The following is a 57,671-nucleotide window of genomic DNA, read 5'->3' as shown; positions in this document are numbered from 1 at the left end:
TATCCGGCCACGGAGCAAATTTCTGACATTGGCGGCCTAGATCGATTAAAAGAATGGCTCCTGCGTCGGGGGGGAGCTTTCAGTGAAAAAGCACGGGAATATGGTCTGCCCCACCCACGGGGACTGTTGCTCGTCGGCATTCAAGGCACAGGTAAATCCCTCACCGCTAAGGCGATCGCCCACCATTGGCATTTACCCCTGCTGCGCCTTGATGTAGGACGTCTCTTTGCGGGCTTAGTGGGTGAATCCGAATCCCGTACCCGGCAAATGATCCAGCTCGCAGAAGCCCTTGCCCCTTGCATTCTTTGGATTGATGAAATTGATAAGGCTTTTGCTGGGGCTGATGGGGGAGGCGATGGGGGGACAACCAGCCGTGTCTTTGGCACTTTCATCACCTGGTTAGCAGAAAAACAAAGCCCTGTTTTTGTGGTCGCTACGGCTAACAAAATCCATACTTTGCCCCCCGAAATGCTGCGGAAGGGCCGTTTTGATGAAATCTTTTTTGTGGGTTTACCCAGTCAGGCCGAACGGGAAGCAATTTTCAATGTCCATCTTTCCCGCCTGCGGCCCCATAACCTCAAAAACTACGATGTAAAGCGTTTGGCCTACGAAACGCCTGATTTTTCTGGGGCTGAAATTGAACAAACCTTGATCGAGGCCATGCACCTGGGCTTTAGCCAAAATCGAGACTTCACCACCGACGACATTTTAGAAGCCGCGAGCCAAATCATTCCCCTGGCGCGCACTGCGAAAGAGCAAATCGAGTTTTTGCAACATTGGGCGACCTCTGGAAAGGCCCGCCTCGCCTCACGACAACAAAATTTTTTGAACCCCTAAGACCCAGGGAACGGTCAACTATAATGCTTTCTATGGGCCGTTCCTTTGATGTTGTTGGTGTCCCGGTCAGAGAGCAGATTTTATGAATATTTCTAATCTTTTTCAATTTATTCTTGGTTTTATCCTTGGGGTATTTCTGTTGGCAGTAGGCAGTGTTGGGGCCGCTTATTATTTCTTTAACCGCATGGCCGCTGCCCCGCCTAAACCGGTGTTTTCTGAGACCGTTGCTGATCCCCCAGAAACCACCCCGACATCGCCTCAATCCCAGGAAACCGAGCCTGAAACCACTGCCAATAATGATCCAGAGGCAACCGAGGCCGAAGCAGAGGAAGAGGAAGCCCCAGAAACAGAGGTGGCTGAAACATCGACGGATAGCTATAAAGCGACGGTCACTTGGTCGAGTGGCTTAAGTTTACGGGCAGAGCCTTCCCAAGACTCCGCTCGCTTGGGGGGTGTTGATTATAACGCCGAGGTAACGGTGCTCGGCATGAGTGACGATCAAGTGTGGCAGCAAATTCGCCTAGCGAACGGTACAGAAGCTTGGGTAAAAGCGGGCAATCTTCAAAAGGTTAATTAATTAATATCTGACAAGCCCCCTTTGGTCGCCTAGTTTATGAGAAACGGCCTTTAAGGTAGATAGGACGATCGCCGGACAAATTAGTCAAAAAGTAAAAAAGAATCCGGATGCCTTCGTTGTCTTAGTCAAGAATCATATCGTTTGATTGATATTAGATGACAAGTGTTATTACGATTAATGAGTATAGAGTTTTTAACAAAATTTTCTGAGTGTGATGCTGTTTCAGTTCCAAACAACACTCAATAAAGTTGTATCCAAGCTCCTTAATTTACAGGTGGAGTACCCTTGGTTATTGCTAGCTTTGATCATCACTAGCTACCTGGGTAATTACTTTAAATTAAGCTTATTTTTTGGCATTGACTTTTTATTTGGTTCTATTGCAGTTTGGATAATTTTATTTTTCTATGGGCCTTTTTGGGCGATCATCGCTGGGGCGATCGCCAGTCTGCATACATTTTTTATCTGGCACCATCCCTATGCCGTGGTGATTTTTGTCAGTGAAGTGCTTTTTGTGAGCTTTTTTTGGCAAAAAAAACGCCGCAATATCAATATTCCTTTCTATGACGCAATTTATTGGTTGACGATTGGTAGCATTCTAATTTTTAGCATTTATTTTTTAGTTTTAAAAATGGATGTCCAAGCCGTAACTACAGTTGCCCTGAAGCAATTTGTGAATGGAATTTTTAATGCCGAAGTTGCGAGCTTGATTGTTAATTATCTCCCTTTTTTGCAGCGGATAATTCCCCAACGCTACCGACGTGACAATTCACTCCAAAAGATTGCCTTTGACGTCCTCCTGGCCTTTGTAGTGTTTCCTATTTTGACGTTGATGATTTTAAATGCTCAAGAAAGATTTGAAGCGATCAAACAGGAAATTCATGATGTTTTGGTTACGTCTAGTCAATCCCTAACAACAGAATTAAAACTTTGGGAAGCCTCTTATCTAGAAGCAAGCCGATATGCCATTAATAGTATTGCCAAGGATGGTTTGCCAGTAGAGAGACTTGATAATGTTCTCAGAGGTCTCCAAAGAGTTTATCCGGAATTAGCTTATATCGAAGTGTTTGATGCGGCGAATAATTCAGTGCTTGCCCTTAATGATCGTTCTGATTTTGTGTTCCAGGAAGTGAATGGAGAAATAAACCAGTCGATCCAAACTTATCGCCAAAGTAGCCAGTTTTTACAAAACGGCATTGTTGCGACAATTCACAAAGACCAAGAACATTTACATATCGATTACCTCTTGCAAATTCCGGGTGATTTGGGTTCATTTTATCTTGATGTTGATGTTGATTTTTTAGCGGATTTTTTGCAACGAAAACTACAAGCGGTACGACAATATCCGCTCCGGGCGATCGCCACAACCCAAGCAAACGATTTAGTGATTGCAGATTCTGCCAAACAGATCGCTGCGGGGGAGCCCTGGGTTTGGTACGACGAACGGGACAACCAACCCTTACTTAGTGAAACGTTTATTTCCTTACCGGAGACTGTCATTGGTAAATCGGCGATCGCCCGCTGGCAAGAAGCCTTTGGAGTTATTGTTCAACCCCTAGAAGGAACGCGATTTCCGGCTCAGTTATGGCTGACCCTCGGACTGGCGGAGGACATGGATGCCTTAGAACGTTACTACATTCGGAGTCTGGCGATCGTCCTGATTTTGCTGTTGTTGGCAGTGGTGACGGCGGAAAAAATGAGTCGTTGGCTGACAGCACCGCTGAATCAACTGAGTGCGATGACCGCCGATATTCAAGAGGATCTGCAGCAGCAGGAACCGATTCTTCCTCTCAAGAGCTATATCAGTGAATTTAATCGTCTGAGCCAAAACTTTGAAGTGATGCTCAATACCCTACGACAACAATTCCAGGCGATTCAGGCGACAACCCTCAACCTCGAAGAACAGGTAGAAACAAGAACGAAAGCCCTCTCAGAAGAAGTACGACAGCGAGAACTGATTGAACAGCAATTACGGCAGAGTGAAGAACGCTACGAGTTGGCGATCGCCGCCACCAATGACGGTATCTGGGATTGGGATCTCCGTTCAGATCAGGTTTATCGCTCCCGGTCTTGGTTTCGTCTTTTGGGCTACAAAGAGTCCAACCTACGGCCTCAGATCACAGGTCGCCAAATGTGGGCCGATCTTGTTCATCCCGATGATCTAGCTCAAGCCCAGGCCGCCATGACAAACCATCTCCAGGGACTGACCGCAAGTTATCAAAACGTCCATCGTCTACGCCATTGTGATGGCCAATACCGATGGATTTTGAGTAAAGCGAAGTGCCTCAAAGATGAACAGGACAACCCTTACCGCATCGTCGGCACAATCACCGACATTACAGACAAAGTGGAAGCCGAAATCCAACTGAAGCTTGCCAAGGAAGACGCAGAACAAGCTAACCGTGCCAAAAGCGAGTTTCTGGCGACCATGAGCCACGAGATCCGAACGCCGATGAATGCTGTGATTGGGATGGCGGAACTTCTCAGGGATACAGACCTCACAGCCCAACAACAGGAATTTATCGACATTATTCGCAATAGTGGTAGCAATCTCCTCGCGATCATTAACGATATTCTGGATTTTTCGAAAATTGAATCGGGAAAATTTGAGTTAGAGTTGCAGCCCTTTAACCTGCAAACCTGTTTGGAAAACTGTTTAGATTTGATGTCGACCCGGGCGATCGCCAAGCCCATTTACCTAAGCTATATCCTTGATCCCGATGTGCCCCACTACTTAATGGGAGACGTGACGCGCTTTCAACAGATTATGCTCAATCTCTTGGGCAATGCCGTCAAATTTACCAATCGCGGTGACGTTTCCCTCTGGGTACAAAAAGTCCCCGCAGCGACGGGTGACAGGGATCAAGTCTGTCTGCGATTTGCGATCCTAGATACGGGGATCGGCATTCCAGCACAGCAGATGACCCGGTTGTTCCAACCCTTTAGCCAGGGGGATGCTTCCACTTCGCGCCGCTATGGTGGGACGGGGTTGGGTCTCGTAATTAGCAAGCGACTGGTGGAGTTGATGGGGGGGCAACTTTGGGTCGAAAGTGGCGGGATCATGGCTGGTCAATTTCCCCAGGAAATGTCCCCCGATCCGCCAAAAATCTTCCAATCCGTAGCGCGGCAAACGGTATTTTATGCGCAAATTCCCTTTACCATTGCCCCGATTTTCGCAAAAGAAATCACCCTCCATGAACTCCCGCCCCAACTCCAGGAGAAAAACTTCCTGATCCTGCATCCAAGTCCTTTATTTGCTCGAAGTATCTCCCATTTATTGACAGCAACTGGAGCAGCGGTTTCCCATACAACCATGGCCTCCGGTGCTTTGGATATCTTGCATCAACGTCCCATTGATCTGTTGATGATGGAGATGAAAACGGATCTTGTTTCCGCAGATTTTTTCCGACAAATTAAGCAATCTAGTCAAAATCCTGACCTGGCAATTGTGGCGATCGCCCCGCCCCTCAGTACTGCCGAATCGACTCATTATCCAGCCATCTCCCAGCAGCTCCAATTACGTCAGCCCATCAAGCAGGAGGCCCTTTACCATTGCCTATCCCTGGCGATCGCCGAAGCCCTACCCACAACGGCCATGGAGCCTGCCTCTCCCTTTGATGCAACCTTGGGGCAAGCCTACCCCCTCAAGATTCTGTTGGCGGAAGATAATATTGTGAACCAAAAAGTTGCCCTCAATATTTTGGCCCGCTTCGGCTATGGTGTAGAGGTGGCGACCAATGGCCTCGAAGTCCTGAGTCGTTTACAAAGCGATAACTATGATGTCATTTTGATGGATGTACAAATGCCTGCGATGGATGGCCTCGAAGCCACCAGACAAATTCGCCAGCGTGATGCCCGGTCGCCCCAGTCCCAGGGGAAGCGTCCCTGGATTATTGCCATGACCGCCAATGCGATGCAAGGCGATCGCCAAGTTTGTCTAGATGCGGGGATGGATGATTACCTGAGTAAACCGATTCAAGTAAAAAAGCTCCTCCATGCCCTAAAGGTCGCCTACCATTACCATCAGTCCCTCTCCACTACCCAGTCTTCTTCTGATTAAAGTCTATGGCCTCTTCATCCGCTGCCGACGAAGTCAATTTAGAACAATTAGCTGAGATGGTCAGCTATGACTTAGCAACATTGCAAGACCTCGTTGAAACTTTTTTAGGAGATACGCCCCTACTGATTGCGGCGATGCAGACGGGTTACGAACAACACAATCAGGCGGAGCTTGTGCGCAATGCCCACACCCTCAAATCCAGTAGTCGGCTATTTCAAATGGAGCAATTTGCTCGCCAATGCCAGGCCCTAGAGGGGGCAGCCCATGCCGAAGATTGGCCTCTCGTGGCAACTCTCTTACAGCAGCTAGGGCAAGACTATCAGGCGATCGCCGCTGCTCTAACTATTAAACTGACCCAATTAATGGCTTAGGCGGAGTCCTAGCACTAATTCAAAATAGCCTCGCAAGATAATCCAGCAGAATCGCTACAATTTTTGTTAGATCATCGTTTTGTGCAATGGAGAACTATGGCTTTTATTTTGACATTCCTTGGTAAAGGTGGGGTCGGTCGTTCCACTGTGGCGATCGCCGCCGCGAAAAAATATGCCCAAGCAGGTAAGCGGGTTTTACTCATCGGCCAAGATCCAAGCCCCGCCTGGGGGATCGCCCTGGGGATGTCACCGAGTTTTAGTCCCGTTAACCTTGAAAATAACCTCGATGCCGTGCAGATCATGGCCACTGCTGCCCTCGAATCCGGCTGGGAGCAGGTCAAAGCATTAGAAGCAAAATATCTGCGATCGCCCACCCTAAAGAATGTCTATGGTCAGGAATTAGGAATTTTGCCGGGGATGGACAGCGCCGTAATCCTCAAGGAAATTTGGGACTACGACAAAAGCGGCCAGTACGATGTGATTATTTTTGACGGCGATGGCGACCTCAATACCCTACGACTGTTAGGCACTCCCGAAATTTTAAGCTGGTACATCCGCCGCTTCCGGGAAGTGTTCCAAGCCTCTGACCTGGGTCGTGCCGTTTCACCTTTTATTCAACCCGTGACCAGCGCCATTTTAAATGTTTCCTGGACGTTTGATAACTTTGCCGCTGAACCCACCCAAGAGGCAAACCAAGTCCTCGATGAAGGCAAAAAAGCGATGGCGGATCCCAACCGTTTCGCCGCATACCTCGTCACCGATGCCAGTGCTGGGGCGATCGCCAAAGCGAAATATCTCTGGGGCAGTGCCCAGCAGGTGAATGTGACCGTTGGTGGTGTCATCGTCAATCGTAGCGATGCAGACATCGGCCCTGAATTTGAACCCCTGATGAATACCGCCCTACCCACAGTAGAGGCTGATCATTGGGACGACCTCATTTCCCATCTGCCTGACTTTAGCCAAGCGGCCCAGGCTCCTCGGCCCCTGATCATCGATACCGCTGCCCGTCAGGTGAAAGTATTCCTCCCCACCTTTGACAAAAAACAGGTTAAGCTCACCCAATATGGCCCCGAAATCACCATCGAAGCAGGGGATCAACGGCGTAATATTCTGCTGCCGCCTCCCCTCAAAGGTGCTCCTGTAAAAGGGGCAAAATTCCAAAATCAATATCTAATTATTTCTCTGTAACTGCTTGGGAGAGAGTCCCTTGCAAGAAATTGCTGATGGCGAAAACAACCGCTCCAGAAACCATACTGGAGCAATCTTTTGGAAAGCACAAAATGAAAGAATGCCCAATAAATCAAGAAAAAACTTAAGAAAAAGTAAAAAATGTCTAAAATAGGGGACTTTTTCCGGAAAGCACGGCCAAATCAAGCCCGGAACCTATGAAGTTAGTCTGCGTTTCGTTACCATACATAAAATAAGCTTGAGGTCTTGATTGTAAAATTCTGGAGTGGTAGCCCGCTACAGCCGAATGGTCACTGGGAAGACATCATTGCTGGCCTGAGTGACTGCACCATCGACTGATTGCACATCTTTGTTTTTCGTTGTCCATCGTCCTAGAGGGATCTGAATTGTGGGAAAAACGCTTTGGCGCGATCGCCTAGAGCCGGATCAAAGTCACGGTTCGGCATTGGGGGAGGGAATGGGAACTTCCTGCCAACGGCGTCAACTGTCCCCATCAACCTGGCAACAATGGCTCACCCAAAGAACCCCCGCACCATCTGGGGAGATTGTCAGCGAAATCACTAAAATTCCAGCGGTAGATAACCTGGTGGTGCTCCGGGCCATTGAACAAATTCTGCCCAGTCCCCTCAATCACTTCTATTGGGAAAATCGCCAACAGCAACGGGCGATCCTCAACTTTGGCACCCTAAGCGAATTAGTTCCCCAGGGAGAGGATCGTTTTCGCCAAGCCCAGCAATTTATCACCCATTGGCAACCGAGAATTCAGCGCAATATCAACATTCCGATTCCTTACTTTTCCTGTGGGTTCACGTTTTTTAGTGCCCAAACCCCCGAAGCGCCTTTTCCGCCTGGTTTAGTCACCATTCCTAGACTGCAACTGGTGCAACACCAACGGGATTATTTTTTAGTGCTCAATGGCGATCGCCAACAGCGTACTCTCTTACGCCAAATCGCCCAACAATTGCGCCAGTTTCTCGCGACTCTGCCCCAGGAACTTGTCCCCTCCCTAGGGATTCGGGGCACTGTCTGCACCGCCTCAACGGGATTTACCCAGGCTGTCCGGCGAGCCCTCCGCCTCATTGACCAAGGTAAACTCAGTAAAATCGTTCTGGCCCATGCCCTCGATGTCACGGCCAATCAAGCTTTTGATGTGGTGCATGCCCTGGATAATCTGCGCGATCGCCACCCGGACTGTTGTGTTTTTTCCCTCCGTAATCAGCGGGGTGACACATTTATCGGCGCAAGTCCAGAACGTTTGTTAGCGGTACAACAGGGACAATTGGTGACCGATGCCCTCGCCGGATCTGCCCCCCGGGGGGAATCTTTGCTCACAGATCAGCGCCTCGCCAAAAGCCTACTCCACAGTGAAAAGGAACAACGGGAACACCAAGCCGTGGCAGATTTTCTACTAGGACAACTCCAGAGCCTTGGTCTCGATCCCCAGGCGGCTCCCCGTAAGCTCCTTAAACTTTCTAATATTCAGCACCTCTGGACACCGATTCATGCAATCCTACCGCCGCAAATTCACCCCCTAGAGGTAGTGGCCCATTTACATCCGACACCAGCAGTGGCCGGCGTCCCCAGGGCGATCGCCTGTGCAGAAATTCGCCAAGCAGAAACCTTTGACCGCACCCTTTATGCCGCCCCTATCGGTTGGCTCGATAGTCAGGACAATAGTGAATTTATCGTGGCGATTCGGTCGGCTTTGATTCGGGGCAACCATGCGCGACTCTACGGTGGGGCGGGGATTGTCGCCGGTTCCCAGCCGGAACGGGAATATGCCGAAGTCCAGTTAAAATTGACCTCCCTTTTGGAAGCCCTGACCTGAACTTTCCCCCAGAAAAAGTTGCTAAGATCGCAGTGTAACGGAAAGTAAAGGCCGCTCCCATGAAGCGCATTGTAATCATCACCGGGTTTGAAGCGTTTAATGCCAGCTTGTATCGGGATGCTGCCCAAAAGGCGATCGCCCGTTGTCCTAACCTAGAAGTCTTGACCTTTAATGACCGGGATTTGGCTAGCCAACCAGAGGCCGTGGCCCAAGCTTTACAGGGGGCTGATGTTTTTTTCGCCAGTCTGATTTTTGACTATGACCAGGTGATTTGGCTGCGGGAACGGATCGAAAATATTCCGGTACGCTTAGTTTTTGAGTCGGCGTTAGAACTTATGGCCCTGACTCGGTTGGGCAAGTTTGTCATTGGCGAGCAACCCAAGGGAATGCCGAAACCGATTAAATTTATCCTGAGCAAATTTACCAATAGCAAGGAAGAAGATAAGCTCGCTGGCTACCTAAGTTTCCTCAAGACCGGGCCGAAGCTGCTGAAATATATTCCCGCGAAAAAAGTTCAGGATCTGCGCAATTGGCTGATTATCTACGGTTACTGGAACGCCGGCGGGACGGATAATGTGGCGGCCATGTGTTGGGCGATCGCCGAAAATTACTTGGGTTTAAATATTGGAGAATTGCCCGCTGTGGTGGAAACGCCGAATTTGGGCCTGCTCCATCCCGACCATGATGGCTATTTTCTCAGTCCCCAGGCTTATCTCGATTGGCATCGCCACACCTTTCCGGAGCAAAAATTAAACCCCGTCGTTGCCGTCCTCCTCTACCGTAAACACGTTGTCACCAAGCAGCCTTACATTCCCCAACTGATTCGCAAATTTGAAGCCGACGGGTTAGTGCCCCTGCCGATTTTTATCAATGGTGTCGAAGCCCATGTAATCGTCCGGGATTGGCTGACCACCGACTATGAACAGCATCAAAGGCTCCATGGCCAGGTGGACATTAAATCTCTCAAAGCCGATGCGGTTAGGGTTGAAGGCATTGTTTCGACGATTGGGTTTCCCCTGGTGGGTGGCCCTGCCGGTTCCATGGAAGCAGGGCGGCAAGTGGAAGTGGCCAAAAGTATCCTCACCGCGAAAAATATTCCCTACCTCGTTGCGGCTCCCTTGTTAATCCAAGACCTCCATTCCTGGACGAGGCAAGGGATTGGCGGCCTCCAAAGCGTGGTGCTCTATGCTCTGCCAGAACTGGATGGGGCGATTGATACGATTCCCCTCGGAGGACTGGTGGGCGAGGATATTTACCTGATCCCTGAACGGGTGAAACGGCTCACGGGACGACTAAAAAATTGGATTCGCCTGAAAAATACCGCCCCAGGCGATCGCCAATTGGCCATTTTGCTCTACGGCTTTCCGCCAGGCTACGGGGCGACGGGCACAGCGGCCTTGTTAAACGTCCCCAAAAGTTTGGTCAATCTTCTCAAAACGCTCCAGGCTCAGGGTTACGATGTGGGAGATTTTCCGGAAGATGGGGAAGAAATTATTCGTTTGGTGAAAGCTGCTGACGAAGCCTACCGCCTTGATCCCGCCTTGGCACCCCAGCAGACCCTGGAAAATATCGATCTCAAAACCATGGATTGTTGGTTGGGTTATCTTCTGACCCAGAAAATTGAAAAACAGTGGCAGAGTTTAACCAATACGGGTCTGAAAACCTTTGGGGGCAAATGTCAGGTGGGAGGCGTCCAGTTCGAGAAGGTGTGGATCGGCGTGCAGCCGCCCCTGGGTATTTCTGGTGACCCGATGCGGTTGATGTTCGAGAAAGATCTAACGCCCCATCCCCAGTATGCTGCTTTTTATAAATGGCTCCAAAATGAGTTCCGCGCCGATGCTCTGATTCACTTCGGGATGCATGGCACAGTGGAATGGCTGCCCGGTTCGCCCCTGGGAAATACCAGTTATTCTTGGTCGGATATTTTGTTGGGAAATCTGCCAAATTTATATATCTACGCGGCGAATAATCCTTCGGAGTCGATTTTGGCGAAGCGGCGCGGCTATGGCACCCTGATTTCTCACAATGTACCTCCCTATGGTCGGGCCGGTTTATACAAAGAACTGTTGGTGCTGCGGGATTTGATTGGGGAATACCGCGAAGATCCAGAGAAAAATGACGCTCTCCGCCCGGATATTATTCAAAAAATTATTGATCTGGGCCTGCCGGAAGATTGTCCATTTACAGTAGGCCAGGAGCAGGGGATCGAGTTTACGGTCGAAAATGCCCCCTTATTCAGCAAAACGGCTCTCCAAAACTATTTCGTCCAAATCTATGAATACCTACAAACCCTAGAACAACGGCTGTTTTCCTCTGGTCTCCATGTCCTGGGGGAAAAACCCAGCCCCGAAATTATCCAAAGTTATCTTACGGCCTATTTTGGCGATCGCCTTTCGGAAAATATTCTTACCAAGGTGGCCCAGGGAGAGCCTGAAATTACCTGCGATCAACCGGAACTCCTGGCAGAAGCACGGGAAATTGGCGATCGCCTTTTACAAACGGACGACGAAATCACGAACTTGCTCAAGGGTTTAAACGGCGAATATATTCCCCCGGCCCCTGGGGGCGATCTGCTGCGGGATGGCCTGGGAGTTTTGCCCACCGGACGCAATATCCATGCCCTCGATCCCTACCGGATGCCTTCCCCGGCGGCCTATGCTCGCGGTCGGGAAATTGGCAAAAAAATTATCCAGCAACACCTTGAGGAAACGGGCAATTATCCAGAAACGGTGGCGGTGATGCTCTGGGGTTTGGATGCCATTAAAACAAAGGGAGAATCCTTGGGGATTCTGCTGGAATTGGTGGGGGCAAAACCCATCAAGGAAGGGACGGGGCGCATCGTCCGCTATGAATTATTGCCCCTGGCAGTCGTCGGCCATCCCCGCATCGATATTTTGGCGAATCTGTCGGGCATTTTCCGGGATAGCTTTGTCAACATCATTGAACTACTGGACGATCTATTCCACCGGGCCGCCACCGTAGACGAAGATCCTGCGCAAAATTTTATCCGCAAGCACAGTCTCGAACTCCAGGCCGAAGGAGTCGAAAATACCACCGCCCGCCTCTTCTCCAATCCTGCTGGGGATTTTGGCTCTCTAGTTAATGATCAAATCGTCGAAGGCAACTGGGACAACAGCGACGAACTGGCGAAAACCTGGGAAGGCCGCAATCAATACAGTTATGGTCGCAATGATAAGGGTCAGGCACGCCCAGAGGTCTTGAAAAAATTACTCCAAACAGGCGATCGCCTGGTGCAGGAAATTGACTCGGTGGAATATGGCCTGACAGATATCCAGGAATATTACGCCAATACAGGGGGTCTGAAAAAAGCGGCGGAAAATGCCAGCGGTAAAACCGTTACAGCCAGCTTTGTGGAAAGTTTCTCGAAGGACACAACGCCCCGAAAATTAGAATCGGTGCTGCGCATGGAATATCGCTCTAAGCTGCTCAACCCCAAGTGGGCTGAGGCAATGGCCGATCAGGGGTCTGGGGGAGCCTATGAAATTTCCCAGCGAATGACAGCTTTAATCGGTTGGGGTGGTACAGTCGATTTCCAGGATCAATGGGTCTATGACCAAGCCGCAGAGACCTATGCCCTCGATGCAACGATGGCGCAAAAATTGCGAAATGCGAACCTCGAAGCTTTTCGGAATATTGTCGGGCGGATGTTGGAAGCCCATGGGCGCGGTTTCTGGGAAGCTTCCGATGAAAAACTACAAAAACTGAGTGATCTTTATGACCTTACGGACGATGTTTTAGAAGGAATTACAACTTAATTAGGACAAGATTCCAAAGATTTGTAAGAAGCTTAATCCCTTAAGATTTAGGGTGTTGATCATGGATATAGAAATTAGCACACGCTTTTTATGAATCATTCAGCTCCCCCAGTACCTACTTTTGATGCTTTGCTGGTTCCTACTGTTCAAGCTCTGCAAACATTAGGAGGCTCTGGCACCATTGAAGAAATTTATGAACAGGTCATCCAGTTATTAAATCTGCCAGATCAGATTCTTGAAATTATTCATGGAAACACATCCCAGAGTGAAGTCGAATATAGACTGGCATGGAGTCGGACTTATCTAAAAAAATATGGTCTTTTAGAAAATTCAGCACGGGGCGTTTGGTCTTTAACCTCAACGACGATCAACCCCGACAACCTCGATCCTAGGGAAGTTGTTAGGTTTGTTCGAGAGTTAGACAAGAAGAATAAAGCCTCGATAGATTTACCAAACCAATCAACTGAAACTACGGAAAATTTAGATGAAAGCACTTGGCATCAACAGCTTCACGAAATTCTTTTGTCATTAGACCCCGCCGCCTTCGAGCGATTAGCTCAACGGTTGCTGCGTGAGTCTGGTTTTATTCAGGTACAAGTTACAGGTAAATCAGGGGATGGGGGAATTGATGGGGTCGGCATTGCAAGAATTAATGGATTTCTGAGTTTTCATGTACTCTTTCAATGCAAGCGCTATCAAGGCTCAGTGACGGCAAGTCAAATTCGAGATTTCCGAGGCGCAATGCAAGGGAGAACTGATAAAGGCTTGATGATCACAACAGGAACTTTTACGCGAGATGCAATCAAAGAAGCAACTCGCGATGGTGCACCGCCCATTGATTTAATAGATGGTGAGCAGTTAGTTCAACGACTTAAAGAACTTGGCCTAGGGGTCAAAATAAATTTGATTGAGTCAGTCGATGTTGATGCTGAATGGTTTACTAAAATCTAGTTCAAGAGCTAGAAATTCATCCATGTTTTAGTTCACTAATTTTATTTAATTCTGCTGCTGGAAATCACGCCATGGTTCGAAAATCTGCCCTAAAGAATCTTCAAACAGTTCCTGGGAAGAAATTGTTTCCCAAGGCTCTTTTAAAATACCCTGATCTTTGTAGGGATCTTGATCTAAACAATAGGCAATTAATTCGCTACAAATCCAAGCATCTGCTTTATTTAAAAGTTGAGCAATTTGCTTTTCCAACTGACCCTGAGATAATCGATTGAGAAAATGACCGAGCATTGTGCCAGCCGCCGCATGGGCCGCAATTAAACGCAGATCATATTCACTATTGAGTTCTTGTTCCGCACGGTTAATCAAGTTCGTTGCAATATCTTCACTGAGACCTCTTGGTTTTCTGAAGAAAATGTCGCACTGTTCATCGTCAAAATATTTACTTAAATTCGATCTTTGTACTCCTGATTGTGCATGGGCTTCAATGCACTCATCGGCTCCCGTCACAATCAAGGTATGGGTCGTGATAATATCACTCATCCTGCCAAGGCCTGTAAAGTAGGCAATGCCTCTGGAAACGAAGTTTGAGTCGTTGTAGGTAAAACCAATGTACCCTCGATTATAGTTGTCTCCGTACTTTGGAGTCCGGTTTTGTTTCTTAATGCTACTAGGCGTTTTGTTTTGTGATTTGTTAGGTTGTGCTGACATCTTATTAATTGTCTCCTGAAAAGATGAAAACTTTGTTTCAGTTAGCGAAATGAGAAGCAAGTTATAGTTGGTCTAAATTTTGTTCTTGCCGCGCGAAAAAAAATCTCGTTTCAGATTTTGAGTGTCCTCTTCCATAGATTAGCGCTTTATTTTTTTAACTTATTCCTATAGCAAAAAATCTTGAGGATAAATCAAGTGATTATGTTTATTCTTTTTCTGATTGTAAACTGTCTAAAATGAGAAATTATTGAGTTTGAATGTAGTGGCTTTTAGCTGTGTTTTAATTCATGAAAGCGTTGTAGGGCGATCGCCCCATTTTGGCCACCAAACCCAAAGCTGAAACAGAGGGTATTCTGGAGTGGAGTATTTTGGGCTTTTGTAACAAAATTCAAGTCAAATTCTGATTGTTCTAAGCCTACACAGGGAAAAAGCCGTTGCTCCCGCAACATTAACAGTGAGAACGCAACTCCCAAAGCTCCCGATGCACCCAGGGTGTGGCCCGTTGCCCCCTTACTGCCACTGACAAAAGGACGGTGGGGAAATAGCATTTCGATCATCGTTGCTTCGGCCTGGTCATTAAGCTGCGTGCTGGTGCCGTGGGGATGAATGTGATCTATATTTTCGGGTTCCAGGCCAGCCCGCTCTAAACATTGGGCGATCGCCTTCATTGCGACCTGATAATTACCTTGGGGCGCGCTCATGTGGTGGGCATCACAGGTAAAACTCCAGCCGAGGATTTCGCCGTAGATTTTGGCGTTTCGTTGCTGGGCCGATTCTAGGGTTTCGAGCAGAAAAATTGCTCCCCCTTCTCCCAAAACCAAGCCTTCCCGCCGCTGGTCAAAGGGAAAACAACCCGTCGTCGCCAAAGCCCCCATTTTCTGGAACCCTGTAATGCTTAAAGGTGTGACGGGAGATTCCACTGCTCCGGCTAACACCTGTGGGCGATCGCCCCGTTGCAAAAGTTCAAAGCCCTGGGCGATCGCCCATAATCCGGTGGTACAAGCGCCCATCGGTGCTAAAACTGGCCCTTGGGAGCCAACTTGCTGGGCCGTGGCGATCGCCAATTGGTTGGGTAAATAAGTTAACCAATTCTCTAATCCTCTCTGATGTCCTTGTTGGTCGTCGTACCGCAGCTTTTCCCACTGCCCCTGAAAGCCCCGACTAGAGCCGATCACAATCCCACAATGTTCTAAAGGCGGTTCTAGGCCAGCATCTACTAAGGTCGCCTCAACGAGCGATCGCCGCAGAATTTCTAAATCCACAGGCGCTTTCCCCAACATTGCCACCGGAATAACGGGTAAATCCCGAAACGGTTGCCGCAATTGGATCGCGCTTTCTCCCCGTTGTAATTTTTGCCAAGCCTGGTGGCGATCGCCCAAGGCACAGCGTAAACCCAGGCCCGTTATCACTACCCGCACCATATCAATATCCCGTCACTAAGCATCAAAAATTTTGCGTCAGCCTGTCGATTTCTGGCGATCGCCGTTACCGTAGGATGTTGCAACCGATTATTCTCACCAAGGAAACTTACCACCGTGCCCAATCCTCCCCTGATCATTGTGCGCCACATCTTCCTGTTCGGACAAGCGGTTTCTTTGCCGGCCGATGCCTTTACCGGATTGGTGAATACTTTAATTTTGTTGCTGTTGGTGGCGACGGTCGTGGCACTGGTGACCCGCTGGCTGAGGATTCCCTACGTGATTGGTCTGGTGTTGGCAGGGTTGTTGATCCCCAAACAAATTCTCTCCGATGCCATTGGCCTAAATCCTGAGGTTATTCTCAATTTATTCTTGCCGATTCTAATTTTTGAGGCGGCGATCAATACCGATATCAGTCGTTTGCGGAGCACCATTAAACCAATCGCCCTTTTAGCAGGGCCTGGTGTGCTTTTGGCGGCGACGATCACTGCTTTTTTCCTGAAGGTCAGCTTAGATTTAGCTTGGCTAACGGCCTGTGCGGTGGGCGTTATTCTCACAATTACAGATACAGTGTCGGTGATTGCGGCGTTTCGGACGGTGCCAGTACCGGGGCGACTGGCGACCATTGTGGAAGGGGAAAGTTTGTTTAACGATGGGATTGCCCTTGTTCTGCTAAATATCGTGACCACCATTCATCTGCAAGGTTCGTTTAGCGTTGGGGAAGGGGTTGAACAAATTTTAATTGCCTTTGTGGGGGGTGGCTTGCTGGGCCTGGGTCTGGGTTATTTGTGCATTGGCCTGTTCCGGCAATTGGATGATCCCCTCAGTAATATTTTGTTGACGGTGGCGGTCTCCCTGGGTACGTTTCAAATTGGTCAGGCCTTGGGAGTTTCTAGTGCGATCGCCGTGTTGATCGCGGGACTTTTGATCGGCAACGTGGCGCTGCGAGAATGCTCCGGCTCCGTGACAATTACGCTCCTGAATTTCTGGGAATATGCGGGATTTGGGGTGAATACCTTCATTTTTCTGTTTGTGGGGATTGAGGTCGCCCCTTTATCGTTGTTACAGACAATTCCGGCAGCTTTACTGGCGGTGGTGGCCTATCAAGTGGGGCGAATTTGTTCGACTTATCCTCTGCTGTCGGTGCTGAAGTTTTTCGACCGCCCCCTCCCTCTCCGCTGGCAGCACGTACTCATTTTCGGTAATGTGAAAGGCTCTTTGTCCATGGCCCTCGCCCTCGGCTTGCCTTTAACCCTCCAAGGGCGATCGCAGGTGATTACCCTCGTGTTTAGTACCGTCTTGGTTTCCCTGATTGGCCAAGGTTTGAGCTTGCCTTGGTTCGTGAAAAAGCTCCAACTCGCCAAGCCTTCCCCCGTCCGCCAACACCTCGAAAATTTGCAACTTAATCTAATCGCCGCCAAATCCGCCCAGGAGGAACTAAAGGAACTGTTGCAGAGTGGCAGTCTACCAAAATTTCTCTATGAAGAACTCTTTGCCAGCTACCAGGCCCGCATTGCCAACGCCGAGGAAGAGTTACGGGGGCTTTATAATCAACGCCTCACCCAAAAACTGAGCCAGTTTGAAAACCAAGCTTATCTAGAAGGGTTGCGCCATCGCCTCTTTCTCGCGGAAAAAAGTGCTATTAACGAAGCGATTCTCAAGGGCTTAATTAGTGATGAGACGGCCCGGCCCTATTTACAGGAGTTGAACCAAAAAATTCTCGCCTTGCGGGATCCCTAAACGACACACAACCCCATAAAGTCCACCAACTGATGTACCAGTTCTGGTTTGGTGACAGCCAAAATTGTCGAACCGCTCTCTAGGAGGGTGCTGCCATTGGGAATTTGTAATTCTTCGTGGGGGTGCGCTTGGTAGCCGATTACTAATGTCCCGGCAGGAAAGCGATGATCCTGGGCTAATTCCGCGACGCTCCGGCCAACAATGGCGCAATTTTCAGGAATCGAGAGCTTTAAAACTTCGATTTGTCCCTGTTCAAAGTGCATCATTGCATCGACTTCAGGATATTCAATGGCATTAACCACACGATTGAGGGCCAGTTCTGTGGTGCTGATAATGTGGGTGGCTCCGGCCAGTTTATAGGGTTCAATAAAGTCGCGATCGCGCATCCGAACAATGATTTGCGGCACACCATAGTGTTTGCAGAGAGTCACCAAGGCGAGATTGAGGGCATCGTCCCGGAGCGTGGCAATGACGGCGTTGGCTTTGCGGATGCCAGCTTCGATGAGGACACTGGTTTTAACGGCACTTCCTTCAAAGGCCATGACACCAATTTTTTCGCGGGCATCCTGACAAGCGGCGGCATCGGTATCAATGATCGCGACGGTGTGGTTCATCCGCTGGAGGGTTTTGGCGAGATCTCGTCCCATCATCCCGGCACCACCGATTAAAACGTACATGGGGTTTCTCCTTGGTAACTGGAAAAAAGGCGATCGCCTTTTGCCTTGATCATGAAGAGTTCTGACAGCGATCGCAATGGCCACAGCGGAAGTCTTTGGCCTGGTCATGGAAACCAAAACTGTCGATTAAAAATTGCCAGCGGCAGGTTTTTTGTTGCCAAAAGGTTTGTAGCTGGCGAACGGCGTGGATTTGTTGCTGTCTCAGAATCGTGAAGGCTTTCGGGTCTAAGGTTGGCTGGCGTTCGTAGGTAAACGGATCCCGCCAGCGGAGTTGCCCGGTGCTGTGTAAAATCCCTAGGCTTAATTCTGCTTGGTGATCGAGTTCTAAAAGGCTGCCCTGGAGAGGAAGGGTCTGGGCCAATTTTGCGGCGTGGCGGATCTGCTTTTGGAGATTTTGTTGAAAAAAGCGCGTGCGATTTTTATCCTCCGGGTTTAAAAGGCCCGTGGGTTCACTGACCAAACTTAGGGCTGTGCTTTTTTTGCCATCGCGGCCGGCGCGACCAATTTCCTGGAGATATTCCGCCAGCAGACTGGGGGGATGGTAGTGAAGAATCCAGCGCACATCAGCTTTATCAATGCCCATCCCAAAGGCATTAGTACAAACGACAAATTGCAAGCGCCCCGTTTGCCAATCTTTTTCCTGTTGGCGGCGATCGCCTGGACTAAGACCCGCATGGTAGGCCGCTGTCTGATAATTTTGTTGCCCCAGGGTCATAGCTAAAGTTTCCGCCTCCCGCCGCGACCGGACGTAAATCAACCCCGACGCCTTGGCATTGGTTTGTAGCAATCGGTGCAACTGGTCTCGTTTGCCCTTGGGACTCCAAACGGTGCGGCTCGCTAACTGTAAATTGGGGCGATAGGGACTCTCGACAAATTTTTTGGGACTCTTGAGCTGGAGGGTTTGGCTGATGCTCTTCTGGGCTTGGGGATCAGCGGTGGCCGTAAAAGCGGCGATCGCCATTTTCGTGCCCTTGGGTTTGTGGCGCAGTAAGGCGGGACGCACAACCCCTAAGCGTCGGTAGGCCGGACGAAAAGTATCTCCCCACTGCACCAGACAATGGGCTTCATCGAGGATTAAACCATTCACCTTTAGCTGGGGTTGAATCAAAATTTCCCAAACCGGGGGACTTAAAAGGGTTTCTGGCGATAGATACAGCAAGCGCAACTGATTTTTTGCCACCGCTTGCAGGGTTTGCCGCCGCTCTAATTTTGATAACTGACTGTGGAGGAGTCGGGCCGGGAGGCGTTTTGCCTGGAGAGTTTGCACCTGATTTTCCATGAGGGCCACCAGAGGAGAAACCACCAGGGTCAGGCCCGTTTGTAAAATAGCCGGCAGTTGAAAACAAATGGATTTGCCGCCACCGGTGGGCATGATAATCAAAGCATCCTGTCCGGCGAGTAAACTGCGGATAATCTGATCCTGGGGTGGCCGAAAGTCATCGTAGCCCCAAATTTGTTGGAAGGTGTGCTGTACCTGCACCCAAGTCTGTGTCATTTTTTCGTGAGATTCTCGCTACACCGTTCATTTTCAAGGCGAAACCCGTACAATAATGGAGTTTTGCGAACCTTTAAGAATCTAAAAAAGCAATGCCCACTGCTACTCTGCTAGTGTCCTGTCCGGATCAACAAGGTCTGGTTGCGAAAATTGCCAACTTTATCTATGCCAACGGCGGCAATATTATCCACGCCGATCAACATACGGATCTTAGCGTTGGTTTATTTCTGACGCGCATCGAGTGGGAGCTAGACGGATTCAACCTGCCACGGGAGGTCATTGAACCGGCCTTTGGGGCGATCGCCAAACCGTTGGGGGCGACCTACAGCTTACATTTTTCTGACCAGGTTCCCCGGCTAGCCATTTGGGTCACAAAACAGGATCACTGTTTGCTGGATCTCCTCTGGCGACAACAAGCTAAAGAACTCAAGGCAGAAATTCCCCTGATTATTAGCAATCACCAGGAACTAGAGGCGATCGCCCAACAATTTAAGATTGATTTTCACCATATCCCGATCACCAAGGCAACCAAAGCAGAACAAGAAGCGAAACAACTGGCCCTATTACAGGAATACAACATCGATCTGGTGATCCTCGCCAAATATATGCAGGTGCTTAGTCCAGATTTTCTCGGCCAGTTTAACCAGGTGATCAATATCCACCATTCCTTTTTGCCAGCCTTTGCGGGGGCGAAACCCTACCACCGCGCCTACGACCGAGGTGTAAAAATCATTGGTGCCACGGCCCACTACGTCACCCAGGATCTCGACGAAGGGCCGATTATCGAGCAGGATGTGGTGCGGGTCAGTCACCGGGATGACGTGAAAGATCTAATTCGCAAAGGCAAAGATTTAGAACGTATTGTTTTATCTCGCGCCGTCCGCCTCCATCTGCAAAATCGCGTTTTGGTCTACGGTAACCGCACCGCCGTCTTCGCCTAAAAATCCTCCCTTAAGGGAGGTGGTCGATAGACCGGAGGGTGTATGTCCCTTGAGGGAGGTACCGAAGGCGGAGGGTGTATGTCCCTGGAGGGAGGTGGCGCAGCTTAAGATTTCCCCTTAAGGGAAACTAGAGGGGTGTATAGGGTTTGCACCTGGGTAATCGGCAACCGGGAGGCCACGGGCAAATCTAACCGGGAGCGATCGCCTTTTTGGAAATGTTCCGCCGCCGCACAGGCAATCATCGCCGCATTATCCGTACAGAACTTGAGGGGCGGGAAATAAACCCGAATTCCTGATTCCGCTGCCGCTGCCGTCAAAATTTCTCGTAAACCACTGTTTGCTGCCACACCACCACCGACCACAATGGTTTGCAGTTGGCGATCGCCCGCACAACGCACCGCCCGTTTTGTCAGAGCTTGGGCGACAGTGTACTGGAAACTTGCGGCAATATCTTCTACTGGGATGTCCTTACCCGCCGCTTCAAACTGCTGCACTAGGCGTAAAACCGCCGTTTTCAGGCCGCTAAAACTACAGTCGTAGGGATGGTAGCCCCCGCCGGGTAAAGAAATTCTCCCTTCTGGCAACTTAAAGGCCTGGGGATCTCCTGCTTTAGCCAGACGATCAATCACTGGCCCCCCCGGATAACCCACCTTCAGCAACCGTGCCACCTTATCAAAGGCTTCTCCAGCCGCATCATCACGGGTTTCCCCTAACAGTTCATATTCCCCACAACCGCGCACCTCAATGAAGCTCGTGTGCCCCCCAGAAACCAAGAGACAGAGAAAAGGCGGTTCTAACTCCGGTTGACTGAGGTAGCTGGCATAAATGTGTCCCTCTAGGTGATGAACGCCAATAAAAGGCTTGTTATGCACCATCGCTAACGTTTTTCCGGCGGCGGCCCCCACCAACAAAGCCCCCACTAAGCCCGGCGCACAGGTCGTGGCGATCGCCTCAATTTCAGACCAGTCTAACCCCGACTGCTCAAAGGCCGTGTCAATACAAGCATTGATACTTTCTAAATGGTGCCGCGATGCTACCTCTGGCACAACGCCGCCAAATTCCCGATGAATGTCGATTTGTGAAGCAACCACATTGCCAAGAACTTTACGATTATTAACAATTGCAACGGCAGTTTCATCACAACTTGTTTCGATTGCTAAAACAATGCTCATATATCGGTATAACTTAGATTTAAGTTAACAACTTTAACCTTTTTTGCCTTTACTCGATACGCTGGTCACAGTAATATTGCTTCCAAAGTACAAATGGATTGGCGTATCTTTTGTACAAAAAACTTAATTATTTTGTAACAAAAGGAAACAAACTTATGCAACGTTTCGTAGCTGTTGTTTGCGCCTTTGCTCTCTCTTTAACTTTGTGGCTGGGTTTCGCTTCCCCCGTGAAAGCAGATTCTTTGTCTCACTTAACCCCCTGTAGTGAGTCCGCCGCTTATAAACAAAGAGCAAAGAACTTCCGCAACACCACCGCAGACCCGAACTCCGGTCAAAACCGTGCCGCTGCTTACTCTGAAGCCCTCTGTGGCCCCGAAGGTTTGCCCCACCTCATCGTGGACGGCCGTCTTGATCATGCCGGTGAATTTTTAATTCCAAGTATTCTCTTTCTCTACATTGCTGGTTGGATCGGCTGGGCTGGTCGCGCTTATCTGATCGCAGTCCGTGATGAAAAAGATGCGGCAATGCAAGAAGTCATCATCAATGTCCCCCGGGCGTTTAGTTTGATGTTGGCTGGTTTTGCTTGGCCTTTGGCTGCTCTGAAAGAATTTACTTCCGGTGAGCTAGTCGTGAAGGATGCGGATGTCCCCATCTCTCCTCGCTAGGTTTTCATTTTTAAGTATTTATCATTCTTTTTGGAGTAAATAAATGGATAAGTTCTTATCTTCTGCGCCGGTGTTGTTGACCGCAATGATGGTTTTTACGGCTGGACTATTAATTGAGTTCAACCGTTTCTTCCCTGATCTTTTATTCCACCCATAGGTTTAAATAAAACATCACTGGGATTTTGGTTTTAATAATCTAATAAAACAACAGCACTGGGAATAGTCTCAGTGCTTTTTTAATTGGTTCGACTTGATTTTTTTACTTTGTAGCGGCAGAAAGGCAATCAAGGAAATTGACCCGAATCGGATTAGGAAAAAGCTATTATCTTAACTCTTTTGTGAAAAGATTATGCCCATAAACAAAGACTACAAAACCTTGAAATCATCAAATATTTTACCTTTTCAATAAAGCGACACCTTCACAAATTAGACCGGAAAAGTTAATCAAAAACGCAGACAACCCTTTCCCGATCTCCGCAAACAGAGTTTGATTTTTTGGGCATTAATTTCAAAATTTAGTTTGTCGCTTTGGCCCCAATTTTAGGTTCGGTACCAGCGATAATTCTTTGGATATTACTGCGATGGCGCACAATGACGTAAATACCAGCGATCGCCCCAAAGAGAATGTAAGGGAGGGGCTGCTGTAAAACAATCATCAAAAGCATCACGGCGATCGCCCCACTGATCGAACTCAGGGAAACGATTTGGGTTAAAGTGATTGCCGCCGCAAAGGTAACGATAGTTCCCAGGGCCACCCAAGGAGCCATGATCAAAAGGACGCCGATGCTGGTAGCAACGGATTTGCCGCCGTTAAAGCCAATGAAAATCGATTTGCTGTGGCCCAAGACAGCGGCGATCGCCACAGCCATGGTGAGCCAGTATTGGTCATAGTTGGCAGGAAAGGCAATCCATTCAGGGTGGGTATAAAGCAGCTTAAAAAATAAGATCGCCGCAACGCCCTTGAGTGCATCGAAAAGCAACACCGTGATCCCCGCTTTTTTACCGAGGGTTCTGAGGACGTTGGTCGCCCCTGTGGAACGGGAACCATAATCGCGGATATCAATTCCCTTGAGCCACTTGCCAGCTAGGTAGCCCGTGGGAATAGCGCCCAATAAATAGGCCACTCCGATGCAAAAGGGGGCGATCGCCAACGAAAGATTCATAACCCATTACTCCGATGCAGGAAACACGTGCGAAAACTTAGAAAAAGTAAGAAGAATCGGACTGGGGTTCCGGCGCAAATGCAAGCCACAACGGGTATTGCAGCAACGACAGATTAATATTGTCCTCAGCCTCATCAATAATGATTAGCGGTAGTCTATCATCTTCTACGAGCCGATCCGCCTTTTGGACGAGGGCATCGGGACTTTCAAATAAAATGACCCCAGAGTTTGGCCCAAAGTCACTGCGGGAGATGCCTAAACAGTCCTGTAGGCCCCGCCGCCATTCACCGAGTCGTTCTGGCGTATTCGCCAAAATCAAGGCCCGGAGGCGATCGCCATAGAGACTATAGAGCACCGATAAACTGGCCGAAGCCACAAGAATATTTTGCAGACGGCTACCCATACTCCGGATTGCGCCCCGTCCGCCTTGGTCAAAGAACCATTTCTTCACCCGTTCGCTATGGATTGGCTCGAAGGTGCGGCGCAGTTGCCAAGGGGGGCCATAGTAGTCCGGCGACATCCGGTATTGATCCAGCATTTCCTGGATTCGACGCGCCTTAGCTGCAAAACTTTGCTCCGAAAACTGGGGTGGAGTTAATTTTTGAGGAGGAGGCTCCGGGGTCGGTACTGGTGACGGTGCCGCAGACCAATCTTGATCAAAGCTGGGTAAGTCTAACTGCTCGGCGGCGATCGCCAAATCCTGCAAGCTCCCGATGAGATAGTCTTTAAACCCTTGTACCCGCACGGCAATTTCTTGGGACGTACCCGCAAAGGTGGTGCGCATTTCCTCACGGATTTTGTCCCGGCGTCGTTCCAATTGGGCAACAGATTTTTGCAGACTTGCCTGTCTGTCTTCGAGGGTTTGGAGTCCTGTGGCCATCAACCGTTCTAGTTGAGCTTGGAGATCTCCCGTTTCCGTTTGTAAGAGGGCCGCTTTTTCTGCCTTCAGTGCGGCAATCTCTGCCAGAAGCGCTGCTTTCTCTGCCTGTAATTTTTCTAAGTCCGTGCTGTCTGTCGTGGTCTCTGGGGTCTGGTCTGGCGCAGGAGTTGAAGCACTGGCATCAGTCTCGGTACCACTCGCTTCAGAGGGCAAATTTAATGGTTCTTTAGGAGTGGGTTGCAGATCTAATTTGGGTCGGTCTTGTTGGGGGTCTGAACTCATAAAAGTTTGTCCTTAGGGGCAACGGGTGACAACGCAGGGGAAAGCGTCATTAATGAAGGGTGTTAGTCTTGGCGGGGGCAGCGCGCTTCGAGAACCTGCTGGAGGGTGCGGGGGTCAAAAATAATCGGTAAAAAATGAATGCTATTGATTTCTTTAAAGTAAAACAGGATGGGAACCCTTGTCCAAAAGATGCGCCAATTTTGCCATTCGCGATAGGGGAAACGCCGAATGCGATCGCCGCTGCGATAAACATCTAAATCCGTGGCGGTGAATTCTAGTCGCAGGGTTACTGCTTGAAAAAGTAAAAATAGACCAAATAAAGAGGCGATCGCCCCCACCCAAATTTGCCAGAGGGCCAGGGGAACCCCACTAATAATCAGCACCAGGGGAATGTTATAGCTAGGCCGTAATTCCACCGTTGGCGGCAGTTGATCGCTGAGCTGAGGGGACGGAGAAGCAGAAGTCATTGCTTGCTGTGGGGGTTTTAGGGTGAGCAGGGGTGAATTCCAATTTTAACGCCAAGCCTTTCCCCATTAAAGATTTTCTGATTTGAAGCACAAAAACAAAGAATTTGACGCGAAACCCAGAAAATTACCGGCCTTTCTGGAAAAAAACTCTTACGATAGGGAGATGCTTTTCTCAGATTCTCCCAATGTTTTCTAAGCTCTTCATCAAGAAGCCTATTTTTGCCCTGGTTTGTGGTGTGATCATTTTACTGGTCGGTCTCATTACGATTCCCAGCCTCCCGGTTGCCCAGTTTCCCCAAATTAGTCCCACCCAAATCAGCATCACCGCCAGCTACACCGGGGCCAGTGCTGAAGTGGTAGAGCAAACCGTTACCAATATCCTTGAAGCAGAACTCAACGGGATCGAAGGTCTCAGATATCTTTCCTCCACCAGTAGTAACGACGGTCTGAGCACCATTGTGGCCACCTTTGATGCGAGTCGTAATGAAGACCTGGCCGCCGTCGATATCCAAAACCGACTTGCCGCCGTCACCTCACAACTGCCCGCAGAAGTTCAGCGAAACGGAGTCCGGGTGGCGAAAAGCAGCAATAATATTGTCCTTGGGGTCGGTTTGTACTCCGAGGCGGGCGAATATGACGATGTCTTTCTCAGTAACTATGCCGATAATTATCTGCTCGATGCCCTCCGCAAACTAGAGGGGGTCGGTAATGTCCAAATTTTTGGGGAACGTCGCTATGCGATGCGGGTCTGGCTTGATCCCAATCGTCTGGCGGCCCGTCGTCTCATCCCCCAGGACGTAGTCGCCGCAATCCAAGAACAAAATCGCCTGGTGGGGGCTGGACAGTTGGGCCAATCCCCTGCCCCCGCCGGACAACAGTATCAGTTTGACTTAGAAATTCAAGGGGGACGCCTGGGAACAGTGTCAGAGTTTGAAGAACTGGTTCTCAAGGTTGATGAGCAGGGTCAGATTATTAAACTGCGGGATGTGGGCCGCGTTGAGCTGGGAGCGGAGAGCTACAACACAACTGTCCGCTACCGGGGCAACCAGGCTGTCGGGATTGGGATCTTCCAGCGGCCGGGGAGTAATGCCCTGGATGTGGCAAATCGCGTCATTGCGGAGATGGAAGTCCTTTCGGAACAGTTTCCGCCTGGGTTGGATTATCGGATTGCTTTTAATACGACCGACTATGTGGCGGCATCGATGCGGGAAGTGGTGATCACCCTCATCACGGCGATCGCCTTAGTGATTTTTGTGATTTTCCTTTTTCTCCAAGATTGGCGCACAACCCTCGTGCCGACCTTGACGATTCCCATTGCCTTGATTGGGACGTTTATTTTCATTAAACTCTTCAATTTTTCGATTAACAGTCTGACCCTCTTTGGTTTGACCCTCGCGACGGGTCTAGTGGTCGATGATGCGATTGTGGTCGTCGAAGACATTGCCCGGCTCATCCACGAGAAAGGCATGGCCCCAAAACAGGCGGCGATCGCCGCGATGCAAGAGTTGACCGGGGCCGTTATTGCCACCTCCTTAGTGCTGATGGCTGTGTTTATTCCGGTGGCTTTTTTCCCAGGGACAACAGGAGCTTTGTATCAGCAGTTTGCCCTCACCATTGCCTTCTCTATCGCGATTTCAACCTTTATCGCCCTGAGCTTAACACCTTCCCTCGCTGGGGTTTTGTTGCGCGATCGCCCCGAACCTACCAATGCTTTGGGAAAAGTCTTTAACCAATTCAATCGCTTTCAAAATTGGCTCCGTCGCCGCTACCAAAAAATTCTTTTCCAACTGACCCGCATGAAATATGTCGTGGTGAGTCTTTTTACTGTTCTGCTGGTGATAACCGCCTGGCTTTACCAAATTGTCCCCGGCGCCTTTGTGCCCGAAGAAGACCAGGGTTACATCATCACCCTTGTCCAGGCCCCCCAGGGGGTTTCAATGCAGTTCACCGATGCTGTGATGGCGCAGGTCGAAGCAGAACTCCTCAAAATCCCCGAAATTGATGGCACCTTTGCCATTAGTGGCTTTAGTTTTGGGGGCGGTAGTCAAGCCAATTCTGGTGTTATTTTTTGTCCCCTGAAACCCTGGTCAGAGCGGACTCGACCCGAACAAACAGCCCAAGGGATCATTGGTCGCCTATTTCCGACCTTTGCGCAAATTACTGAAGCCCGTGTCTTTCCTGTGAATCCGCCGCCGATTCAGGGTCTCAGTAACTTTGGTGGTTTCCAGTTCCAACTCCAAGACCGCAGTGGACGCGCTGCCATCCAGGATTTGGTGGGAGCCATGGGACAACTGCTAGGCGCTGCGAACCAAGACCCCGCCCTCCAAGGGGTGTTTAGTACCTATGCCGCCAATAATCCCAAGTATGACCTTGAGATTAAACGGGATTTTGCAAAGGCGAAAAATATCAATATTGCCCAGGTTTATGGCACCTTACAAACGGCCTTTGGGTCTACCTATGTCAATGACTTTGATTTAGGTCAGGATAATTATCGGGTCTATGTTCAGATGGATGGCCTATTTCGGGATAATCCAGCGGATATTGGTCAGGTTTATACCCGCTCCGACACAGGCGAAATGGTTTCCCTGGGGCAGTTATTCACCGTCACACCCGGATCTGGGGCGCAAACCATTAACCACTACAATCTGTTGCGTTCCATTGAAATTAATGGTTCTGCGGCTCCGGGGGTCAGTTCTGGTGAAGCCTTACAAACGATGGAACGCATCGCCCAGCAAACGTTACCCCGCAGTTTTGGTTATGAGTGGGCGGGTACAGCCTTAGAGGAAATTGAGTCTGGCGGCCAAGCACCGATTATCTTTGGTTTGGGGCTGGTCTTTGTCTTTTTGGTTCTAGCTGCGCAATACGAAAATTTTTTGGATCCGGCGATTATTTTACTTTCGGTACCGTTAGCGATCTGTGGTGCTTTGACGGCATTGGTGCTTAGGGGCTTCCCTAACGATGTGTATTGCCAGGTGGGGCTGGTGATGTTGATTGGTTTGGCGAGTAAAAATGCGATCTTGATTGTGGAATTTGCAAACCATTTGCGTGGCGAAGGGCTATCGATTACCAAAGCCGCCATTGAGGCCGCGCGGGAACGACTCCGACCAATTTTGATGACAGCAATTTCGACCTTATCGGGGATCTTTCCCTTAACATTGGCAACGGGGGCCGGGGCCGCCAGTCGTCAGTCTTTGGGGACGACGGTCTTTGGGGGAATGCTAGTGGCGACTTTGTTGAGTTTGTTTGTGGTGCCGATTTTGTATATTTTGGTGACTTACCTGAGTGAATCTTTATTGGGTCACCGACTGTCAAAGGATGAGGTATAGGATTTTGCTCTGTAAGTTTGCAATGGTAAAACAAATGATCTGGACACGACGCGTTTGGCAAGGGTTGGGTACAGTGGCCTTGGCGATCGCCTTCACGACCGCTTGCACCGAGGTTCCCAATGGAGATAATCAGCCCCCGGTGGTGAATGAACAGCCTCCTGCTGAGAATAATCAGCCCCCAGAAGGCGAAGATCCCACCGACAATAATCCAGATTCAAATCCTGGGGAAACGACGCCCCAGCCGACGGTTTATTGGCTTAAAGATGAAGGCGATCGCCTGGCTTTGGCTCCCGTCGAAGTGACCCCCAGCGCAGAAACCCCCACAGGCCAACTGGAAAGCCTCTTTACCCAATTGCTCACAGAAACCCCAGAGGATGACCTCAGTAGCACAATTCCCCCCGGTACCGAACTGTTAAGCCTGATTATCCAAGGGGATGGTATCGTGGTGAATCTGTCCGAAGAGTTTCAGTTTGGCGGCGGCAGTGCCTCGATGATTGGTCGCGTTGCCCAGGTGCTCTATACGGCCACTAGCCTTGATCCCACCGCCGGAGTGTGGTTCCAAATCGAAGGGGAACCTTTGGAAGTGTTGGGGGGCGAGGGGCTAGAAATTGCTCAACCCATGACCCGCGACAGTTTCACAACAGACTTTGATCTTTAATTAGCCTCTGAATTAGCCCATTTCAAAGATGAGGCTGACCTTTTCGCCCCGGCCAAAATCGAGGCGATCGCCGTTTTGCAGCAGATGTTTTTCCTTAGGTTCCAACAAAACGCCATTGAGGTAAGTGCCGTTGGAACTCCCCACATCCAGGATGTAATACTCAAAACCATTGTCACTCCACAAATTTGCGTGGAGCCGGGAGACAACATCGCTATTGGGCAACGGCGATAAATCAACTTCCGGCGGATATTGGGGATTTGGTTTGCCAATGTGGACAATGGAAACTTTCGGGATCGCCAGTACCGTATCCGTTTGCACATGGCGAAATTGGGGTTGGGGTAGCTGTAGGGTCGTCGCCCCGGCATCAGTAGGTGCTGGCTCTGGTGGTACGACTGTCCCAGGGAGTAACCCCATCTCTGTTTGTACGTCCTGGTAGGCCCGTTTAATGAGATGGGTCGCCACCGTTTGAATACCGGTATGGGTAAAGTAATTGGTGGTTTGATCCAAAAAAGCAGCCACTAAATCAAGATTGTCGTCGGCAAATTCAATAAATCGCCCCAACTGACTGAATACAGAGCTACGGGACGCACCAGTTTTCGCGATCCAGTTTTGCATCCAGCCCCGCACAGCCTCGAAATTTTCGCTTAAAAAGCCCAGCTTGGAAGCGGTATCTTCCCCAGGTAGAGCCGAACCAAGTACCGTATAACCGCTATTATTTTGCACTTCGGTTTGATCGACCTGGCCAATGATGCTGTGGACTTTTTCGAGGAAATCCGGCCCCAGGGGTAAAAGGCCATCAACACAAACGAGGGTTCCCATGCGCACCAGGGCGGCACCCCGATAGTTTTCTTGGAGGGCCTGGGCGAGAACCTGGGGGTTTGCCTGGGGGAGACCGTTTAGTTTGCAGTAGGCGATCGCCTCAACGGAAATTTTCAGCACGAGATCGATGGTTTGGCTGGTGTCGGCCTTGGGGGTCAATTTACTGAGAAAGCCCAAAAGACCGATTTTTTCGCCAATTTTGTCGGCGAGGGCAGCAGTCCCCAGGGCAGCGTCAGCCCGATCGACGGTTTGGTACAGAAAAACCGCACTCTGGTAACCGTTTTTTGGGTCATCGTAGAGGGCGATCGCCTTGTCCCGAATTCGTTGCAATACCTCTGGATTGGTCTCTTGGGTAATTTGGCGGATTGCATCGTCAAATCCCCGAAAATTTATCCATTCCCCTGGAAATAGGGTATCGAGAGCCGTCAAAACTTTTGTGGTGATGTTGTTTTCCGGCAGATTATCAACAAGGGTGACAATGGATTTGGCCATGACGCTCAGCTTCTCCAGGATGGCAGAGGGTTTTGTTGCCCATCGTAGCACCCTATTTGACGACGGTTCACAGTGGTGAATAAAAGATTATTAAGGCGATCGCCTGTCCCTCATTCCAGTAATAATTTTTCGGCGATCATAATAAAAAAACTCTTCCATTTAAGGGTACTTCGTTAATTGCCCTTTTGGGTGTTTTCAAAGGCTGAAACAACGAGGATACGTTGAAATTGGAGATTTAAATTTTTCGAGGTTCCCTTAAGTTGATTGACTATCTGGTTCCTCTTTTGCTTGAATAACATTTTTCTTGTATTCCTCGTAAAGTTCACTATATTTATCCAAAAACTTTCGAGTTATCGGATCGCTTTCTCCTCGAACATTCTTCAGAAATTCTATTTTTCCTCGTATTGCTTCAATAAAAGATGATTTTTTCTTTCGTCTTAGTGTGGGAGTTTTTGCATATTTTTCCAAATAAACTTGACTCGCCTCTTCTAGTCCAAATTTTTCCCATGCATATAAAGCGGCCCGTAAATTCCGGATATATTTTCTATCGACATTTAATTTTTCATTGACGATCAAACCAGTAACTTGCTGTTTTTGGTGAGGATACAAAAGTCGAACTTTCTTCTGATTTATAGTGAAGCCATTTTTTGTAAAAATATATTCAAGCTCGTTATTGAGAAGAATTGGATAGTTTTCTGTGACTAGCTCTAGATTTTTGATCAGAGATTTTAGAGACTCTAAATACTCTGAAGAGAAAGTTATATCATCGGCATATCTTGTATAGTAAAGTCTATTTTTTTGAGCAAAATATTGTAATTCCCTATCCAGCTGTTGACAAATTAGATTCGATAATATTGGAGAGGATGGTGCACCTTGAGGTAACTTATTTTCATGACAACATAGATTTGCAATCGTTGTTGCGACTTCTTTAGGTAAAGAAAATGGTTTTGCAATAAATAAACCTCTAACGCGACCGAGATTGATAGAACCAAAAAAATCTCGAATATCTAAATTGAGGATAAATTCTTTTCGACGATGAGATTTCGCATTAGTAATTATACTTTTTTCAACGACATAACCATGCACACAAGATTTTGGTTCGTATATTGAATATAAAATTTGACTAATTTTAGTTTGAATAATTTTCAAAGATTTATTTGGGACACAAATTTTTCGAGTTCCCTTTGATTTCTTTTGAACCTGAAAAGTCTGATATCGAGTAACAGAGTTGATTGTCTTGAGAGAATGATAAATAAGTTGAGGATAAGAAATTTCTAGAAGCTTAGCTAAGTCTCTATTATTGAGGACTTTGAGAAAATCTTGTTGAAGATCATCAGTTCTTCCCTCTAGAGATATCGTCTTCTGATTCCTCATGACAACACATATAATTTTGATTGTTTGAGAATAAAAAGCACTCAATTAGAATATTCTACTTTCCGGCATATCACAGTGTACTTGATATTACAAGTGATACCATTGCGCCATATATGGTGCTTTATAGCTAGCCATCGCTGTATCAACGACAGGAATCAATATTTACTAATCAAGTGCTTCCAGTCAGTTTAGCTGGAATATTTTTGGTTGTAAAGTGCTTTATAAGTGATTTTTTTCTCGTAACTAGCTTTTCTATATTTAGGGTCATTTTTAAGAGCTAGCTTAAAAAAGTTAATTGCTTCCTTATAACGCTTTTCTTTTCTTAATAAAACACCTACTGTTGTACACCAAACAGGATCTTGCAGATTTTGATCATTACATTGCGCAAAACCTAGTACATCAAGAGCTTCATCTAGATTGCCTTGCGTTTCTAAAATCTTTACGTACCTGGATCTAATTTTATAATTCTTAGGAGATTGATTTATGAATTTTTTATATATTTTACTTGCTTCGTATCCTTGGTCTAAATCTATTAAGATATCTGCTTTTTGGACATTTAAGTCTATGTCGTCAGGATCATTTGTTAGTTGTTGCTCAATATCATCTAATCTTCGTTTTAAGTTCCTTAATTTCCTTGCTTCAGTTTCTTCCTGAAAAGAACCATTTTCTTTAGATAAAGTTATATTGCTTGACCCCCTACGAATCCAGCATTTACCACTTTTTGTTGTATATAAAATTCTTTTCTCATTTGCTGGTGATACAGAGAATTGAATTATGTAATAGTCTGGTTTTATTTGACCGTGGCAATCATAAAGTTGATGAAAAACTATTTTGAAACAGGATAGAGGGACAGGAGGAGTGATTTCTTTGAGTTTTTCATTTGAATTTCTGTCAATTTCATCTTTGAAATAAGATTCAAGCAAAATTCCATGTATATAATTTGGTTCATTTTTTAAATCTGAAATTCCGATCAGTAAATTCCCGGGAACTGTTGCATTCAGAAATGAAACTGCATATTCTTTGAAATAATTCCATATTTTTTTCTTGATTCGTTCTTGCTGTTTCTTCCTGTCAGGATTCTCTGGATTAATTGTTTTGAATTCCAGTGAATTATCTTCTGTATAGGAAAAAATTTGATTTTTAATGAATCGGTAACTTTCGAGATTCATAGTTTCAATCTTTCTAGATCAGAAGGTGGATATTGACCAATATAAGCATGAGTTAACGGTTGATAGACTGAAAAACCAAGCAAAGAAGCAATACACTTTAAATTTTCGATTACATCCTCTGGCATCCTCATTGCAATTGTAGTCATCGGACGATTTTCATCCAGTCGTTTTTTCAGATTTACAAATTTCATTATATGCTGCTGATTAAATGAGTCAGAGTGGCTTCCTATTCTTTCAAAAATAATGCTGTTTTTCTCAATTTCATAAATGAGCAACCAATCTGATTCAATATGGCACTCACGACGATTCTGATAATTGCCAATGAGTTTATGATCTCGATATTTTGCATCCAGTGCTTGACCTAAAATTAATAATCGAGCAATCTGCTTAAACTTTTCTAGATCCTTGCCGCTTCTCTTGGCTTTTTAAACGTTTGGTGTAAACGGGCTGATACATTCACTAAATCCCTAACTTACTGAATATATCATCAGCATCTTGGCAGATTATCAACTCCTCTTTTTGATCTGTTTTGGCAAAAGTTTTTAGAGTTTCCTCATGATAATTCTCGATTTCAAAGGGTAAAGCTTGGTGTTTGGCAATTTGTTCATAAAACAAGGCGATCGCCTGATTAGCGGAAAGACCTAAACCCGCCAGAATTTGCTCCACATCCTGCTGTAAATTCGGCTCAATATTGACCTCGACAGTAATCGGTTTATTAATCTCACTTATACCCAAAAGCGTATGTTTATTTTAACGCGGTAATTTTGACATGAAAAAAGGTGGGACGAACCCACCCAGTCTAGATTAAGTTTGAGTTGATGCTTTAGCCATCAATCCCTTCAATACGGTCTTCAACTTCCTGATAAAGCTGTTGTAAACGCTCAAGGTTTTCATCGCTGGTTTCCCAGTAACCCCGACCATTCACTTCGAGGAGAGTGCTGACCATCCGACGGAAGGAGTTGGGGTTCAAATCCATCAGACGCTTACACATTTCCTCGTCTTTAATGAAAGTTTCATTGGTATCTTCATAGACCCAGTTGTCTACTGCATCCGCCGTCGCCGACCAACCCATGGTATTCACCAGGCGCTTAGACAGTTCCCGCACCCCTTCATAACCGTGAGAGAGCATACCCTCGTACCACTTGGGATTAAGGAGTTTTGTCCGCGCATCGAGACGCACCGTTTCAGACAGTGTCCGTACCTGAGCGTTGGCAGTGGTGGTATCGGCAATGTAAGCAGAGGGTTTCTTGCCATCATCCCGCAGAGAAGCAACAACCTTGGTCGGATCAGAGTCGAAGTAGTGGGAAACGTCCGTCAAACTGATTTCCGAAGAATCCAGGTTTTGGAAAGTGACATCCGCTTTTTTCAGGGAAGATTCAAACACCTTACGGTTTTCGTCCATCACACCGGGATTATCGGAGTTGAAGGCGAAGGATTTCCGGTTCAGGTACATATCCTGGAGCTCTTTTTCCTCTTCCCAAGAGCTATTTTCAACGGCGAGGTTCACGTTAGAAGAATAGGAACCAGATGCGTTGGAGAAAATCCGGGTCGCGGCTTGGCGAATGTTAATGCCCATTTCCTCGGCTTGTTCTAAGGCGTGTTTGCGCACATAGTTCATTTCGAGGGGTTCATTGGCTTCGGCGGCCATTTTCACGGCTTGATCCAAGAGGTTCATTTGGTTGATGAACAGGTCACGGAAGACGCCGGAACAGTTGACCACGACATCGATGCGGGGACGACCGAGTTCCTCGAGGGGAATTAATTCCAACTTGTTGACGCGACCAAGGGCATCGGGGACGGGTCTTGCACCGACCATCCACATGATTTGCGCCAAGGATTCACCGTAGGTTTTGATGTTGTCGGTTCCCCAGAGGACGCAAGCGATCGTTTCGGGATATTCGCCGCCGTTGTCGAGCTTTTGTCGCTCAATCAGGCGATCCACCACAACTTTTGCGGATTGGACTGCCGCAAGGGTCGGGATTGATTGGGGATCGAGGGCGTGAATATTTTTGCCTGTGGGGAGGACATTGGGGTTGCGGATCGGGTCGCCACCGGGGCCGGGAAGGACGTACTCACCTTCGAGGGCTTTGAGTAAACCGCCAAGTTCTTTGTCGGCACAAACCTGTTCGAGACAGAATTCAAGGTAATCGAAGAGGGGTTTGAGGAGTTCCTGATCGACGTTTTTGTAACCTGCTTCGTGGAGAGCTTCAACCCAAGGGGCTTTTTTGCCCATGTTGAAGAAGTTGAGCTTAGAAACCAGAGACACGCGACCTTCGGCGTTGACCTGTTCCATCACGAGGGCACGAACGGCGGCACGGGTCGCTTCAGTGATGTCCTGGAGTAAGTTCACATCTTCGAGGATGCCTTGATCACTGTTGCGATAAACGTCCTCCATGTTGCGCCCGATGCTCTTGGCGATGATCGTGGGGAGGCTCCAAATACCTTCTTCTTCGCGGTCTAGGCTGGCAATGTTCACCAGGGTGGCGATCGCCTCTTCAGCCGTAGGAGGTTTGCCAATGACATGGAGGCCACAGGGTAACAGGCGGGATTCAATTTCCATCAGCTTCCGGTAGACAATGCCCACCATGTTGTCCCGTTCATCCTGAGACATTTGGGCCGCATCTGTTTCAGGGATCTCGATATCCTTATCAAGGTTGCAGATCCGCGCTTGATCCATGATCGTATTCACGATCTGTACACCCCGCGCCCCATCCTTCAGGGTTTGGTAGGAGCCGATCAACTCGCTAAGTTCCTTGAGACCCTTATATAAACCCGCATTTTCTGCCGGGGGAGTCAGGTAGGAAATGGTATTCGCATAACTGCGGCGTTTGGCGATCGTTGCTTCCGAGGGGTTATTGGCGGCGTAGTAGTAGATGTTGGGAATATTACCGATCAAATTGTCAGGATAGCAATCGCCAGACATCCCCATTTGCTTACCAGGCATAAATTCGAGGGAGCCATGGGTACCGAAGTGCAGCACCGCATCCGCGCCCCAAACTCGCTCAAGGTAAGTGTAGTAGGCAGCAAAGCCATGGTGAGGACTAGCGGAACGGGAGAACAGCAAGCGCATCGGGTCGCCTTCATAACCAAAGGTTGGCTGTACACCGATAAACAGATTGCCGAAATGCTTCCCATAGATCAGCAGGTTTTGACCGTCGCTGTTGAGTTCACCGGGAGGCGTACCCCAATTTTCTTCCAGGCGTTTGGAATAGGGGGTCAGTTCTTCATATTCCGGCACACCCATGCGATAGGCGATGTTTAACTCAGGGGAAGCGTATTGCGCCTGGGCATCATGAATGATCAGCTCTAACAACTCTTTGGGGGTTTCAGGAATATCTTGAATGTCGTAGCCGTTGTCCCGGAGACCTTTCATTACCTCATGGATCGAGCCAAAGACATCGAGGTAAGCGGCGGTGCCGATATTGCCTTTGTCGGGGGGGAAACTAAAAATTGTAATGGCGAGTTTTTTCTCTAGCTTGGGCTTCTTCCGGAGATTCGTCCATTTCAAAGCACGGGTGGCGATCGCCTCGACGCGATCTTGTAGCGTAATCGCCCGACCCGTGGCCCCATCACGACCAGAGAGAATAATCGGTTCAATCGCCCCATCCAGTTCAGGGATTGCAATTTGGAGCGCCACTTGGATTGGGTGCAGACCGAGATCACTCTCTTCCCACTCCTCTGTGGTTTGGAAGACCAACGGCAGCGCCACCATGTAGGGACGGTTCAACCGCTTGAGGGACTCAATGGCTTTGGGGTGATCCTGACGTGCCGGGCCACCGACGAGGGCAAAACCAGTTAAGGAAACCACCGTATCCACCAGAGGTAATTTTTCGACCCCGGCGACCGTGTTATCCCAGAAAAATTCATCGACTGGCTTTGAGAAATCGAGACCCCCGGCAAAGATGGGGATCACCTTTGCGCCGCGATATTCCAACTCCTGGAGCATGGCGACATAATGGGCATCATCTCCGGTGACGAGGTGTGTCCGTTGCAGCACGAGGCCAATACAAGGGGCGAGGGGGTCCTTCAGTTCGTCACTAATATCGTCGCGGCTGTTGTACCACTGGAGATATTCTTTTGTGTCTTCAAACATTTTCGGGGCGAGGGGATGCCAAATGCCCATGTCGGGATAGACTACCGGCTCGGCATAATCGGCTTTATCGAGCTTCTCAGCCCCCTTGAGGATGTACTTGTCGGTCATCATCAACAGGAAGTTTTCCAAGTTATCGGGGGAACCACCCAACCAATATTGGAAAGACAGCATGAAGTTGCGGGCATCCTGGGCTTTTTCAACGGGCAAATATTTTAAAACCTTCGGCAATGTCCGGAGCAGCTTGAGCATGGCATCTTGGAAGGAAGCACCGGATTTTTCCTTCCGCTTTTTCATAAACTCGCCAATAGCACTCTTGGATTGTCCCAACTGTGCCATGGAAAAAGTGCCCATTTTGTTGAGGCGCATCACTTCTGGCATGGAAGGGAAAACAATCGCCGCATCAAGGTTATCCCGGTGGGGCGTCACAGCTTCAACCACCTTTTGGGCGAGGTCTTCAATGAAGATCAAGGAGGCAATAAATAAGTTGGCTTGGGCGACTTCCCGTTTGAACTCTTCGTAGTTATCGGGGTCACGCAGTTCTTCAATCAGATAACCACTAATTTCAACCGCAATCTTTGGGTGGTTCGCGTTAATCGCTTTTACCGCAGCAGAGAGGGCACTCTGGTACTGGGACTCCAACACGACATAGACCACCTTCACTAACGTGCGATTATTGATGTCATCTGGTTTGATGTGGCGAATGGCGGACTTGACGTTAGTGAACATAAATGGTGAGTCTCCTTTACTTGGACAAGTAGATGGATATTAAAAATTTATAACTATTCCCCTGCTCATCATCACATTATATGGAGCAGAAGCTGCTGTTCTGATAGTGAGCAAGCTGAAGGCACTTAAAGAGTTTTAGCAAAAAATGCTGGTTGGCCTAGGAAAGGCTGGCCATTCTGACACAATTTGATAAACCAAACTTAATTTTTTGTCATATTCCTTGACATTTGTAGTGCCCATTGGAGAAAAGCTGATTTGTCGTCCACCTGGCGCTTCGGGCCACTTTACTTTCAGGGGGCACCGTGGGATATTCAGGGCATTGTGCTGTTGTTCGTTTAAGTCTTGGAGCGACGGAAAAATGTTGTTTGAGCCTTATTTTTGGTTGCATGTTGCGGGCTTGGCTTTGCTGCCTTTGATCTGGTCTTTGTTGGCGATCGCCTTGGCGATTGGCATCCCGTTTCCCGTGGCCAATATTGAATTGGGCTTAATTGTGCTCCTGGGGGGAGTCCCGGTGTGGCTCCTGCAAATCCTGCGGCCTTGGCAACCCTTCAGTCTCTTTGTGTTTCAAATTCCGCCAGAACGCCTTGATGAACGGCAACGGCAAATTTTACGGCTCGTGCAGGGAACCCGGCAGCCGATTTTAAATGTCCTGGGGGCGATCGCCATGGTGATTTTGTTGTGGCAGGTGGCCCACTATGCGCCCCTTGCGGTGGGACTGACAGCGGGTCTCCCCCAATGGCATATTTTGGGCTTATTCGCCGCAATCCTGCTGTTCTTCTTGGGGAATATTCTGTTACAAATTCCCTTGACCCTGTTGCCGACACTCTTTATTTCTGAAACAACGGCCCAGGCCATTGATCCCCACCCCACCGTGAGTATCCGGCGCGATTTTGCCTGTTGGGGCTTACCGTTGGGGCAACTGTTTCCCCCGAAACGTGCCTAGGGCGATCGCTACATTTTTTTGAGAATATTCAACAATATTTAACGCTCCTCTGGGGCGAGGGTTCTCACGGTAATCACCTGGGGAGGCGTTGCGTCGGGGGGATAGAAAAAGTCGATTTCGGCGGTGCGACTTGTGCCAGGGGGAATTTCCAAGGTGGCAAGGGGTTCTGAGCGTTGGCCCCGATGTTGTACTAGGTGGACATAGCGGGTAATCTGGCGTCGGTATTCGTTGGGATAGTTGATGCGGACAGTGCCTCGATAGAAAACACGGTTGGGGGGTGATTCAAAAAAGGAAAGGCGATCGCTATGGAGATCATCTTTAATCGGTGTTTGAAACGTTAGGGACGTCCACTGATATTCATCGCTCGTATTTTCAAGGGGGAAAGTCAGTTTGTAATGGACTAAATAGTTACCATGGCCCTGGAGCGCGGTATCAGGGTAACGGGTGAGCATGGGGGCGCTTTGGACTTGGTCGGTGCCAAAGGTGCCAGTGCTGGTGGTGCTAATGGGGAAAGAAATCGCTTCGCCGGGGGCGGGGATTGCTAAACTCTCTGCGTCTGGATCGGTGACGGTGGCTTCCCACTGACTACCGACGGAAATACCTGCAACCCGGCCATAAATAATGCGACCAGGATCTTTACTGGGAACTGGGGGCAGATCCCGGGGTTCGACGAGTTGGCCTTGGGTGAGGAGCGATCGCCATTCATTGAGGCTGGGGGGACGGGAGCGGACAGCTTTTCCTTCGACAATACTGCCATTATTGCTAATACTGCTGGTGGCAATTTCTTCACGGACTTCATATTTCGCTAAATTTGCCAAGTAAACACTACCATCCGTTTCTACTTGTAAGTAGGTAGAGCGAGCACCGCTAACCGGGATGGGGAGATTCGCCAAAACCACGGTGCTGTAGGGGGGAATGCGTAGAATCTCTGGGAATTGCGTTTGGCTTTTGCCCCGGAGGGTATCGCTCACCAGTCGGGAGCCTGGGCCGGAATAGACATGACCCTGGGGATCTTCAACGAAGGGCAATAGTTCGCGGAAGGGGGCATCTTTACTATTGAGGTAACTAATGCCTTGGAGAATTTTGAGGGTGCGGGGGCTTCCAGTCGGATTGTTGACCAACAAGCCTTGGTACAGGGTGCGCTGCTCCGTGGCGGGACGGGAAATGTGGTGGGTAAAAATATCAAAGCGTCCTTCGAGGGGGGTTTCGAGGTGGGCGATCGCCTGGCTTTTTCCTGCCTTTGGGAAGGTCGATAATAAAATGCCTTCCTGGGCAATGACTTCAGGGCTGTTGCTGTTAAAGACCGGAATTTCATTGAGACTCCCCGGCAAAGGGCGCACCTCTTGGGGTTCCGTCACGATGGCCGCCGGCGATCGCCCCACAGAAGACCCCTGATCCTCCCCTGGTTGTGGTACTTGGTGGGGGAGTAACTCTTCCTTCGACCTGTTCTCTTGGGCCACCAATAAAGGGGCAGATTCCTGGGCAATGAGCAAAGAAGCAAACAGGTCAAACATGGACTCTATCAAAAAAAGTAAATTTAGAATAAACCAAAGTGCAGTGGCACTGAATCATTATCGCGGCTCTAAGTTCCCGATGCGCGGTGATCAATCAGTGGTCAAGGGGCACAATTTCAGACAAAACCGTAACTTCTTTGGCATGATGGGCTAGGGATTTTAATTGCTAAACAGTTGCTAAAACTCTCCACTCTAATCAGACTAGACCACAATGTTGAGAATTTTAAGGGTATTTTCACTATTAGATCGCTACATTATGGCGCAACTTGTGGGGCCTTTCCTGTTTGGGTTAGGAATTTTCACGAGTTTGGGCCTCACCATCGGTGTTCTCTTTGAGGTAATGCGCAACGTGGTCGCCAATGAAATCACCTGGGCGATCGCCTTCCAAATCCTCGCCCTCCGTCTCCCAGAATTTCTCGTCCTCGGCCTCCCTATGGCAACCCTACTGGGTACCCTCACCGCCTACAGCAGCCTATCTTCCTTTAGTGAAATTATCGCCTTACGGAGCGTTGGTTTGCCCCCCTTGCGGCTGATGTTGCCCGGTCTGCTTTTGGGGTTATTGATCACGGGCATCACCTTTGGCCTCAACGATTGGATTGTCCCCCAGACCACGAAACAAGCCAGCACCATTGCCAACATTGCTCAGGGCGAAGCAACCATTGACTACCAAGAAAAAAATATTATCTACCCCGAATATCAACGGGTAAAAACGGCCACTGGTAACCGCGAAATCCTCAAAACCCTCTTTTATGCCGAGACCTTCGATGGCACCCAAATGAACAATCTCACCATCCTCGATCGAGCTGCCGTCGATACCCAAAGAATTATCACCGCCGCCGCCGCCCAGTGGAATGCCAATGAACAGGGTTGGCTGGTGCAGGATGGCAGTATTTATCAAATTGGGGCCAATGGTTCCTTTAGTGACATCGAGCAGTTTGAAACCAACTTTTTAAATCTGTCTGATGCCCCTTTGATCCTCGCCACCCGCTGTCAACGCCCCAATGAAATGACCCTCCAGGTGATTGATGTTTGTTTAGAGAGCCTCAAGTTAAGTCGTAATGAAAGGCGGATCCGGACGCTCCAGGTGAGAAAACAAGAAAAATTTTCCGTCCCCTTCGTTTGTATTGTCTTTGCGATGGTCGGCTCGGCCATTGGCCTGCGCCCGCAAAACTCAAGCCGAGCGACTAGTGTTGGCCTATCGGTGGCCATCGTTTTTGCCTACTATCTCATTTCTGTGATTTCCAGCTCCATGGGAGTCTGGGGAACGATTACGCCGTTTATGGGGACGTGGTTTCCTAATCTATTGGGGTTAGTGGCCGCAGGGACAATTCTCTGGCGGACAGGCTAGGCAATATTGTCGCAAACAAAAAAGAGGTAGGGGATAAACCTACCTCCAAAACGTTTTACTGAAAAGAATCAGTCTATGACCAGACCCAGGGTTTAACCTAGTACTGTTTCAGCGGTTTTAACAACGTTGTCCACGGTGAAACCAAATTTCTCCATGACCACACCACCAGGAGCGGAAGCACCGTAGGTGTCAATACCGATGACAGCGCCTTCAAAGCCAACGTACTTGTACCAGCTCATGGTGGCACCAGCCTCCACGGCAACCCGTTTGGTTACAGCTTTCGGTAGGACGGACTCTTGGTAAGCGGCATCTTGCTCTTCAAAGCGTTCCACACAGGGCATGGAAACAACACGGACATTTTTTCCGTTTGCCCGGAGTGCTTTTGCTGCTTCGACACAAAGCTGCACTTCACTCCCTGTACCAATCAAAATCAGATCAGGGGTGCCTTCGCTATCGGAAAGGATGTAGCCACCTTTTTCCGCATTTTCGATGGAACTGCCTTCGAGGTTGGGGAGGCCTTGGCGGGTGAGGGCTAAGAGGGTCGGCGTTGTCGCACTTTCCACAGCAACTTTATAGGCACCAGAGGTTTCGTTGGTATCTGCCGGACGATAAACATAGAGGTTCGGCATCGCCCGCAGAGAAGCAACATGCTCGATCGGTTGGTGGGTGGGGCCGTCTTCTCCAAGGGCAATGGAGTCGTGGGTCATTACCCAAATGACCCGTGCTTCGGACAAGGCCGATAAACGGATGGAATTCCGCATGTAGTCGGAGAACACAAGGAAAGTGGCTCCGTAGGGGATTAAACCTGTACCGTGGAGGGCGATGCCATTACAGATCGCGCCCATGGCGTGTTCCCGGACGCCGAAGTGGACGTTGCGGTTTTCGTAGGCACCTTTTTGGAAATCGCCAGAAACGTGGATTTCTGTCAGGTTGGAGTGAGTCAAGTCCGCAGAACCACCGATCAATTCTGGCAATACCGGGGCGATCGCATTCAGGGTTACTTCGGAGTGCTTACGGGTCGCAAGACCTTTATCGGCGGGCGTTGCGGTGGGTAAAGCGTCAGCCCAGTTTGCGGGGGGCTTCCCAGAAAGAATCCGCTCTAATTCTGCAGCCTCCTCGGCATATTTTATTTTGTAAGTGGCCCATACTTGGTTCCACTCTGCTTCGGCGCTGGCACCCCGTTCAACGGCTTTCCGGAAATGGTTGAGGGCATCTTCAGGCACTTCAAAAGGCCCATAGTTCCATTCGAGGGATTTACGGGTCAGTTCAATTTCGTCGGCACCAAGGGCTGCCCCGTGTACACCAGCAGTATCTGCTTTGTTGGGGGAACCGTAACCAATGGTCGTTGTGATTTTGATCAAAGAGGGCTTGTCAGTCACTGCCTTAGCCGCTTCAATGGCTTTGGCGATCGCCTCAATGTCATTGTTGCCATCTTCTACATGGAGAACGTGCCAACCGTAGGATTCATAGCGCTTACACACATCTTCAGTGAAAGCAATGTCCGTGGAGCCGTCGATGGAAATATGGTTGTCGTCGTAGATGGCAATTAATTTGCCAAGACCCCAGTGACCCGCAATGGATGCCGCTTCCCCGGAGATTCCTTCCATGTTGCAACCATCACCCATAATCACATAGGTGTAATGGTCAAAAATTTTGGCATCGGGCTTGTTGTAGCGGGCTGCGAGGTGTGCTTCCGCGAGGGCAAGGCCGACGGCATTGGCGATCCCTTGGCCGAGGGGGCCAGTGGTTACTTCTACACCAGGGGTCTCGAAGTTTTCAGGGTGACCAGGGGTCTTCGATTTCCATTGACGAAATTGCTTGATGTCTTCGAGGGAAACACTGTCATAGCCAGCCAAGTACATCAAGGCATACTGCAGCATCGAACCGTGACCCGCTGACAAAACAAAGCGATCGCGATTAACCCATTTCGGATTTTTGGGATTGAACCGCATAAATTTGTCCCAGAGGGTGTAGGCCATGGGAGCGGCGCCCATCGGTAAACCGGGGTGACCAGATTTTGCCTTCTCGACGCCATCAATTGCTAAGAAGCGAATTGCATTAATACAAAGCTGATCTATAGATTGGGTTGCAACGGTCATAGTGAAAATTTCTGACAGTAAACGACAAATAAAGAAAAACTATAGGGAGTTGTTAGACCATCAAGAAGCGCAAATTGCCCTCCTCAAAATCCCCCCCATCATCCCACTGTTAGGATCACTGGGCAAGAATGATTCTGTCAAATCGCTAACATTTACTCGGACTAAATTTATTCCGGGCGATATTTCTTAAACGCAAGGGTAACGTTATGGCCGCCAAATCCAAAAGAGTTAGAAAGGGCAACTTCAACTGGGTGTTCGCGGCTTTCGTTGGGAACGTAATCTAAATCGCAACCTTCCTGGGGATTTTCGAGGTTGATCGTCGGCGGAACGCGATCATTGGCGATCGCCATCACTGTGGCCACCGCCTCAATGCCCCCAGAGCCACCCAAAAGGTGACCGGTCATAGATTTTGTCGAACTCACTAAAATTTTGTAAGCCTGGTCACCGAGGGCTTTTTTAATCGCTTTCGTTTCTGTGATGTCATTGGCTGGAGTGCTGGTGCCGTGGGCATTTACGTAGTTCACTTGGTTCGGAGCCAAGCCGCCATCCTTGAGCGCCAATTCAATCGCCCGGGTTGCCCCAGCGCCGTCGGGGGTCGGTGCCGTCATGTGGTAAGCATCACAGGTCATGCCATAACCAACGATTTCCCCGTAGATTTTTGCCCCCCGTGCCAGGGCATGCTCTAGCTCTTCCAGGATTAAAATGCCAGCCCCTTCACCCATCACAAAGCCATCGCGATCTTGATCAAAAGGACGACAAGCATGTTTCGGATCATCATTACGGGTCGATAACGCCCGGGCCGAGGCAAATCCCGCAAAACTAAGGGGGGTTACAGCTGCCTCGGTACCCCCAGAAATCATCGCTTTCGCGTAACCCTGTTGGACGAGTCGGAAAGCTTCCCCAACCGCATTGGAACCTGCGGCACAGGCCGTCACAGTACAGCTGTTGGGGCCTTGGGCACCGGTATGGATCGCCGTCAATCCCGCCGCCATATTGGCAATCATCATCGGAATCATGAAAGGGCTACAGCGGCTGGGGCCTTTCTCCAGGTAAATTTCCTGCTGGTCTTCCATCACCTTAATCCCGCCGACGCCAGTGCCGATCATTACGCCGATATCAGGGGCATTGTCAGCATTGATCTCTAGGCCAGCATCGGCGAGGGCTTGTTTACTGGCAGCCACGGCGAACTGGGAGAACCGATCCATGCGTTTCGCTTCTTTTTTCGGGATGAATGCGAGGGGATCAAAGCCTTTTACTTCACCTGCAATGCGACAGGCATGTTGGGAAGCGTCAAATGCGGTCACGAGGTCAATGCCATTGCGACCGGTCATGAGTCCTTCCCAATACTCCTCTAGGGTATTACCAATCGGGGTGATCGCACCTAAACCGGTGATTACAACGCGATACGGAGATGAGTGTGCCATGGCTGATTTGAGTGGTTTTGCAGTGGGAAAAAAGGCTTGTGCATCCAAAGGAAGCGACAATCAATCATAAAAACTAGCGAGAAAGCCGCGATAACTTTTGGAAGTTCGCAGCTCTGGAAGTTGAGGTTAAACTGACTAGACTAAATGGCTTAGTTGGCGCCAGTTTTTTCAGCGATGATGTTAACTGCTTCTCCCACCGTAGTGATTTTTTCAGCAACATCGTCGGGAATATCGATATCAAATTCTTCTTCGAAGGCCATGACCAGCTCGACTGTGTCGAGGGAGTCTGCATCAAGGTCACTGATGAAGTTTGATTCGGGGCTTACGGAGTCAGCATCGACATCCAGCTGATCAACGATAATATTTTTAATTTTGTCAAAAATTTCCTGATTCATTGATGATTCCTAAAAATCTACCTGAGCGGTTCCCATACTTTGTTAAAGAATATGAGCGCTCATAAATTTAGCATTTTGTTGTGCTGACTAAAAATAGACTTATTAAATTAACATAAGCTGGAGTTTATTGTATCGGATGCTGGTTCCCTTCCGAGGCGATCGCCGCAAAAATAATTTTTTAGAGATGATTGTCAGGGAGGAAGGCAAGTGGATAAACTGATTGGGGTATTTCAGAGAATATATAAAGCATGTCAGCCATCCGCACGCTACACCAACAACTCATTTCAAAGGAACGTTCTGCTGTCGAAATTTTGACGGAAACGTTTGCCCATATCGAAGCGGTGGAACCCAAGGTTAAAGCGTTTTTGACCCTGACTAAGGAGCAGGCCTTGGCCCAGGCGGCACAAGTGGATGCAAAAATTGCAGCGGGGGAAACCATTGGCCTCCTAGAAGGCATTCCCATTGCGATTAAGGATAATCTCTGTACAAAAGGCATTCAGACGACCTGTGCTTCGCGCATCCTCGAAGGCTTTGTGCCGACCTACGAATCGACAGTCACCCAGAAGTTGCAGGAAGCTGGGGCGATCATGGTGGGCAAAACCAATTTGGATGAGTTTGCCATGGGGAGTTCAACGGAAAATTCTGGCTATCAAGTGACGGGCAACCCTTGGGATGTGACGCGGGTACCGGGGGGATCCTCCGGGGGGTCAGCGGCGGCAGTGGCAGCGGGAGAAGCGCCGATCGCCCTGGGTTCAGATACTGGTGGCTCGATTCGACAACCGGCGTCTCTATGCGGGGTTGTGGGCCTTAAACCGACCTATGGTCTGGTGTCTCGTTTTGGCTTGGTGGCCTATGCGTCTTCTCTGGATCAAATTGGCCCCTTTGCGCGGACGGTGGAAGATACAGCAATTCTTTTAGAGGCGATCGCCGGCCATGATCCCAAAGATTCCACCAGTTTAGATGTGGATATTCCCCAATATAGTCAGTTACTCCAGCCGGAACTCCCCAAGGATAAGCCCCTCAAAATTGGCATCATCCAAGAAACTTTTGGGGAAGGGCTCGATCCAGAAGTGGCTGAAGCGGTTCAAAAGGCGATCGCCCAACTCCAGGAACTCGGTGCCGAAGTCGAAACCATTTCCTGTCCCCGCTTCCGTTACGGCTTACCCGCCTACTACATTATTGCCCCGTCCGAAGCCTCTGCAAATTTGGCCCGTTACGATGCCGTCAAATATGGCACCCGTAATGCTGCAGCCGATAACCTTGTTGATATGTACACCCAAACCCGGGCCGCTGGTTTTGGCCCCGAGGTAAAGCGCCGGATTATGCTCGGCACCTATACCCTCTCCGCTGGTTACTATGATGCCTACTACCTCAAAGCCCAGAAAGTACGCACTTTAATCAAAGAAGACTTCGATCAAGCCTTTGCCAAAGTGGATGTGCTCATTTGTCCCACTTCCCCCAGCACCGCTTTCAAAGCTGGCGCAAAAACCGACGATCCCCTCAGCATGTATCTTTCTGACTTGATGACCATTCCCGTCAATTTGGCCGGTCTGCCCGCCCTGAGTCTGCCCTGTGGTTTTGATGCCCAAGGACTCCCCATCGGGATGCAACTGATCAGCAATGTTCTCCGAGAGGATCTCTTACTTCAAGTAGCCCATGTCTATGAACAGGCAACGGCTTGGCACCAGAAAGAACCCCAACTCTAAAAAACTCTTGCAAGACAAATTCAACTTATAATTCCCCCTCAATCACTGCAGGGGGATTTTTTTATGCCGTAAGTGACATAGCAAAGACCTAATCATCCAGATCGAAAAAAAGCGAACAGGTCATCTGTTCGCTAATCAATTAATCAAATATCAGTTGAAGCTATACCTATCTAGCAATAGGCAAGTTGATATAAATTACTTAACGCTTGCTTTTGCACCGGCATCTTCAAGCTGCTTCTTGATGGCTTCAGCATCTTCTTTGCCAGTACCTTCTTTGATGGGCTTGGGCGCAGATTCAACCATTTCTTTGGCTTCCTTAAGACCGAGGCCAGTGATGCCACGAACAACCTTAAGAACAGCGATTTTCTTGTCAGCGGGAACTTCGTCGAGAATAACGTCAAATTCAGTCTTCTCTTCAACTTCCTCAGCAGCAGCAGCACCAGGGGCAGCCATTACCATGCCACCAACGGGAGCAGCAGCGCTAACGCCAAAGGTTTCTTCGATTTGCTTAACTAATTCAGCTGCTTCAAGCAGGGTTAGAGATTGCAACTTCTCCAAAATTTCATCGGTAGTAGCAGACATTTAATCTATCTCCTTAGTGAATAAAAATTACGTTTAGAACAACGAGAAAATTAAGCCGCCATGACATAGATCACGCGACGTTGAGGGTTAGGCTGCTTCTTTTTCGGAAACAGCTTTGATGGCTCTGGCCAAAGAACCCGGTACTTCGTTGATGCCGATGGCGATTTTTGCAGTAACTGCATTGATCGCACCTGCAATCTGACCGTAAAGTTGGTCTTTGGTGGGCAGATCACCGAGGGCTTCGATTTGGTCGCTGGTTAAAGCTTGACCTTCCATAACGCCGCCACGAAGTTCGGTTTTCTTCGTTGCTTTGCGGAATTCTTTGTAAGCTTTAACGGCGGAAGCAACATCTTCTCCAGCAATTAAAAATGCGGAGGAATCTTTTAAAAGAGATTGCACGGGTTGCCACGTTTCGTCACCATCAACGGCAATATGCATCAGCGTGTTTTTCGCAATTTTGCAATATGCCCCGGCAGGACGAAGGCGGTTACGTAAATCAGTGATTTCCGCAACGGTTAAACCCTTGTAATCAATCACAAAAGTAAGTTGTGCATCCTTGAGCAGATCCTTGATCTCAGCAACCAATTCTTGCTTATCTGCTAGCGATTTTCCCATTCTGTTCTCACCTCCTTTTTGGGGAAAGGTTATTAAAGTAGGGACAAAAAATAGACCCCAGCGACAATGCCAGGGTCACGCTCTTCTTCCAAGCAAACTTGGAAAAAAACTTGTTTAGTCTTGTAGCGTTTTACCTCGGCAGGATATTAAGCGATCGCCCCTGCTGTCTCTGGCATGAATACAAATCTATTTAATTGTTTTGCCTAAGACGACCTAGGCTTTTTCTTCAATGGAAAGATCCCGGAGGGCGTTGATATCCACCTGGATCGAAGGTCCCATGGAAGCAGAGACATAAATGCTCCGCCAGTAACGACCTTTGGCCCCAGAAGGACGATTCCGGTCGATGGTTTCCTGAAGAGCCTTTAAGTTTACCAGAAGATCTTCCGCAGCGAAAGAGGATTTGCCAAAAAGCACGTGGACAATCCCTGCACGGTCAGCCCGGAACTCTTGTTTTCCTGCTTTAAAGGCGGCGATCGCCGTGGCGACATCCGTAGTCACAGTGCCACCTTTGGGCGAAGGCATCAAACCACGGGGGCCAAGCTGACGACCCAAACGAGCCACCTTCGGCATCATATCCGGCGTTGCGATCAAGACTTCAAAGTCCATCATGCCCTTCTGGATATCTTCAATAAGTTCCTCAGAACCAACGAGATCCGCACCGGACTCCTCTGCAACCTTTACCTGTTCACCGCTAGTAATGACGGCGACCCGTACAGACTGGCCAGTACCTTTCGGAAAAGCAACAGTCGTTCTCAACTGCTGATCCGTGTACTTCGGATCAATCCCTAAACGGATGTGGGCCTCAGCCGTTTCATCAAACTTAGCTGTGGCAGTTTCTTTCAAAAGGGTCAAAGCTTCTAGAGGCTCATAGGCTCTATCTTCAACCTTTTCAAGCGCCTCACGAAGCCGACGAGATAATTTTTTTGCCATACTTACTCCTTGGGTACATAACGAGACACACGCCTCTCCCCAAACATAAAGATTAAAAACTTAACTGTTGTATCCAGTTTCCAAGCAGTTACTAATCCGTAACTGTGATGCCCATATTCCGTGCTGTACCGGCAACAATGTTCATTGCTGCTTCGATATCGTTCGCATTCAAATCAGGCATTTTAGTTTGGGCGATTTCCTGGAGTTGTGCCCGGGAGATAGAACCCGCCTTCTGCTTATTAGGCTGGGCAGAACCTTTCTCAACCCCGGCTGCCTTACGAATCAAGACAGAAGCGGGGGGCGTTTTCAGGATAAAGGTGAAACTCCGGTCTTCATATACCGAGATTTCTACAGGAATAATCATGCCTGCCTGGTCAGAAGTCTTTGCGTTGTACTCCTTACAGAAGGCCATGATGTTGACCCCATGCTGACCCAGGGCTGGCCCAACAGGAGGTGCAGGGTTGGCCTTACCCGCAGGCAAGGCTAATTTAATTACCGTAACAACTTTTTTTGCCATCGCTAGCTCTGTTTTTCCACTTGAGTAAATTCAAGTTCTACTGGCGTATCTCGACCAAAGATCGACAATAGAGCTTTCAGTTTGCTGCGCTCAGGGCTGACTTCAATGATCTCGCCTTCAAAATCCTTAAAAGGACCAGAAAGCACAAGAATTTTGTCGCCAATGGCCATATCGACTTTAACAGTCGGTTCAACAACCTGAGCTTGTTTAAAGATGCGCTCTACTTCAGACTTACTGAGAGGCACGGGTTTAACATGGCCCCGTCCCCGACCGTAGCTACGCTTCTGTTCGGCCCCAACAAAATTAATCACATGGGGCGTATTTTTGATAACCTGCCAAGCTTCATCATCTAGGGTCATCTGAATCAAGACATAACCAGGAAAAACTTTTTCTTCTCCATGTTGCCGACTGCCATCCTTACGGATTTTGACGGTTGGGGTTTGGGGAATCTGAACCTGAAAGATCCGATCCGCCACATCGAGAGTATGAATCCGTTGTTCAAGGTTTGCTTTGACTCTTTGTTCGCACCCAGATGCAACTTGGACGGCATACCAACGCGGTTTGGGTCCAGCTTGCGTTCCTGTGTATTCTTCTGAATGTTCCATAGAAAGTTAAAGAGTCTTTTAAAATACAGCACCTGAAACGAAAATGAAGAGATTGTCCACGACGTAGATAACAGTCGCAACAAGGATCACCATCAAAATGACAGCGGCAGATTCACTAATGAGCTGCTGGCGAGAGGGCCAAACAACCTTAGCTAGTTCTTCTTTTGTTTCATTGGCGTATTTCGTAACATCGAAACCTTCGGGCTTATTGGCTTCAGTCTCGACGGTCTTCTTTGTTTTGGCCACAATCAGAAACTCCTCCCAGAGCCACTGCAATACTTCAACTAAAGTTTAATGTAAATTGAAACGCGCCCTGGAGGACTCGAACCCCCGACATCAGGTTTTGGAGACCTGCGTTCTACCAACTGAACTAAGGACGCTTGGGTACTTGCTCTTAACAAGCCTTAGCAATCTTAGCACAGGTGGCAGGCTTTGTGCAAAACATTTTGAGCGAATCAAATGGATTACGAAAAGCCTAGATCGGGCGATCGAAACGTTGCTTGATCCGGGTTGCCTTACCAACGCGATCGCGCAAGTAATATAGTTTAGCCCGGCGGACTTTACCACGACGGATAACTTTGATGTTATCAACGAGGGGAGAGTGCAACAGGAAGACCCGTTCAACACCAATCCCTTGGAAGATTTTACGCACAGTGATGGTTTCGTTAATCCCACCATTGCGCATGGCAATAACGGTACCTTCGTAGGGCTGAACCCGTTCTTTGGTACCTTCCTTGATTTTGACTCCGACTCGAACGGTGTCGCCCACGTGGATGGTCGGGAGATCATCCTTGAGCTGTTCCGCTTCGATGGAGCGAATGATTGCTTCAGCGTTCATGGTTTTTCAAAAAACTCACAATTTATCAGTATATGTACAATACAACTTAAAGTCAAAATAAAACTCAGTTCCCTAAATTTAAAAGCTTAATAACTTCAAAAAAAAGTGAGCCGAAATCGACCCACTCTAAATACTCTTAGTTGTGAAGAACAACAATTCTCGGAAATCTCAATTTAAAAACTAAATCTAGTCCGAATTGCACCCACCACAATGGTGTCATTATTATCGTTATTGTTGGGGTTGAAAATGACATAAGCACCAGGAGTAATAGTGATATTGTCGTTCAACTTATAACGATACTGGAGCTCAGCAAGGTAAGAAGTGTCATCATTTTCACCAAGCGCATCAACGCCACTAGCGCTAGTTACCTTAGGCGGTTGACCGAAGATGAAGCCAAGAACGTTGCCATCGCCACCGACATCGAGGAGAGCCGCATTAACAGCCCAGTTCCAGATGTCTGCCTCGCCATCTCCTAATTCAAAGTCGGCTTTGGTGTAGCCAACCCAACCAGCAAGATTAAAACGAGAACCAACCATCCAACTACCTTCAATGCCGAAATTGTTAGCAGTCGTCGCTAAATTCCCAAAAGGACGTCTGGGCAGGCCATCGATAGTACTAGCGCTGAGGTTAACCGCATCAGATTTCTGGTATGTGTTGGTATAGGTAAACGCCAGATCAATCTTGTCGGTGGGAGAGAATGCTAGCTGAGCCCCAGTGACATAGCTACCATTAAAGAGACCATTCTTTTCTTCTGGATTATTGACGTCGCCATCGTCAGTCAAATAAATACCGGAGAGAGTAAATCTATCACTGAGATTGTAGTTGAAACCGACACCAGCACCGTCAGAACCACGTAAAGTGAGCGGGTTACGGCGGCCAAAACGAGACAAAGCACCATCACCACTGCTTTCAAAATAAGGGTTAGTCGCAGTAAAGACATCATCGATACCCATGCCAATGGCACCTACGTAACCACGGGCTCTGGAACCGACAGGGAACCGATAATACAACTTAGAAATTTCGACATCATTCCCGTTATCACCGTCAAAACCAAGACGAGCAGTACGAGTTCCAGTCGCATCATTTAACTCAGCAACATTACCAGCTTCCAAACGAGTACGGAGGCGGTCTCTGCCAGTGAAGCTAGTGTCGAGATTTAGACGAACACGGTTGCTGAAAGTAATTTGATCATCAATGTCTTCGCCATCACTGTCAGCTTTCTCTTCACCGAAGGCACCAACAAGGTTAAAGAGCACTTCCCCGCCGAGTTTGGTGGTAGTGGAGAATTGGTTGTCTTCAAGGAATTCAACGCGGCCTTCAAGGTCATCAACGCGAGCACCGAGGGTCGCAAGTTCGGCCTCAAATTCGTTCACGAGACGACGGAGTGCAGCGAGATCTTCGGGGGTTACTTCAGAAGTACCACTTTGAATCATCCGCTCGATTTGCTGTAAACAAGCGTTTAGACCAGCAGCAAATTCATAACGGCTGAGGGGACGGCTACCACGGAAAGTGCCATCGGGATAACCAACGATACAGTTGTAGTTTTCGACTAGGTTGCGCAGTGCGTCAAAGGCCCAGTCAGAAGGAGAAACATCGCTGAGTTGGAAAACGCTATTAACCTGAGCGATGTCGTCTTGGCTATAGCTGTTGATTTGATCGAGAAGTTCAGTGTTGGCTTGGGCAGTACCAGAAAAAGCTACAGTTGCGCCTAAGGCAACAGAAGCACCACTGAGAAAAGTTCTCACTGTTTTAGACATATTCGATTGAACCTCACACCTGAGATATTTTTTGACTTTGAGCTTGGGCATTTATGTTATTGATAAGCATGTTTTATTACTGCAAATCATTTTCAAAACGCCGCTTAGCAGTATAGCACTAGAAATTCACAACTTTCAATATCTGTAAAGTTGGATACGGGCTAGTTTATGGTTTGATGCACCTCTAGTGAACCAAAGGAGGATTAATATCGCCTTGATGTTGGATTAATGGCAGGTTAAAGATTCAAAATGGACGGACGGTGGTGTGTTGGAAATATGACAAAAAAGTTGACATAAACACGAAAGCGGTTAAGAAAATGCGTAAAGAGGCTTTCTAGGGGGATTCTCTCGCTACAGTGAAATTATTGGCAGAGGCGACAGGCGATCGCCCCAGGCCATGTAATTTTAGACAATGGGAAATTCAACTATGCAAGGACTTAACGACTGTCTCCGCCATAAGGTTGCGTATGTGGCGATCGGTGAATTTAAACCTGGACGGTTTGCCCAGGCCCAAACCCTCTATGAAAAAATTGTGTCCAGCTATTCAGAGGGATTCCAAGGGGCTTTTTTACTACAAAAAATGGGGCCAAACAGTGATCAAGGCATTGCGATGATCCTTTGGGACAATATTGAAGATATGGATAAAAATCAGACGGAGCTTAGCCAAAAAATTATGGCGGAAATGAATCCTCTCTTTGCAGAACCGCCAGAAACAGATTTTTACCAGGTTTGCAGTGAGGTTCAACCATAGGGAAGGGACTTCTGCTGAGCGGCGATCGCCTTTCCCAGGGCAGAACCCCTTCCGGCCTGCGGCCACCTTCCCCAGGGAAGGATTTATTAGCTTTCGGCGGCGAGTTGTTCGAGTTGAGCCTGTTGGTCTTGGGAAATACAAGCCTGGAGCATATCCTCAATATCTCCTTCTAGGGCCGGGGCTAAGGAAAAGTTTTGACCTAGGCGGTGATCTGTGACGCGATTATCTTTGTAATTGTAGGTGCGAATTTTTTCGGAACGGGCTCCAGTACCCACCTGGGATTTGCGCATGGAACTGACTTCCTCTTGCTGCCGCTGGAGTTCCATCTCATAGAGCTTTGCCCGGAGAATTTGCATTGCCCGCTCTCGGTTCTGTAATTGCGATCGCTCTTCTGTACAAAAGACGCGGATTCCCGTCGGTTTGTGGAACAGGTCAACGGCCGTTTCTACTTTGTTGACGTTTTGTCCCCCGGCCCCACCGGAACGGGCGGTGGTCATCTCAATGTCCTTAGGATCAATTTCGACTTCGACATCATCAACTTCTGGCATCACAGCAATGGTTGCTGTGGAGGTGTGAACCCGCCCCCCAGCTTCGGTAACAGGTACCCGCTGGACTCGGTGGACGCCAGCTTCATATTTTAATTTGCTGTAAACCTGCTCCCCTTGAATTTCCAGGATGACGGCCTTAAAGCCCCCCATATCGGCGGCCGATTCACTCAGGAGTTTCACCCGCCAGTTTTGACCTTCGGCATAGCGAGAATACATACGGAGCAGATCCCCAGCCCAAATGCTCGCTTCATCGCCCCCTGTTCCGGCGCGAATTTCTAACATGATGTTCTTTTCGTCGTTGGGATCCTTGGGTAACAGCAGAATCTTCAGACGATTTTCGAGGGTATCAATGGTATTTTCGAGTTCCTCGACTTCTAAAGCCGCCATTTCCTTCATTTCAGGATCTCCGGCGGATTCTTTGAGGATTTCCTTTGCTCCCCGGAGTTCTTCTTGTGCTTCTTTCCACTGATTGAAGGTATTTACTGTTTCTTCGAGGGAGGAGCGAATTTTTGCCACCCGTTGTAGCTCATCGGGGTTCGTCGCGATGTCGGGATCGGCCAGGCGTCGGGTCATTTCCTGGAAGGTTTGTTCGACGGACTTTAGTTTATCGAGTAAGTATGCTTCAGCCATAATGCACAGAACGTTTTTACGCTAGGGGAAGGAAAGAGATCCCTAAAAAACAAAGGAACCCAGCAGGGGGCTGCCGGGTTGGGAAAACTCAAGGAAATACCTATTTCTGGTCGTCGGAATTGTTGCTGAGCATACCGTACTTCCGGAGGAAACGGTCTACACGACCTTCGGTATCGATAATCTTTTGAGTTCCGGTGTAGAAGGGGTGGTTACCAGACCAAATTTCAACGTTGATTTCAGGTTGGGTAGAACCAATCGTCATCACAACCTCACCGTTACAGATGACTTTGGCCTCTGGGTACCATTCGGGATGAATATCAGCTTTGGGCATGGGAATTATTCTCTAATCAATTTAGTTTAATAAAATGCATAAAGGCGATCGCCACAATAGCCATAACGAACGCCAGACCAAATAAATTAACGCTTGGAGAACTGAGGCGCTTTGCGGGCCTTGTGTAAACCGTACTTTTTCCGTTCCTTACAGCGGGGGTCACGGGTCAAATAGCCTTCAATTTTTAGAGGCTGGCGGTTGTCTGGATCCAATTCACACAGCGCACGAGCAACACCCAGCTTCACGGCATCTGCTTGACCAGTCAAGCCACCACCATGGGCATTCACAAGAATGTCATACTCGCTTTCTAGGCCCAGGGTTTCCAGGGGAGACTTCAGCACCGCAAGGTAACCAGGAATCCGGTTGAAATAATCTTCCCCGGAGCGGTTGTTAACAACAACTTTGCCAGAACCAGGTACAAGGCGTACCCGGGCAATGGATGCCTTACGACGACCTGTTCCCCAGTAAATAGGGCGATCTTGAGTAGCGGTTGCGTTCATTAGTTATCTCCTCCGGGAATAGTATTGATGGTCAGAACTTCGGGTTGTTGGGCGGCATGGGGATGTTCAGTCCCAGCATAGACCTTTAGCTTGGTGAACAAACGACGACCGAGGGCATTTTTCGGCAGCATTCCTTTCACTGCTTTTTCGATAATGCGCTCAGGAATCCGGTCTTGCAGCTGATTAAAGGTTTCAACTTTCATCCCACCAGGACGACCGGAGTGACGACGGTAGAGCTTTTGCTCAGGCTTGCGACCCGTCACAACCACTTTTTCGGCATTCACGACAATCACAAAATCCCCAGTATCCATGTGGGGAGTGTATTCCGCTTTGTTCTTGCCCCGGAGTACTTTGGCAACTTCGCTGGCTAAACGACCCAAGCGTTGGTCAGCAGCATCGACCACGTACCATTTCTGGTCGAGGGTTTCTTGTTTCGGTAAAGGTGTCTTAATCATAAAATTTTTGCGCTAGATGACGCATAAGGAATTCAACTAATGAGTTAGTAGAAAAGTTGGCTGGGTATCAAACCAAATATGGGGTGGAAACAAAGGCTCAGGATAACCAACCCTAAGTAAACATAAGCCTTTTGCTGGGGCTGAATATTTTACAAGGTGTCGCTTCTCATTTTTCCAAATATCTTGGAATTGCGCTAAAGAAAGTTTACCTTGTCCAATGTCCACTAGCATCCCGACCAGTAGGCGAACCATCCCATACAAAAACCCATTGGCTTGAATTTCTATATGAATAAAGGAGCCTCGACGGGAACATTCTGCTGCCTGTACATTGACCCATGCATGGGATCGCTTGGAACCAGTCCGTTGAAAAGCAGCGAGGTGATGTTCACCCAATAGGGGCGTCAGGGCTGCTTGGATGAGAGTCTCATCGAGGGGGGCTTGGTAATAATGCCAAGCATAGGGCTGAATGAACAGGTTTGGGGTTGGGTGGGTATAGATGGTGTATCGATACCGTCGCCATTGGGCAGAAAATTGTGCGTGCCAATCCTGGGGAACTTCGCAAGCACCACGGATATTGATATCGGGTGGCAGGCGATCATTGAGGATTTTGGCCCATTTATAACCAGGGATTAGGCTTTCACATTCAAAGTGGGCGAATTGTCCGGCGGCATGGACACCACTATCGGTTCGGCCGGCACCATGAATTGTGATTTTTTGGCCGACAACGGTGGAGATTGTCTCTTCAATGACGGCTTGCACTGTTCTTTCTGCTGTCTGCCGTTGCCAACCACAAAAGTGAGTTCCGATATATTGGATGACCAACGCGATGCGTTTTCTGGGGTTGGCTTGGGACATGGGCATGGACAATTGGCAGATTAGTCTGGGTTAGACTAATTCGATAATTGCCATTTCTGCGTTGTCACCGCGACGACGAACAGTGCGCACAACGCGGCTATAACCCCCTTGGCGATCGCCATAGCGATCTTTTGCTTGGGCGAACAGAGCATGGACAAGATCTTTGTCGTACATATAGCCCAAAGCCCGACGACGGGCAGCCAAGGAACCATCTTTTGCCAAGGTGATCATGCGATCCACTTCAGAACGAACCGCTTTAGCCCGCGCTTTGGTGGTTTTTACTTGGCCATGGCGAATCAGTTGAGTGGTGAGGGCACGTAAGAGGGCCTTCCGTTGATCCGCCGGTCTCCCCAATTCGGGAACGCGACAACCGTGACGCATTTTTTCTTCCTCCCTAGGATGTAAACAGTACAGTCAATGAAAAATCAAATAAATTTAAACTTACTTCGCCGTTTTTTCTTCCGGTAAAGTAATGCCT

51 protein-coding genes, 1 tRNA gene, 1 pseudogene and 1 other annotated feature (2 of these 54 only partly in view) are annotated in these 57,671 nt (G+C 48.6%); of the genes and pseudogenes, 19 read left to right on the top strand and 34 right to left on the bottom strand.

The features are described 5' to 3' along the window. The 9 genes from AACT35_RS05380 to AACT35_RS05340 all read left to right on the top strand — a co-directional run. A protein-coding gene (locus AACT35_RS05380; protein WP_062433204.1) for an AAA family ATPase crosses the window boundary here: on the top strand, positions 1 to 837 show its 3' portion. The gene continues 660 nt to the left of window position 1, outside the view; 837 of the gene's 1,497 nt are visible here — the last part of the coding sequence; its start codon lies off the left edge, out of view; its stop codon occupies positions 835 to 837. An 82-nt stretch (positions 838 to 919) separates the two neighbouring features. Next, positions 920 to 1,414, top strand: coding sequence for an SH3 domain-containing protein (locus AACT35_RS05375; protein WP_099241116.1), 495 nt, complete (start codon positions 920 to 922; stop codon positions 1,412 to 1,414). Positions 1,415 to 1,628: 214 nt separating this feature from the next. Further along, positions 1,629 to 5,471: a response regulator gene (locus AACT35_RS05370; protein ID WP_099241115.1), complete on the top strand. Its 3,843-nt coding sequence runs from the start codon at positions 1,629 to 1,631 to the stop codon at positions 5,469 to 5,471. 5 nt (positions 5,472 to 5,476) lie between these two features. Further along, positions 5,477 to 5,842: an Hpt domain-containing protein gene (locus AACT35_RS05365; RefSeq protein ID WP_012306624.1), complete on the top strand. Its 366-nt coding sequence runs from the start codon at positions 5,477 to 5,479 to the stop codon at positions 5,840 to 5,842. 96 nt (positions 5,843 to 5,938) lie between these two features. Then, positions 5,939 to 7,030: a Get3/ArsA fold putative tail anchor-mediating ATPase NosAFP gene (locus tag AACT35_RS05360; protein ID WP_099241114.1), complete on the top strand. Its 1,092-nt coding sequence runs from the start codon at positions 5,939 to 5,941 to the stop codon at positions 7,028 to 7,030. Positions 7,031 to 7,049: 19 nt separating this feature from the next. After that, the gene (locus tag AACT35_RS05355) at positions 7,050 to 7,184 is read left to right on the top strand and encodes a hypothetical protein (RefSeq protein ID WP_255356001.1); all 135 of its coding nucleotides are present in this window, start codon (positions 7,050 to 7,052) and stop codon (positions 7,182 to 7,184) included. Positions 7,185 to 7,418: 234 nt separating this feature from the next. Continuing rightward, positions 7,419 to 8,858 (top strand): isochorismate synthase, encoded by a 1,440-nt coding sequence (locus AACT35_RS05350; RefSeq protein ID WP_254048093.1) that lies wholly within the window; start codon positions 7,419 to 7,421, stop codon positions 8,856 to 8,858. Between the two features lie 59 nt (positions 8,859 to 8,917). After that, the gene (gene bchH, locus AACT35_RS05345) at positions 8,918 to 12,634 is read left to right on the top strand and encodes a magnesium chelatase subunit H (protein WP_099241113.1); all 3,717 of its coding nucleotides are present in this window, start codon (positions 8,918 to 8,920) and stop codon (positions 12,632 to 12,634) included. A gap of 90 nt (positions 12,635 to 12,724) precedes the next feature. Further along, positions 12,725 to 13,585, top strand: coding sequence for a restriction endonuclease (locus AACT35_RS05340; protein WP_099241112.1), 861 nt, complete (start codon positions 12,725 to 12,727; stop codon positions 13,583 to 13,585). A 45-nt stretch (positions 13,586 to 13,630) separates the two neighbouring features. Here the strand turns inward: AACT35_RS05340 and AACT35_RS05335 are convergent, their stop codons facing one another. Continuing rightward, positions 13,631 to 14,293, bottom strand: coding sequence for a hypothetical protein (locus AACT35_RS05335; protein ID WP_216820581.1), 663 nt, complete (start codon positions 14,291 to 14,293; stop codon positions 13,631 to 13,633). Positions 14,294 to 14,562: 269 nt separating this feature from the next. After that, complete coding sequence (locus AACT35_RS05330) at positions 14,563 to 15,714, bottom strand: beta-ketoacyl-ACP synthase (RefSeq protein ID WP_099241111.1); 1,152 nt, start codon at positions 15,712 to 15,714, stop codon at positions 14,563 to 14,565. Positions 15,715 to 15,852: 138 nt separating this feature from the next. On the opposite strand from AACT35_RS05330, the gene AACT35_RS05325 reads away from it, so the two are divergent. Further along, positions 15,853 to 17,451: a cation:proton antiporter gene (locus AACT35_RS05325; protein ID WP_371410759.1), complete on the top strand. Its 1,599-nt coding sequence runs from the start codon at positions 15,853 to 15,855 to the stop codon at positions 17,449 to 17,451. Here the strand turns inward: AACT35_RS05325 and AACT35_RS05320 are convergent. Then, complete coding sequence (locus AACT35_RS05320; RefSeq protein WP_030007240.1) at positions 17,448 to 18,128, bottom strand: potassium channel family protein; 681 nt, start codon at positions 18,126 to 18,128, stop codon at positions 17,448 to 17,450. The genes AACT35_RS05325 and AACT35_RS05320 overlap by 4 nt on opposite strands. A gap of 49 nt (positions 18,129 to 18,177) precedes the next feature. Continuing rightward, positions 18,178 to 19,623, bottom strand: a complete 1,446-nt coding sequence (locus tag AACT35_RS05315; protein ID WP_099241109.1) for a RecQ family ATP-dependent DNA helicase — start codon at positions 19,621 to 19,623, stop codon at positions 18,178 to 18,180. A gap of 92 nt (positions 19,624 to 19,715) precedes the next feature. Between AACT35_RS05315 and purU the strand changes: the two genes are divergently transcribed. Further along, positions 19,716 to 20,564, top strand: a complete 849-nt coding sequence (gene purU / locus AACT35_RS05310) for a formyltetrahydrofolate deformylase (RefSeq protein WP_065710403.1) — start codon at positions 19,716 to 19,718, stop codon at positions 20,562 to 20,564. A 104-nt stretch (positions 20,565 to 20,668) separates the two neighbouring features. On the opposite strand, the gene tsaD is transcribed toward purU, so the two are convergent. Then, the gene (gene tsaD, locus AACT35_RS05305) at positions 20,669 to 21,736 is read right to left on the bottom strand and encodes a tRNA (adenosine(37)-N6)-threonylcarbamoyltransferase complex transferase subunit TsaD (protein ID WP_099241108.1); all 1,068 of its coding nucleotides are present in this window, start codon (positions 21,734 to 21,736) and stop codon (positions 20,669 to 20,671) included. 155 nt (positions 21,737 to 21,891) lie between these two features. On the opposite strand from tsaD, the gene AACT35_RS05300 reads away from it, so the two are divergent. Both AACT35_RS05300 and psaJ read left to right on the top strand, forming a co-directional pair. Continuing rightward, positions 21,892 to 22,401: a photosystem I reaction center subunit III gene (locus AACT35_RS05300; RefSeq protein WP_030007236.1), complete on the top strand. Its 510-nt coding sequence runs from the start codon at positions 21,892 to 21,894 to the stop codon at positions 22,399 to 22,401. Positions 22,402 to 22,444: 43 nt separating this feature from the next. Beyond that, the gene (gene psaJ / locus AACT35_RS05295; RefSeq protein ID WP_012306636.1) at positions 22,445 to 22,558 is read left to right on the top strand and encodes a photosystem I reaction center subunit IX; all 114 of its coding nucleotides are present in this window, start codon (positions 22,445 to 22,447) and stop codon (positions 22,556 to 22,558) included. Between the two features lie 358 nt (positions 22,559 to 22,916). On the opposite strand, the gene plsY is transcribed toward psaJ, so the two are convergent. The 3 genes from plsY to AACT35_RS05280 all read right to left on the bottom strand — a co-directional run bounded on the left by plsY (position 22,917) and on the right by AACT35_RS05280 (position 25,193). Next, positions 22,917 to 23,564, bottom strand: coding sequence for a glycerol-3-phosphate 1-O-acyltransferase PlsY (plsY, locus tag AACT35_RS05290; RefSeq protein ID WP_012306637.1), 648 nt, complete (start codon positions 23,562 to 23,564; stop codon positions 22,917 to 22,919). A gap of 37 nt (positions 23,565 to 23,601) precedes the next feature. Continuing rightward, positions 23,602 to 24,726, bottom strand: a complete 1,125-nt coding sequence (locus AACT35_RS05285) for a DUF3086 domain-containing protein (protein WP_099241107.1) — start codon at positions 24,724 to 24,726, stop codon at positions 23,602 to 23,604. A gap of 62 nt (positions 24,727 to 24,788) precedes the next feature. Beyond that, positions 24,789 to 25,193 carry a DUF3119 family protein gene (locus AACT35_RS05280; protein ID WP_099241106.1) on the bottom strand — a complete coding sequence of 135 codons (405 nt, stop codon included), beginning with the start codon at positions 25,191 to 25,193 and terminating at the stop codon, positions 24,789 to 24,791. Between the two features lie 185 nt (positions 25,194 to 25,378). Between AACT35_RS05280 and AACT35_RS05275 the strand changes: the two genes are divergently transcribed. After that, entirely contained in the window at positions 25,379 to 28,519 is a 3,141-nt protein-coding gene (locus tag AACT35_RS05275; RefSeq protein ID WP_099241105.1) for an efflux RND transporter permease subunit, read from the top strand. A gap of 34 nt (positions 28,520 to 28,553) precedes the next feature. Further along, complete coding sequence (locus AACT35_RS05270; RefSeq protein ID WP_173867265.1) at positions 28,554 to 29,177, top strand: GerMN domain-containing protein; 624 nt, start codon at positions 28,554 to 28,556, stop codon at positions 29,175 to 29,177. A 12-nt stretch (positions 29,178 to 29,189) separates the two neighbouring features. On the opposite strand, the gene AACT35_RS05265 is transcribed toward AACT35_RS05270, so the two are convergent. From AACT35_RS05265 to AACT35_RS05240, 6 genes and pseudogenes are all read right to left on the bottom strand, one after another. Next, positions 29,190 to 30,488 (bottom strand): FHA domain-containing protein, encoded by a 1,299-nt coding sequence (locus tag AACT35_RS05265; protein ID WP_099241103.1) that lies wholly within the window; start codon positions 30,486 to 30,488, stop codon positions 29,190 to 29,192. A gap of 255 nt (positions 30,489 to 30,743) precedes the next feature. After that, the gene (locus AACT35_RS05260; protein ID WP_254048091.1) at positions 30,744 to 31,907 is read right to left on the bottom strand and encodes a reverse transcriptase domain-containing protein; all 1,164 of its coding nucleotides are present in this window, start codon (positions 31,905 to 31,907) and stop codon (positions 30,744 to 30,746) included. Between the two features lie 143 nt (positions 31,908 to 32,050). After that, positions 32,051 to 33,031 (bottom strand): RNA-binding domain-containing protein, encoded by a 981-nt coding sequence (locus AACT35_RS05255; RefSeq protein ID WP_099241101.1) that lies wholly within the window; start codon positions 33,029 to 33,031, stop codon positions 32,051 to 32,053. Continuing rightward, a pseudogene (locus tag AACT35_RS05250) lies at positions 33,028 to 33,441 on the bottom strand (type II toxin-antitoxin system mRNA interferase toxin, RelE/StbE family); the annotation flags it as partial. The gene AACT35_RS05255 and the pseudogene AACT35_RS05250, both read right to left, overlap by 4 nt. Before the next feature lie 49 nt (positions 33,442 to 33,490). Next, positions 33,491 to 33,766, bottom strand: coding sequence for a type II toxin-antitoxin system RelB/DinJ family antitoxin (locus AACT35_RS05245; RefSeq protein WP_099241100.1), 276 nt, complete (start codon positions 33,764 to 33,766; stop codon positions 33,491 to 33,493). Between the two features lie 88 nt (positions 33,767 to 33,854). Beyond that, complete coding sequence (locus tag AACT35_RS05240; RefSeq protein ID WP_099241099.1) at positions 33,855 to 37,850, bottom strand: magnesium chelatase subunit H; 3,996 nt, start codon at positions 37,848 to 37,850, stop codon at positions 33,855 to 33,857. Positions 37,851 to 38,208: 358 nt separating this feature from the next. Here AACT35_RS05240 and AACT35_RS05235 point away from each other — a divergent pair, with 358 nt between their 5' ends. Then, positions 38,209 to 38,793 carry a low-complexity tail membrane protein gene (locus AACT35_RS05235; protein ID WP_012306646.1) on the top strand — a complete coding sequence of 195 codons (585 nt, stop codon included), beginning with the start codon at positions 38,209 to 38,211 and terminating at the stop codon, positions 38,791 to 38,793. 38 nt (positions 38,794 to 38,831) lie between these two features. Here AACT35_RS05235 and AACT35_RS05230 read toward each other — a convergent pair whose 3' ends face one another. Next, positions 38,832 to 40,307 carry a DUF3370 domain-containing protein gene (locus AACT35_RS05230; protein WP_012306647.1) on the bottom strand — a complete coding sequence of 492 codons (1,476 nt, stop codon included), beginning with the start codon at positions 40,305 to 40,307 and terminating at the stop codon, positions 38,832 to 38,834. A gap of 256 nt (positions 40,308 to 40,563) precedes the next feature. On the opposite strand from AACT35_RS05230, the gene AACT35_RS05225 reads away from it, so the two are divergent. Beyond that, positions 40,564 to 41,655 (top strand): LptF/LptG family permease, encoded by a 1,092-nt coding sequence (locus tag AACT35_RS05225; RefSeq protein WP_099241098.1) that lies wholly within the window; start codon positions 40,564 to 40,566, stop codon positions 41,653 to 41,655. A 92-nt stretch (positions 41,656 to 41,747) separates the two neighbouring features. Here AACT35_RS05225 and tkt read toward each other — a convergent pair whose 3' ends face one another. The 3 genes from tkt to acpP all read right to left on the bottom strand — a co-directional run bounded on the left by tkt (position 41,748) and on the right by acpP (position 45,573). Then, positions 41,748 to 43,754, bottom strand: coding sequence for a transketolase (gene tkt / locus AACT35_RS05220; RefSeq protein WP_099241097.1), 2,007 nt, complete (start codon positions 43,752 to 43,754; stop codon positions 41,748 to 41,750). Positions 43,755 to 43,921: 167 nt separating this feature from the next. After that, the gene (gene fabF, locus AACT35_RS05215) at positions 43,922 to 45,178 is read right to left on the bottom strand and encodes a beta-ketoacyl-ACP synthase II (protein WP_012306650.1); all 1,257 of its coding nucleotides are present in this window, start codon (positions 45,176 to 45,178) and stop codon (positions 43,922 to 43,924) included. A 149-nt stretch (positions 45,179 to 45,327) separates the two neighbouring features. Continuing rightward, a complete protein-coding gene (gene acpP / locus AACT35_RS05210) occupies positions 45,328 to 45,573 on the bottom strand; it encodes an acyl carrier protein (protein ID WP_012306651.1) in 246 nt (81 codons plus the stop codon). A 248-nt stretch (positions 45,574 to 45,821) separates the two neighbouring features. On the opposite strand from acpP, the gene gatA reads away from it, so the two are divergent. Further along, on the top strand, positions 45,822 to 47,279 hold the full coding sequence (gene gatA, locus AACT35_RS05205) for an Asp-tRNA(Asn)/Glu-tRNA(Gln) amidotransferase subunit GatA (RefSeq protein ID WP_099241096.1): 1,458 nt from the start codon (positions 45,822 to 45,824) through the stop codon (positions 47,277 to 47,279). A gap of 195 nt (positions 47,280 to 47,474) precedes the next feature. On the opposite strand, the gene rplL is transcribed toward gatA, so the two are convergent. The 9 genes from rplL to AACT35_RS05160 form a co-directional block, all read right to left on the bottom strand. After that, on the bottom strand, positions 47,475 to 47,861 hold the full coding sequence (gene rplL, locus AACT35_RS05200) for a 50S ribosomal protein L7/L12 (RefSeq protein WP_030007220.1): 387 nt from the start codon (positions 47,859 to 47,861) through the stop codon (positions 47,475 to 47,477). A gap of 87 nt (positions 47,862 to 47,948) precedes the next feature. Beyond that, positions 47,949 to 48,476: a 50S ribosomal protein L10 gene (gene rplJ / locus AACT35_RS05195; RefSeq protein ID WP_012306654.1), complete on the bottom strand. Its 528-nt coding sequence runs from the start codon at positions 48,474 to 48,476 to the stop codon at positions 47,949 to 47,951. A 38-nt stretch (positions 48,477 to 48,514) separates the two neighbouring features. After that, positions 48,515 to 48,667 (bottom strand) — a sequence feature (ribosomal protein L10 leader region). A 22-nt stretch (positions 48,668 to 48,689) separates the two neighbouring features. After that, a complete protein-coding gene (gene rplA / locus AACT35_RS05190) occupies positions 48,690 to 49,406 on the bottom strand; it encodes a 50S ribosomal protein L1 (protein ID WP_030007219.1) in 717 nt (238 codons plus the stop codon). A gap of 91 nt (positions 49,407 to 49,497) precedes the next feature. After that, the gene (rplK, locus tag AACT35_RS05185; RefSeq protein WP_012306656.1) at positions 49,498 to 49,923 is read right to left on the bottom strand and encodes a 50S ribosomal protein L11; all 426 of its coding nucleotides are present in this window, start codon (positions 49,921 to 49,923) and stop codon (positions 49,498 to 49,500) included. Positions 49,924 to 49,925: 2 nt separating this feature from the next. Next, positions 49,926 to 50,528, bottom strand: a complete 603-nt coding sequence (gene nusG / locus AACT35_RS05180; RefSeq protein WP_012306657.1) for a transcription termination/antitermination protein NusG — start codon at positions 50,526 to 50,528, stop codon at positions 49,926 to 49,928. 18 nt (positions 50,529 to 50,546) lie between these two features. Continuing rightward, on the bottom strand, positions 50,547 to 50,780 hold the full coding sequence (secE, locus tag AACT35_RS05175; RefSeq protein WP_241270815.1) for a preprotein translocase subunit SecE: 234 nt from the start codon (positions 50,778 to 50,780) through the stop codon (positions 50,547 to 50,549). Positions 50,781 to 50,835: 55 nt separating this feature from the next. Beyond that, a tRNA-Trp gene (locus AACT35_RS05170) sits at positions 50,836 to 50,908 on the bottom strand. 95 nt (positions 50,909 to 51,003) lie between these two features. Then, positions 51,004 to 51,366, bottom strand: a complete 363-nt coding sequence (gene rplS / locus AACT35_RS05165; RefSeq protein ID WP_012306659.1) for a 50S ribosomal protein L19 — start codon at positions 51,364 to 51,366, stop codon at positions 51,004 to 51,006. Positions 51,367 to 51,539: 173 nt separating this feature from the next. Continuing rightward, the gene (locus AACT35_RS05160) at positions 51,540 to 53,174 is read right to left on the bottom strand and encodes an iron uptake porin (protein WP_232318876.1); all 1,635 of its coding nucleotides are present in this window, start codon (positions 53,172 to 53,174) and stop codon (positions 51,540 to 51,542) included. Positions 53,175 to 53,550: 376 nt separating this feature from the next. Here AACT35_RS05160 and AACT35_RS05155 point away from each other — a divergent pair, with 376 nt between their 5' ends. Continuing rightward, positions 53,551 to 53,874, top strand: a complete 324-nt coding sequence (locus AACT35_RS05155) for a hypothetical protein (protein WP_030006180.1) — start codon at positions 53,551 to 53,553, stop codon at positions 53,872 to 53,874. 86 nt (positions 53,875 to 53,960) lie between these two features. Here the strand turns inward: AACT35_RS05155 and prfA are convergent, their stop codons facing one another. From prfA to AACT35_RS05120, 7 genes are all read right to left on the bottom strand, one after another. Continuing rightward, a complete protein-coding gene (gene prfA, locus AACT35_RS05150; RefSeq protein WP_012306662.1) occupies positions 53,961 to 55,052 on the bottom strand; it encodes a peptide chain release factor 1 in 1,092 nt (363 codons plus the stop codon). Positions 55,053 to 55,152: 100 nt separating this feature from the next. Then, positions 55,153 to 55,383: a 50S ribosomal protein L31 gene (gene rpmE / locus AACT35_RS05145; RefSeq protein WP_062433273.1), complete on the bottom strand. Its 231-nt coding sequence runs from the start codon at positions 55,381 to 55,383 to the stop codon at positions 55,153 to 55,155. An 86-nt stretch (positions 55,384 to 55,469) separates the two neighbouring features. After that, positions 55,470 to 55,883 carry a 30S ribosomal protein S9 gene (gene rpsI, locus AACT35_RS05140; RefSeq protein WP_012306664.1) on the bottom strand — a complete coding sequence of 138 codons (414 nt, stop codon included), beginning with the start codon at positions 55,881 to 55,883 and terminating at the stop codon, positions 55,470 to 55,472. Next, entirely contained in the window at positions 55,883 to 56,338 is a 456-nt protein-coding gene (rplM, locus tag AACT35_RS05135) for a 50S ribosomal protein L13 (protein WP_012306665.1), read from the bottom strand. Before rplM ends, rpsI begins: the two co-directional genes overlap by 1 nt. A 36-nt stretch (positions 56,339 to 56,374) precedes the next feature. Beyond that, on the bottom strand, positions 56,375 to 57,199 hold the full coding sequence (truA, locus tag AACT35_RS05130) for a tRNA pseudouridine(38-40) synthase TruA (protein ID WP_062433276.1): 825 nt from the start codon (positions 57,197 to 57,199) through the stop codon (positions 56,375 to 56,377). A gap of 24 nt (positions 57,200 to 57,223) precedes the next feature. After that, positions 57,224 to 57,574: a 50S ribosomal protein L17 gene (rplQ, locus tag AACT35_RS05125; protein ID WP_012306667.1), complete on the bottom strand. Its 351-nt coding sequence runs from the start codon at positions 57,572 to 57,574 to the stop codon at positions 57,224 to 57,226. A gap of 60 nt (positions 57,575 to 57,634) precedes the next feature. After that, positions 57,635 to 57,671, bottom strand: partial view of a DNA-directed RNA polymerase subunit alpha gene (locus AACT35_RS05120; protein ID WP_012306668.1) — the end only. The gene runs 905 nt beyond the window's last position; the window shows 37 of its 942 coding nt (coding positions 906-942); the start codon falls outside the window, past its right edge; its stop codon occupies positions 57,635 to 57,637.

Origin of the sequence: Synechococcus sp. BDU 130192, from assembly GCF_963876085.1 — a bacterium.
GTDB lineage: Bacteria > Cyanobacteriota > Cyanobacteriia > Cyanobacteriales > MRBY01 > MRBY01.
Note: the sequence above shows the minus strand (reverse complement) of the source record. Positions and strands in the feature narration are given on the sequence as shown.

What these genes read in the sequence shown, in the direction of transcription:
- AACT35_RS05285 (WP_099241107.1), bottom strand. Translation starts at nt 24,726, where the DNA reads ATGAGTTCAGACCCCCAACAAGACCGACCCAAATTAGATCTGCAACCC.
- tsaD (WP_099241108.1), bottom strand. Translation starts at nt 21,736, where the DNA reads ATGAGCATTGTTTTAGCAATCGAAACAAGTTGTGATGAAACTGCCGTT.
- AACT35_RS05230 (WP_012306647.1), bottom strand. Translation starts at nt 40,307, where the DNA reads ATGTTTGACCTGTTTGCTTCTTTGCTCATTGCCCAGGAATCTGCCCCT.
- bchH (WP_099241113.1), top strand. Translation starts at nt 8,918, where the DNA reads ATGAAGCGCATTGTAATCATCACCGGGTTTGAAGCGTTTAATGCCAGC.
- AACT35_RS05225 (WP_099241098.1), top strand. Translation starts at nt 40,564, where the DNA reads ATGGCGCAACTTGTGGGGCCTTTCCTGTTTGGGTTAGGAATTTTCACG.
- rplL (WP_030007220.1), bottom strand. Translation starts at nt 47,861, where the DNA reads ATGTCTGCTACTACCGATGAAATTTTGGAGAAGTTGCAATCTCTAACC.
- AACT35_RS05365 (WP_012306624.1), top strand. Translation starts at nt 5,477, where the DNA reads ATGGCCTCTTCATCCGCTGCCGACGAAGTCAATTTAGAACAATTAGCT.
- AACT35_RS05340 (WP_099241112.1), top strand. Translation starts at nt 12,725, where the DNA reads ATGAATCATTCAGCTCCCCCAGTACCTACTTTTGATGCTTTGCTGGTT.
- psaJ (WP_012306636.1), top strand. Translation starts at nt 22,445, where the DNA reads ATGGATAAGTTCTTATCTTCTGCGCCGGTGTTGTTGACCGCAATGATG.
- plsY (WP_012306637.1), bottom strand. Translation starts at nt 23,564, where the DNA reads ATGAATCTTTCGTTGGCGATCGCCCCCTTTTGCATCGGAGTGGCCTAT.
- AACT35_RS05280 (WP_099241106.1), bottom strand. Translation starts at nt 25,193, where the DNA reads ATGACTTCTGCTTCTCCGTCCCCTCAGCTCAGCGATCAACTGCCGCCA.
- AACT35_RS05265 (WP_099241103.1), bottom strand. Translation starts at nt 30,488, where the DNA reads ATGGCCAAATCCATTGTCACCCTTGTTGATAATCTGCCGGAAAACAAC.
- rplQ (WP_012306667.1), bottom strand. Translation starts at nt 57,574, where the DNA reads ATGCGTCACGGTTGTCGCGTTCCCGAATTGGGGAGACCGGCGGATCAA.
- rplJ (WP_012306654.1), bottom strand. Translation starts at nt 48,476, where the DNA reads ATGGGAAAATCGCTAGCAGATAAGCAAGAATTGGTTGCTGAGATCAAG.
- AACT35_RS05360 (WP_099241114.1), top strand. Translation starts at nt 5,939, where the DNA reads ATGGCTTTTATTTTGACATTCCTTGGTAAAGGTGGGGTCGGTCGTTCC.
- AACT35_RS05275 (WP_099241105.1), top strand. Translation starts at nt 25,379, where the DNA reads ATGTTTTCTAAGCTCTTCATCAAGAAGCCTATTTTTGCCCTGGTTTGT.
- AACT35_RS05255 (WP_099241101.1), bottom strand. Translation starts at nt 33,031, where the DNA reads ATGAATCTCGAAAGTTACCGATTCATTAAAAATCAAATTTTTTCCTAT.
- rplS (WP_012306659.1), bottom strand. Translation starts at nt 51,366, where the DNA reads ATGAACGCTGAAGCAATCATTCGCTCCATCGAAGCGGAACAGCTCAAG.
- tkt (WP_099241097.1), bottom strand. Translation starts at nt 43,754, where the DNA reads ATGACCGTTGCAACCCAATCTATAGATCAGCTTTGTATTAATGCAATT.
- AACT35_RS05335 (WP_216820581.1), bottom strand. Translation starts at nt 14,293, where the DNA reads ATGTCAGCACAACCTAACAAATCACAAAACAAAACGCCTAGTAGCATT.
- truA (WP_062433276.1), bottom strand. Translation starts at nt 57,199, where the DNA reads ATGCCCATGTCCCAAGCCAACCCCAGAAAACGCATCGCGTTGGTCATC.
- nusG (WP_012306657.1), bottom strand. Translation starts at nt 50,528, where the DNA reads ATGGAACATTCAGAAGAATACACAGGAACGCAAGCTGGACCCAAACCG.
- AACT35_RS05270 (WP_173867265.1), top strand. Translation starts at nt 28,554, where the DNA reads ATGATCTGGACACGACGCGTTTGGCAAGGGTTGGGTACAGTGGCCTTG.
- fabF (WP_012306650.1), bottom strand. Translation starts at nt 45,178, where the DNA reads ATGGCACACTCATCTCCGTATCGCGTTGTAATCACCGGTTTAGGTGCG.
- rpmE (WP_062433273.1), bottom strand. Translation starts at nt 55,383, where the DNA reads ATGCCCAAAGCTGATATTCATCCCGAATGGTACCCAGAGGCCAAAGTC.
- AACT35_RS05240 (WP_099241099.1), bottom strand. Translation starts at nt 37,850, where the DNA reads ATGTTCACTAACGTCAAGTCCGCCATTCGCCACATCAAACCAGATGAC.
- AACT35_RS05370 (WP_099241115.1), top strand. Translation starts at nt 1,629, where the DNA reads ATGCTGTTTCAGTTCCAAACAACACTCAATAAAGTTGTATCCAAGCTC.
- AACT35_RS05300 (WP_030007236.1), top strand. Translation starts at nt 21,892, where the DNA reads ATGCAACGTTTCGTAGCTGTTGTTTGCGCCTTTGCTCTCTCTTTAACT.
- rpsI (WP_012306664.1), bottom strand. Translation starts at nt 55,883, where the DNA reads ATGAACGCAACCGCTACTCAAGATCGCCCTATTTACTGGGGAACAGGT.
- AACT35_RS05375 (WP_099241116.1), top strand. Translation starts at nt 920, where the DNA reads ATGAATATTTCTAATCTTTTTCAATTTATTCTTGGTTTTATCCTTGGG.
- AACT35_RS05330 (WP_099241111.1), bottom strand. Translation starts at nt 15,714, where the DNA reads ATGGTGCGGGTAGTGATAACGGGCCTGGGTTTACGCTGTGCCTTGGGC.
- AACT35_RS05235 (WP_012306646.1), top strand. Translation starts at nt 38,209, where the DNA reads ATGTTGTTTGAGCCTTATTTTTGGTTGCATGTTGCGGGCTTGGCTTTG.
- rplA (WP_030007219.1), bottom strand. Translation starts at nt 49,406, where the DNA reads ATGGCAAAAAAATTATCTCGTCGGCTTCGTGAGGCGCTTGAAAAGGTT.
- purU (WP_065710403.1), top strand. Translation starts at nt 19,716, where the DNA reads ATGCCCACTGCTACTCTGCTAGTGTCCTGTCCGGATCAACAAGGTCTG.
- AACT35_RS05160 (WP_232318876.1), bottom strand. Translation starts at nt 53,174, where the DNA reads ATGCCCAAGCTCAAAGTCAAAAAATATCTCAGGTGTGAGGTTCAATCG.
- rplK (WP_012306656.1), bottom strand. Translation starts at nt 49,923, where the DNA reads ATGGCAAAAAAAGTTGTTACGGTAATTAAATTAGCCTTGCCTGCGGGT.
- gatA (WP_099241096.1), top strand. Translation starts at nt 45,822, where the DNA reads ATGTCAGCCATCCGCACGCTACACCAACAACTCATTTCAAAGGAACGT.
- acpP (WP_012306651.1), bottom strand. Translation starts at nt 45,573, where the DNA reads ATGAATCAGGAAATTTTTGACAAAATTAAAAATATTATCGTTGATCAG.
- AACT35_RS05320 (WP_030007240.1), bottom strand. Translation starts at nt 18,128, where the DNA reads ATGTACGTTTTAATCGGTGGTGCCGGGATGATGGGACGAGATCTCGCC.
- AACT35_RS05315 (WP_099241109.1), bottom strand. Translation starts at nt 19,623, where the DNA reads ATGACACAGACTTGGGTGCAGGTACAGCACACCTTCCAACAAATTTGG.
- prfA (WP_012306662.1), bottom strand. Translation starts at nt 55,052, where the DNA reads ATGGCTGAAGCATACTTACTCGATAAACTAAAGTCCGTCGAACAAACC.
- rplM (WP_012306665.1), bottom strand. Translation starts at nt 56,338, where the DNA reads ATGATTAAGACACCTTTACCGAAACAAGAAACCCTCGACCAGAAATGG.
- AACT35_RS05155 (WP_030006180.1), top strand. Translation starts at nt 53,551, where the DNA reads ATGCAAGGACTTAACGACTGTCTCCGCCATAAGGTTGCGTATGTGGCG.